The sequence below is a fragment of the Arthrobacter sp. 001422645 genome (assembly GCF_059816125.1).
Genome location: NZ_JCBANT010000001.1, coordinates 569575 through 623288 on the forward strand (window position 1 = coordinate 569575; position 53714 = coordinate 623288).

Genomic DNA, 53714 nt, shown 5'->3' on the forward strand with positions numbered 1-53714 from the left:
GGCGCCGGAGAAGTACGCGGCCATCGTGGCTGCCGTACCGTTCGTGGACGCCCTGACCACCATCCTCGATCCTGAGCTGCCGCTCTCCGCGCTGGAGTGGGAGGAATGGGGCAACCCGATTACCGACCGCGACGTCTACGAGTACATGAAGTCGTACACTCCGTACGAAAACGTCCGCGCCGCTGCCTACCCCAAGATCGCGGCGGTCACCTCGTTTAACGACACGCGGGTGCTCTACGTGGAGCCTGCCAAATGGGTGCAGCGGCTGCGCGAGCTCAACACCGGCAGCGAGCCGATTGTGATGAAAATCGAGATGGAGGGCGGCCACGGCGGCGCCTCGGGCCGCTACGTGCAGTGGAAGGAACGGGCCTGGGACTACGCGTTCGTCGCCGACTCCCTCGGCGCCACGGAACTGCTGCCGGGGGCCGGACTGAAATAGGTGACCGGCTGCTCCGTAACGGCCCTTTTGAACCCTCAGAAGGGCCGTTACGGAGCAACGGATGGACTTGGCGGGGTTTTTCGGGAGTTGTCTACCGAATAAATGCTCATCATGCTTACTATTGACTCGCATCAGGCACATCGGTCTGGAAACTGCTCACTGGGGGCAGCAGGAACCGTGCCGGAACTGGAGCTACTCATGAGCACTGAACAGGGAATGACCCCGCTGAGCGACGCCGAGCTGATGGCGGAGGCAGGCACCGCACTTCCGGACAAGGAAGTCGCGTCCATCCTGGACCTCAATGCCGATCTGGACCTTGGCCTCAACGCGGCTGCACCGATCGACCTCGCTGTCGCGGCCAACGCCAACGTCGCGGCCCCGATCGACGCTGCGGCCTCGGCAAACATCCTGTCCTTCGGCTCCGACGCACAGGCCCTTTCGGACCAGGGCGTCATCATCAACCAGGGCATCGACGCCGACGCCACCGCCGAGTCCGCGCAGGACAGCACGATCGAGCAGGAATCCGGCAGCACCGACGGCAGCGACACCGGCACCACCGACGTCACGGCCGAGGAAGACGCACTGCCCACCGACGTCGCCGGTGCCCTGAACTCCAACCTGCTCAACGTGAACGTGGACCTGGACGCCGCCGCGGACATCGCCGCCCCGATCAACGGTGCCGTGGCCGCCAACGCCAACGTTGCAGCCCCGATCGACGCCGCCGTCGCTGCGAACATCGGGTCCATCGACAGCAACGCCTTCGCCGTGTCCCAGCAGGACGCCATCATCAACCAGGACATTACGGGCGAAGCCACCGCCACCGCCGACCAGCAGTCCGACCTCCGGCAGTAGTTCCCCGGATGAGTACCACGCACGGCGGGCCGTCCATCGCGGACGGCCCGCCTGCTTCCCCTGCGCCGGCTTCCCCTGCATCCGCCGCCGGCACCCTGGAGGTTCCGGTCCGGGCCGAGGGCGTCCAGCTACTCGGCGAAACCATCGGCTCCGGCTACCGCGAGGCGCCCTCCCTGGTCCGCCGCGCCGACGGCCAGACCCTGCAGCTCACGCGGCTGCTGTACTTGGTCCTCGAGGCGATGGACGGCACCCGCGGCGTTGAGGAAATCGCCGAGCACGCCAGCGCGGGGTCCGGCAGGCTGGTAAGCGCCGACAACGTCCGGACCCTCGTCGACTCGCAGCTGCTGCCGCTGGGGCTGCTGCAGCGCGCCGACGGCTCACAGCCCGAGGTGCGCAAAGCCGACCCGCTGCTGGGGATGAAGTTCCGTTACACCGTTACGGATCCGGAACGCACCCGCCGGATCACCGCCCCCTTCGCCGTCCTCTTCAACCCGCTGATCGTGGTTCTTGTCACCGCGGCCTTCCTTGCCAGCTGCTGGTGGGTGCTGATGGTGAAGGGTCTGGCCTCCGCCACGCACGAGGCCTTTGCCAACCCGGGGCTGGTGCTGCTGATTCTGGCCGTGACCGTACTGTCCGCCGGGTTCCACGAGTTCGGGCACGCGGCAGCGGCCCGCCGCGGCGGAGCGACCCCGGGCGCCATGGGCACCGGGCTTTACATCATCTGGCCTGCGTTCTTCACCGACGTCACCGATTCCTACCGTCTGGGCCGCGCCGGCCGCCTCCGGACCGACGTCGGGGGGCTGTACTTCAACGCGATTGTCGCCGTCGCCATCATGGGGATCTGGTGGGCCACCGGTTTCGATGCGCTGCTTCTGGTGGTGGTGACCCAAGTGCTGCAGATGGTCCGGCAGCTGCTGCCGCTGGTCCGCTTCGACGGGTACCACATCCTCGCCGACGCCACCGGGGTCCCCGACCTGTTCCAGCGGATCAAGCCCACCCTGCTGAGCCTCCTGCCGTGGCGCCGGAAAGATCCGGAGGCGCAGGTGCTCAAACCGTGGGCCCGCGCCGTGGTCACCGCCTGGGTGCTCATCACTGTCCCCCTGCTGATCTTCAGCCTGGTCATGATGGTGCTGTCCCTGCCGCGCCTCCTCGGAACCGCGTGGGACAGCGGGCAGAAGCAGTTCATCATGTTCAACACCAGCCTCGCCGGCGGGGACATGGTCGACGCCGCAGTGCGGATCCTGGCGATCGCCGCCGTCGCGCTTCCCGTGGTGGGCATCTTCTTCATCCTGTTCCGGCTGGGACGGCAAATCCTCACCGCGCTCTGGCAGAAGACCCGCGGCAAAGTACTCCAGCGCGGGGCGGCCGTCGCCGTGATCGCGGCTGTGACGGCCGGACTCGCCTGGGCGTGGTGGCCCGGCGCCGAGAGCTACCGCCCCGTCCAGCCTTATGAGCGCGGCACCCTCGCCGACGCCACCACCGCCATTTTCCCGGCGGGGGCCACTACCGGCATGCGCGAAGGCCAGTCCGGCCGGACCGTGGCGCTCTGGCCCTCCGGCGCCCAGATGCCCACCCGGGAGGAACCGCAGCTCAGCATGGTGCTGGTGCCGCGAGATGCCGGAACTTCCGGGACGGCCGGGGCTTCCGGGACGACGGCGGCGCCCGCCTGGTTATTTCCGTTCGACCGGCCGGCGGCCCCGGAGGACGACGGAAACCAGTCGCTCGCAGTCAACACGACGGACGGTTCCGTGGTCTACGACGTCGCCTTCGCGCTGGTCTGGGCCGACGACGGCGAGGACGTGACCACCCGCAACGAGGCCTACGCCTTCGCCAGCTGCGCTGATTGCGCCGCCGTCGCGGTGGGCTTCCAGGTGGTGCTGATCGTGGGCCAGACCGACGTCGTGGTCCCGGAAAACCTCTCCGCCGCCGCGAACTACAACTGCGTGCAGTGCCTGACCTACGCACTGGCGAGCCAACTGGTCCTTACGCTGGACGGACCGCTGAGCGACGACGGCATGACCCGGCTCAACGAGCTCTGGCAGCAGATCGCAGAGTACGGACGGAACCTGCAGAACGTCCCGCTCTCGGAGATTCAGGGGCGCCTGGACGCTTTCAAGGTCCAGATTATGGAGGTCATCACGAACGACCCCAGTGCCACGCCGGTTGCCTCGACGGGCTCGGCTCCTGCCACCACAGCGGGCTCGCCGGGACCCGGCGAGTCGGCGACCCCCGGAGCTACTCCCGCCAGCACTCCGGCCACGGGAACCGAGCCGGAGCCCGCCGGGACCGAGCCCGCGGCCACCGCTCCGGCGGCCACGTCCGCGGCGCCGGCACCCGCGGAACCGCAGCCCACGCAGTCCGCAGGCACGGCCACCGAACCGGCTTCGACCACGCCGTCGCCGGAGCCCACGGCCACGGCCACACCGGCACCCTAGGCCGTATTTTCAGGCCGGGGCGCAGTTTGACGAAGATGGCCGCTATGGGACCTCCCATAGCGGCCATCTTCGTCAATCCGCCGAGTCTTAGACCGGCCGCCGTGCTTTCCATTCGTCCGCGAGGATGGCGTAGACCACCTCCGTGGCCCACTGCCCCTTGTAATGCCACTTGTCCACCTGGGTGGATTCCAGCCGCATCCCGAGTCGTTCGCACAGCGCCGCAGAGGCCGTGTTGAGTGCATCCAGTTTGGCGTCGATCCGGTGGAAGCCAAGTTCCCCGAAGCCAAGGTCCAGAAGGGCTGCCGCGGCCTCGGACGCGATCCCCCGGCCGCGAGCCGCCGGAGCGAGGCTCCAGCCGATCTCAGCCTGGCCGCAGCCGGGCAGCCACTTCAGCACCACCTCGCCGAGCAGGCCGGGCGAGTCCGCCGCTTCGACGGCCAGGCAAATCCAGTCGCCCTCCTTCTCGAAGACGAAGTTGGCGTACTTGCCCACGGACTCCATGGACTTGGTGTAGCTCTTCGCCTCGCCGGGCAGGAAGCGGGCGGTCTCGGGCAGCGAATGGTAGGCGTGGTACGCGTCCAAGTCCCCGGCCTCGAAGCGGCGCAGCACTAGCCGCCGCGTGCGGAGGGGCAAGTTCAGTTCAGTCATTCCCCCAACGCTACCCATCGAGTGCTCCGTAGGCGCCGTTTTGAGCCGTCAAAACGGCGGTTACGGAGCAACCGGCGCATGACTGACGACGGCGGCCGTGGCCTCGGCGATCGCCCGCTCTTCGTCGGTGGGCACCACGAGCACCGGGATGGCCGAGGTGGGCGAGGAAATCACACGGGGTTCCTTGGACCGTTCGCGGTTCAGGCCGGCGTCGAGCTGCACCCCCAGGGCGCCCAGCCGTTCCACCACGAGGCTGCGGAACTGGTGCGAGTTTTCCCCGATTCCGGCCGTGAAGACGAGGGCCTTCGCGCCGCCGACGGCCACGTGGTAACCGCCGATGTACTTCGCGAGCCGGTAGGAGGCGACGGCGAGTGCCATGGCCGCTTTGGCGTCGCCGGCCTCCGCGGCCTCGACCACGGAGCGCATGTCGTTGTTGCCGGCCAGGCCTTTGAGCCCGGACTGGCGGTTGAGCATGGAATCGAGGTCCTCCGGGGACCAGCCCGCCCGGCCGAGGAAGACGAGGATGGACGGGTCCAGGTCACCCGAGCGGGTACCCATCACGAGGCCCTCCAGCGGGGTGAAGCCCATGGAGGTGTCCACGGACCGTCCGCCGCGGATCGCCGTGACGGAGGCGCCGTTGCCCAGGTGGGCGATGACGGCGTCGAACTCATCCACTGGGACGTCCAGCAGCGCCGCGGCCCGGTGCGAGACGTATTCGTGCGAGGTGCCGTGGAAGCCGTAGCGGCGGATCCCGTGGTTTGTATAGAGGTCCGCCGGCACCGCATAACGCCAGGCATGTTCGGGCAGGGTGCGGTGGAACGCGGTGTCGAAGACGGCCACCTGCGGCATGTGCGGCCACTTTTTCGAGATCGCGCGGATGCCGAGCACGTTCGCCGGGTTGTGCAGGGGCGCCAGAGGGTTCAGCCGCTCAATGGCGCGGGTGATCTCGTTGTCGACCAGGACGGGCTCGGCGAAGCGCTCCCCTCCGTGCACTACCCGGTGCCCCACGGCGTCGAGCACCCGGTCGCCCAGCGCGACGTGGATCTCGGCGTCCACCAGCTCCAGGGCTTCCGCATGGTCGCGGGGGCCCTCGAGCGGGCCGTCGCCTTCGCCGCCGCTGCCCATGCCGATCTTCTCGACCAGCCCTTCTGCGAGCACACTGCCGGCTTCTACGTCGCGGACCTGGTACTTCAGTGAGGACGAGCCTGAGTTGATGACGAGGACGAGCACTGGGCCTCCTAAGCCTTGTCTGCTGCGGTGGTCGGTGGAAGTTCGATCGTAGCGTCATTGCATCAGCCGCGGCGGGCGCCTAGAGTCGGCGGACCTACTGGTCACCGTACGGAGGGCTTTAAATGACTGACAGCACTAACGAGCCAGACAGCAGCGGGCCGGACACAGGGCCCAAGAAGGCGGACCCGACCGGCGTCGAAGGCGCGAACCCGGCGTTGGACGACACAGGGAACTTCAAGGCGGCCGAGGTCGGTGAATCCCCCGAGCCGCCCGAAAACCTGGAGGACCTGGACCTCACGCCGGCGGGCCTGGCCAACGAGCCCGCCGAGCAGGAAGATACGGACACCCTGGTGGATCCGGAAAACACTGACTAAGCCCGCGCGGCCGGTTCGACGGCGACCGACCCGGCCGGTTCGACGGCGGTCCCCGCGGACTGGGCCTGGATGGCGGTGATGGCCACCGTGTTCACGATGTCCTCCACGGTGCAGCCGCGTGAGAGATCGTTGACCGGCTTGCGCAGGCCCTGCAGCACCGGCCCGACGGCGACCGCCCCGGAGGACTGCTGGACCGCCTTGTACGTGTTGTTGCCGGTGTTGAGGTCCGGGAAGATGAAAACGGTCGCCTGACCGGCAACTGACGAGCCCGGCATCTTCGACTCGGCGATGGCGGCGTCGACGGCGGCGTCGTACTGGATGGGCCCTTCCACGGCGAGGTCCGGGCGGCGTTCGCGCACGAGTTCCGTGGCCTGGCGGACCGCGTTCACGGCCTCGCCGGCGCCCGAGCCGCCGGTTGAGTAGGACAGCATGGCCACCCGCGGCTCCACGCCGAACTGGGCCGCGGTTTCCGCCGAAGCCACCGCGATGTCCGCGAGCTGCTCCACATTGGGCTCCGGATTCACGGCGCAGTCGCCGTAGACCAGCACCCGGTCCGGCATCAGCATCAGGAAGACGGACGAGACGATCTTGACGCCGTCGCGCGTCTTGACGAACTCCAGCGCCGGCCGAATGGTGTGCGCCGTGGTGTGGGCGGCGCCGGAGACCATCCCGTCCACCACGCCCAGCTGGACCATCATGGTGCCGAAGTAGCTCTCGTCCTGCATTACCTCGAGGGCCTTGGCCAGGTCCACGCCCTTGTGCGCGCGCAGTTCCGCGTACTTCTGCGCGAACTCCTGGCGCAGCTCCGAGGTGGCGGGATCCACGATGTTGATGCCGGAGAGGTCGATGCCCTGGGTGGAAGCGAGCTCCCGGACGTCGGATTCGCGGCCCAGCACGGTCAGTTCGCAGACGTCGCGGCGGTGCAGGATCTCGGCGGCCCGCAGGATGCGGACGTCATTGCCCTCCGGGAGCACGATATGGCGGCGCTCGGCGCGGGCCCGCTCGATCAGGTCGTGGAGGAAGCGCAGTGGAGTCATCCGCTCCAGCCGCGGCAGGTGCAGCCGCTCCAGCAGCTCCGCCTCGTCCACCCGCCGGGCCCAGAGGCCGAGGGCGGAGGCCACCTTGCGGCGGTGTCCGGACCAGATCTCGCTGCGCACCTCGGAGACCCGCTTTGCCGTCACGTACGTGTCGTCGGGGGCGGTGAAAATCGGGAACGGCGCCTGCGCCAGCAGCGAATAAATGGTGGCGTCCGGCGCCAGGCCCCCGGTGAGGATCAGGGCGGACGGCACCGGGAACTCCGGCGAGAACGATGAGGCCAGGCAGGCGACCAGCACGTCGGCGCGGTCACCGGGCACGATCACCAGCGCGCCGTCGTCGAGCACGTGCAGGAAGTTGGCCACGCTCATGGCCGCCACCTTCACCGAACGCACGTCCCGTTCCAGGTCCGCCAGGCCGGCCACCTGGCCGATCCCCATGGCCGAGGCCACCTCGCCGGTGGTGGGCCGGGCGATCTCCTCCAGCTCGGGCAGGACGTATACGGGACGGCCGGAGGCGCCGGGACGGACCGCGGCGGCGATGGCCTCCAGGTCCTCGGGGTCGGCGCGGTTGACCATGATGGCCAGCAGTGTGCACCGCTCGGCGACGAGTTCCTTGCGGGCCACCTCGACGGCGTCGACGGCCTCCGCGACGGTGCGGCCCTTCGCACCGACGACGGCGACGACGGGGGCGGCGAGGTTGTTGGCCAGCCGGGCGTTGAGGTCAAACTCGACGGCGGCGTCCTGGCCGGTCAGGTCGGTCCCTTCCACGATCACGACGTCACAGTGCCGGGCCATCTCGGCGAAGATCTCCACGCAGCGGGAATCGATCTCCTCGCGCTTGCCCTCGGCGAGCAGGCTGCGGACTTCGGCGAATGTCAGGCCGCCGCGGCAGCGCTCGTCGTCGAGGTTGAACCGGGCCTTCATCAGCGCCACCATGGGGTCCGAGGCGGCGTCGTGGCCGTTGACGACGGGTTTGAAGAACCCGATCCGGTCCGCATGCCGGTGGAGGGTGTCCGCCAGGCCCAGGGCTATAAGCGACTTGCCGGAGCCCGGGGTGGTCGCGCTGACATAGATTCCTTTGGCCATGGTCCGCCCTTTGCTGTGAAGTGGTGCTGCTTCCCTCCCAGCCTACTTTCTCTGGCCGCAACCCGGCGTCCGGGCTGCGATTCTGCGGTCCTCGGGCTGTGGCTTGTGGGCTGCGCCGAGGGCTCCGGAGGGAGCTTCATACGCCCGCCGGCTCTTGACAGTGGCCCCCAAATGGGATTACCTAATGAACATTCGGTAAATAAAGCTGGAGGCAATGACGCATGGCTGAACTGACGGTTTCCGGGAGCACCCACCCCATCCTGAAAGACGACTACGCCTCGGAATGGATGGGCATCGAAGTCGTGGCCCTGGACGAGGGCCACGCCACCATCCGCATGAGCCTCCGGCAGGAAATGCTGAACGGCTTCGGCATGGCCCACGGCGGAATGATCTTCGCCTTCGGCGACACGGCTTTCGCACTGGCCTGCAACCCGGCGAACCCTGGCCCCGGCGACGACGGAAACATCACCGTGGCTGCCGGCGTCGACATCAATTTCCTCAAGCCGGCCTTCCGCGGCCAGGTCCTGACCGCCATCGCCAACCGCCGCGCCAGCACCGGACGCAGCGGCCTCTACGACATCCAGATCTACGCCGCCGATCCGGGCGCGCCGACGGCGGGACCCACAGCGCCTGCCGCCACGGTTCCGGGCGAACTCCCCACCGACATCGCCCCGGGCGAACTCGTCGCCGAGTTCCGCGGCCGCAGCCGCACCATCTCCAAGAAATAGAAACAGGGAACCCCAGATGACCCAAGAAACTGTCGCCCCCACCAGTGATGCTGTCCTGGACCGCGAAGAAACCATCTCCCGCGACGAGCTCGAGGCCTTGCAGCTCAGCCGCCTGCAGCACACCGTGGCCTACGCCTACGACCGTGTTCACCTGTATAAGCGCAAGTTCGACGACGCCGGCGTCCACCCCACGGATCTCCGCGAGCTCTCCGACCTGGGCAAGTTCCCCTTCACCACCAAGGAAGACCTCCGTCTGGAGTACCCGTTCGGCATGTTCGCCGTGCCGCAGCACGAGGTGGCCCGTATTCACGCGAGCTCCGGCACCACCGGCCGCGCCACGGTGGTCGGCTACACCAAAAAGGACCTCGCCGACTGGGCCAAGCTCGTGGCACGCTCGCTGCGCGCCTCCGGCGTCCGTCCCGGCATGAAGGTCCACAACGCCTACGGCTACGGCCTGTTCACCGGCGGCATGGGCGCCCACGCCGGCGCCGAGGCCCTCGGCTGCACGGTCATCCCCATCTCCGGCGGCCAGACCGAACGCCAGATCACCCTCATCCAGGACTTCAAACCCGACGCGATCCTGGCCACCCCGACCTACCTGCTCACCATCGCCGACGCGATGATGAAGCAGGGCATCGACCCGGCTTCGACCTCGCTCAAGTTCGCCGTGCTGGGCGCCGAGCCGTGGACCGAGGAAATGCGCCACGAACTCGAGACCACCATGAACATCAAGGCCTGTGACATCTACGGGCTCTCCGAGGTCATGGGCCCGGGCGTCGCCGGCGAAGCCGTGGAAACCCAGGACGGCAGCCACATCTGGGAGGACCACTTCCGCCCCGAAATCATCGATGCCTTTGATCCTTCCGTGGTCCTGAACGACGGCGAACACGGCGAGCTGGTGTTCACCTCCCTGACCAAGGAAGCCCTGCCGATCATCCGGTACCGCACCAAGGACCTCACCCGGCTGCTGCCCGGCACCGCCCGCCCCGCGCACCGCCGCATGGGGCGCATCACCGGCCGCAGCGACGACATGATCATCCTGCGCGGCGTGAACCTGTTCCCCTCGCAGATCGAGGAGATCGCGCTGCGGATCCCCGAGCTGAGCCCGCACTTCCAGCTTGAGCTCACCCGCCCCGAAGGCCAGCGGATGGACCAGCTGACCGTCAGGATCGAACGCCGAGAGTCCGTTACGGTCGAGGGTGTCGCCTCGGCCGCCAAGGTCCTGCAGCAGCAGATCAAGATCCACGTCGGTTCCTCCTGCGCAGTCGACGTCGTCGAGCCCGGCTCGCTGGAACGGTCCAACGGCAAGCTCCGCCGGATCTACGACATGCGCCCCAAGGCCTGACCACCTCTCGTTCAGCCCGCCGGACGGCCCGCCAAGGCCGCCCCGGCGGGCTGACTGATCTCCCGATCGTGAGAAACTAGCGACTATGCCCACAACAGCACCCACTACCAAACGCGGCCGGCCCGGTTATGACCAGCAATCGGTGCTGGTGATCGCTGTCGATGTCTTCAACCGTCACGGCTACGACGCCACGTCCATGGGCATCCTCGCCGAAAACCTCGGCATCTCAAAGTCCGCCATCTACCACCATGTGCCGTCCAAGGGCGACCTCCTGAAGCTCGCGCTGGACCACGCCCTGGGCGGTCTCGAGGCCATCCTGGATCAGCCGCAGGCCCAGAACGGCACGGCCGAGGCCCGGCTGGAGTTCGTCCTCCGCGAGACCATCTCCGTCCTCGTGGAGCGGCTTCCGTTCGTCACCCTGCTGCTGCGCCTGCGCGGCAACACCGAGATCGAACGCGACGCGATGGAACGCCGCCGGACCTTCGACCACAAGGTGGCGGCCCTGATTTCCGCCGCGCGCGACGAAGGTTCGCTCCGCCAGGACATCGACCCCCGCACCGTCACCCGGCTCCTGTTCGGCACGATCAACTCCATCGTCGAGTGGTACAAACCAGGTGGGTCCCTCTCCCCCGAGAAACTGGCCGACGACATCATCACCATGGCCTTCCACGGCCTCCACGTCCCGCAGTAGTCCGCCCCTGCCACCGTTCCTCTTGACGGCGGCTGGCCGCAGGGCGACCCTGTGAGGATGGCCACGAGACTGTCCACGGTGCTCATGGGCGCCTTCCCCCAGTTGCGATACGAACCCACAGCCAAGAGGATCCGCGCGCGCCTTAACCGGACCGCCGTCGTCGATACGCTGCAGGCCTATCTGGTCTGGGAACCGCGGCGGATCACACCTGTCTATGCCGTGCCGGAGCAGGAACTGCTGGCCGGGCTCTCCCCGCCGGCACGGCCGGCGGCCCCGCTCGAGGAGCACCCCTTCGCCATCCGCCAGGGCGCGGCCCCGACATCGCTCGACCCCGGAACGGCGTTCGGCAATCACACCATCGCTGGTGAGGAGTTCGACGTCGTGACGGTAGAAGCCACCGCTCCCCGCGCGGCCTTCCGGCCCGAGGACCCGGACCTGGCCGGCTACGTCGTGCTCGATTTCTCCGCCCTCGACTGGCTCGAGGACGACGAGGAAATCATCGGCCACCCCCGTGATCCGTTCCATCGTGTGGATATCCGCGCGTCGTCCGTGCATGTGGAGGTACGGCTCGACGGCGTGACGCTGGCCGACACGGACGGGGCGCAACTGCTCTACGAGACAATGCTCCCGGTCCGGTACTACTTCCCGCCGGCGGACGTGCGGCTGGACCTGCTGGAGGAGAGCCCCAAGCGGACGGTCTGCCCCTACAAGGGACAGGCCACCTACTGGAGCTACCCGGATTCCGGACAGGGCAGGAACCTGGCATGGCGCTACGACCGGCGGTACCGCGACGCCGCCCAGATTCACGGCCTCATCAGTTTCTTCAATGAGCGCGTGGACCTGACAGTCGACGGCGTGCTCCAGCCCCGCCCGGTAACTCCGTGGTCCCGCCCCGGCGGTCACGGCGGTCCCGGGGCGGGCGGCGACGGCGGTCCCGGGGCGGGCGGCGACGGCGGCCCGGGGGCACTTTGAACGCCGCGGCACGAGTTTCGCCGACTATCAATGGCGTGTCCGTGTCAATATGCCCCCACCGGGCCGGCGGACCGGCGGCCTGGATCCCCATCCCACCTGTGCAATGAGTCTAGATCGCGTCCGCGGCCTCCGCCGCAGGAAGAGATCAGCGGCTAGTGGACGACAGTGCCGGTGGAATGCACCACGGTTCCGGTGCTTTGGGTTCGTCCGCTGATGTCTATCTGCAGCTGGCTGCGCTGCAGGGGCGCTTCCAGGGCGTCGGAGAGCTCCGGCAGGGTGGATGTTTGGATGCGGTGGATGAGGTCCTGGACATCGGCCCTGTCATTGAGCGTCACCTTCAGGCTCAGGTCGGGGGCTCTGGCTGTTCCTCTCAGCAGGGCCGCGGAAGTGACGACGCCGGGCAGCGTATTGATCCGGTTTTCGACGGCGGCGGCGAGGACCGAGGGGTCGCACAGGGTGAACCCCTGGCTGCCGTCGTCATGGAGGCGGTAGGTGCCGGCCGGGTTCTTCCTCGGGATCTGGGCGATGATCCACAGCAGCGCCAGCACCCCGAGGACGACTCCGACAATCAGTATGGTCGCCGCCACCCACTGCGGTGCGAACAAGGCCTGCAGATCACCGGAGACGACGTAATTCCTTGCGGGGGCGGTGTTCAGCAGTGACTGCGCTGTCCCGCTGGCCTGGAGGAGCAAGGCGACGCCGGCAGCCAGGACAATGACGCCGAGAATTGTAAGCCAGGTCCGGTTCAGGGTTCCTGCGGTCTGTCTCATCGGAAGCCGTCCTTCTGATAGTCGCGGTGGGCGGGTGCGCGAATGGTCTTACTCTCTGGACCGGACGGAGGCGGTAACCTGCGGAACCGGCGAGAGCCCAGCCTCTTCCAGCCGGGCCCGGACAGCGTCGGTGATCCTGGTGCGCAGATCCCCTGGCTCGTGCAGGAAAGTCGTGACGCTCAGGTGTACGCGCCCGGTTGTGGCTGTCGCTGAAACCGAGCCGACGCCGTCGATCTGCAGGCAGCGGGCTTTGGCCAAGTGCGCGATGGCCCGGCGGGTCATCACTGTTTCCCGATCCTGCACCGGCTGCGCCTCGGCCCCTGCGCCGGGGCCGGAATTATCGATAGCGATTGCATTGAACCCGCCGGGAATGAGGGCGCACAGCAACAGGGTCACTCCTGCCACGACGGCTGTTGTCCCGATCAGCCAGACAGCGGGGTCGTTCCAGGTCAGTGCGGCCAACCAGTCGCGGGGGCCCTCCAGCAGGGCGGGCCATGCGCCGTCGATCAACCGGGTGATGGCCAGCCAGGCCAGGGCGACGCCAGCGGCAAGGAGCAGGATCCCGACGATGAGTGCCGGCACGGCGCGGCTGGGCCGGTGCCGCAGGCGCATGGACCGGTGGTCGTTCCGGCTCATAGCAGTTTCCTTCGTCCCGGGGTGTCGGTGCTGGTGGTCAGCCACGAAATCCTGATGTCGACCTGCCGCACGTCGACGCCGGTTAACTCCGTCACCTTGGCCCTGATCCGGCGGCGCAGTTCCTCGGTGGCCTGGCGTAACGGCACCGGATACAGCATCCCCACCTCGACGCTTAAGGTCGCGATGTTCCCGGCGAGTTCAACCGACGCCTTGGGTCGGGCAGAGAGATCAGCACGTGTTCCGATGCCCAGAAAACCGCCGGAGGCGCCGCCAGCGGATGATTCGTCGCTGGCCACCTGCGAGGCAATTTTCTCGATCACCTTGGCGGCCAGGACGGTCTGCCCGCGCGTGCCCGTCTCGTCGAAGTCCTCACCGAAGCCCTCGACGGCGTCCCCGGCCCCGGACGTGGGCAGGGCGTTGGCTCCTGGCGGGTTCATCGGCTCGATGCTCTACCGAACAGGGCCTGTAGATCGAGTTTTCCTTCCGCGACCCGACCGACCACCATGCCGATAAGGCCGAGGATCACCGCGGCCAGCAGCGCCGCCCAGCCGCCGAAGCCCAAAACGATTCCCAGTACCAGACCTATCGTCAGGCACCAACGTGTAGTAGACATAGCCATCCCTTTTTTCTCATGGTCCCGGTATGGACCCGTTCGCCTCGGCGGTGGTCCCTGTGACGGGTGGTTACTGAAGTTCGGTCTTGTGGTCCTGCGGGTGCTCCTGTTCGTCGTCGGGCAGGTGGACGTCGGTGACGTTGATGTTCACTTCCAGCACTTCCAGTCCGGTGGCGCGCTCAACGGACTGGATGATGTTGCGCCGGATCGCCTGGCTGACCTCGACCACGGGGAACCCGTAGTCGACGACGATGGAGACATCGATTGCGGTCTGAAGTTCGCCCTTTTCGACGCTGACGCCGCCGCTGACGTTGGTCTGGGAGCCGGGAATGCGTTCGGTCAGGGCGCTGAACGCGCGCCGGCCTGCACTGCCCATCGCGTAAACGCCGGGAACCTCGCGGGTGGCCATGCCGGCCAGCTTCTGCACCACCGTTTCCTCGACCGTGGTGACACCACGATCGGTGTGCAGCGCGTCCCTGGCCTTCGACTGTTCCAGCGCGCTTCCTTGCGTCTGCCCGGGGGTGGCCATGACGCCGCTGGTGGTTCCGGGGGTCCTGGGTGTCTCTGTCATGGAAAACATCTCCTCGTGGGACTGGTGGTGGTGCGTACAACGGTAAGGACGAAGCCCGGAAGGAATCGTCACGTGGTGGGGCAGATTATTTTTCCCAGGGGCACACCGCCGCAGATCGGTTTCCGGCGTCGACCGGCTGTGGCATATTGGGGCCAAGGCCCGGCGCGTTCTCAGGACGGGATGGAAAGTGCATGGATAGTCATGGCCCCGGCTTTGAGCAGGACCTGGACGAGGGGAGCATTGTCGCCCGCGCCCAAGACGGCGATCTGGCAGCATTCGAACACCTGGTGCTCATCTATCAGTCCCGGCTCTTCCGGCTGGCCTACCGGATGGTCAACGACCGTGGCGAAGCCGAAGACATCGTGCAGGAGACTCTGACAACCAGCTGGCGTGGTCTTCCAATGCTCACTGATGTTGATGCTTTCGGAGGCTGGATCTATCGGCTGACGACGAACAAATGCCTGGACCAGCTGCGCAAGCGGTCCGCCCATGCCGAGGACATCATCGACTCGGAAATAATGGACTCCATGCCGGGAGCCCGCGCCCGCACGGTGTCGGCCCGCTGGGATCCGGCCCACGAGGCTGAATGGTCGGCCGAACAGCGTGGCCTGACCGCACTGCTGAACACGCTCCCTCCGGCACAACGGGCCTGCTGGCTGCTGCGGGAAATGCACGGACGCAGTTACGCCGAGATTGGTGTCACACTGAAGATCAGCCCGACAGCCGTCCGTGGCACACTCGCCCGGGCACGGCACCAGATAGCAGAAGGGATGAGCCAGTGGCGATAGATGACATCCCGCGGCTCGGCTGCGGCCGGAGCATCGACCGCATCTGGGCGACCGTCGACCGGCCACCCACCGCGCACGAAGAACAGTGCCAACAATGCCAGACAGCCAGGACCCGGCTGCAAAGACTCAGCGACGCAACCACTTCGCTGCGCGAAAGCGACCTGCACAATCCCGCGCTGAAACCCGGTCCCGGGATCAAGAACGCCATCATGGACGTGGCCCACGCGGAAGTCCGCCGCGGCAGCAAAATCCTCTTGCGCAGCGCTGACAACGGCATCACGGAGATCAGCGAACAGGCCATGAGCTCGCTAATAAGGTCCGCGGCTGCAGCGGTTCCCGGCATCCACTCACGACGCTGCCGCATCGAAATACGCTCCGAAGCCCCCTCCAATGAAGACCACCCGCCCGGAACCACCGGCACGGCCACCGACGCCGGTCCTCGCCTCATCGTGAATCTACGGGTAGCTGCCGCCGCGGGTGTGGAAATCCCCCTCATTGCGGAAGCGCTGCGGCACGAGATCAGCAACGCGATTCCGGCCGGCGTCGGAATCGGTGCCGGGATCGTCAACATCACCGTGGAGGACCTTTACGATGTCTGACAAACCCCTCCGAGGTTCCATCATTACCAGCCAACTCATCGCGTCCATCGCCACCCGCACCACGCTGGAAACACCCGGAGTCCTAAGGCTAGAGCCCACCATCCAAGGCTTCCTGGCCCGGCTCGCTCCCGCCGCCCTACAAAACCTCCGCACTGCCGGCAGCCAGGACGGCACCTACCGGCACGACGGCGTCACCGCGACAATCCGCGACGGCTCCGCACACGTCCACCTCGATATCGCCACCGACATCGCCTACACCGCCCTCCAAGTTGCCGAGGCAGTACAACGGCGCGTGCGTGAGAGCATCAGCCACACCGGCCTCACCCCGGGCATGGTCGACATCACCATCCTCGCCATAGAACCCCACCGCGGCACAGCGATGCTGTAACCCGGACGCACGGATTACCAACGGAAGAGGCACAACCATGGAACCGGTTCAGGTCATCCTGATCATCGCGGGAATCTTCGCCGTCCTGGTGGTCCTGTCGGCGCTGATGTCTTTTGGCCGGCGCAGAGGCGAAAAGAGGCTACATGACAATCGACAGGCTGCGGACGGGGACGCAACGGCCCAGAACCCCGACGAAGACCACCGCGACCCATAACAGAGCGGCGCCCCGCTGAGCCGGGACGCCGTGATTTTCTCCGCCGGTGAGAGTCCGGTCAGAGCTGGTAGTCAGCTACTGACGTGATGTCCTCGTGAACGCAGAGAATGTTGTGCTCCGTATCCATGAACCACGCGCACTTCTCGGAGTCCGTTGTACAGATGTGGTTCTCGGTCTTGAGATCCGGAAGGTCGTAGTCCTGGAACTGGACGCCTTTGGACTCCATCTCCTGGACGGTCCGCTCGATCTCCGAGACCTCAAAACTCAGGGTCGTGTGCTCGGAATGCTTTCCGTCCTTGACGGGCATCAACTGCAGCATGGGGCCGCCCTCGCTGCCGAACATTTCACTTCCGTCGCCTGCCACTCCATGGTGCGGGAGCCCCAGGGTGTCGGCATAAAAATGCCGGGCACGTTCTGCATCATCGACGGGCAGGACTGTTGTGGCTTTGTTGAGTACTAGGGTCATTTCGCCACCTCCTACGTTGAAAATTTTACGCCGGAGCAGGGCAGAAAGAGCCTGCCGTTTCGCCCCCACAGGCGACGCTCCCGCACTTCCGGCGACCCAACGACCGACGCTCCCGCACAGTGTGAGGGAGCGTCGGCACCACACCCGCCACACGTGCGGGAGCGTCGGAAGGTGGCTACTTCTCCACGAGGGTGAGGACGTCGTACGTGGCCACGATTTCGTCGTTCTGGTTGGTCAGGACGGCGTCCCAGGCCACCTCGCCGTACTCGTCGGTCTCGCGCGGGGTGATCTTCTTCGCGGTCAGTGTGACCCGGATGGAGTCGCCTGCGGCCACCGGCGTGATGAACCGCAGGTTCTCCAGGCCGTAGTTCGCCAGCACGGGACCCGGGGCAGGCTCCACGAACAGCCCGGCACCCCAGGCCAGCAGGAGGTAACCGTGCGCCACGATGCCCGGGAAGAACGGGTTGGCCTCGGCGGCCTCCTGGTTGGTGTGCGCGTAGAAGGTGTCGCCGGTGGAGTTGGCGAACTTGGTGATCTCCTCCAGGCTCACTTCGCGCAGCCCGGAGCGGATCGCGTCACCGATGTGCAGCGTGCTCAGGTGCTTCCGGAACGGGTGCTGGCCCTCGGTCTCGAGCGTGAAGTTGCGGTCGGCCCCGGTGTGCCAGACGCCGGTGACGGCGGTCAGCATGTTCGGCGAACCCTGGATGGCGGTGCGCTGCATGTGGTGCAGGACGGAGCGGATGCCACCGAGTTCCTCGCCGCCGCCGGCGCGGCCGGGGCCGCCGTGGACCAGGTGCGGGACCGGTGAACCGTGGCCGGTGGAGCTGCGGGCGTCCTCACGGTTGAGCATGTGCACCCGGCCGTGGTGGGCGGCGATGCCGGTGACGAGTTCGCGGGCCACCGCGGGGTCGTTGGTGCAGACCGAGGCGACGAGCGAACCTCCGCCGCGGGCGGCGAGGCGGACGGCGTCGGCCAGGTCCGTGTAGCCGATCACGGACGACACGGGGCCGAAGGCCTCAAGCGAGTGGACCTCTTCAGCTTCCGGATCCGCCCAGCTCAGCAGCACCGGGGACATAAACGCACCGTCGTCGACGACGCCGACGCTGCCGTCCGCGCTGGTGACCTTCGGCGAATCGAGCGTGCCGTAGGCGAGCTCGCCGCCGGCGTCGAGCATGGACTGGACGGCCGCGCGCACATCGGCGAGCTGTTCCAGGGACGCCAGGGCGCCCATGTTGACGCCCTCGGCGCGCGGGTCGCCCACGACAACACGCTCCTGGATCCGTTCCCCGACGGCTGCAATGACGTCCTGCACCAGCTCCTGCGGCACGATGGCCCGGCGGATCGAAGTGCACTTCTGGCCGGCCTTCGCGGTCATCTCGGTGACGAGGGACTTGATGAAGGCATCGAATTCCGGGGTGCCCTTGACGGCGTCCGGGCCCAGAATGGAGGCGTTCAGGGAGTCGGTTTCCGAGGTGAAGCGGACGCCTCCCTTGACCACGTTGACGTGGGACTTGAGCGTGTTGGCGGTGGAGGCGGAGCCGGTGAAGGCCACGATGTCGCGGTAGTCGAGGTGGTCCAGCATGGTGCGGACCGAGCCGGAAATCAGCTGCAGCGAACCCTTGGGCAGGATGCCGGATTCGATCATTGCCTTGACCACAGCGGCGGTGACATAGCCGGTGGGCGTGGCGGGCTTCACGATCGTGGGCACGCCGGCGATGAAGGCGGGCGCGAACTTCTCGAGCATGCCCCACACCGGGAAGTTGAACGCGTTGATCTGCACGGCGACGCCGGGAATGCGGGTGTAGATGTGCTCGCCGGCGAAGGAGCCGTCCTTGGACAGGACCTCCATGGGCCCGTCCACGATCACCTGGGCATTGGGGAGTTCGCGCCGGCCCTTGGAACCGAAGGTGAAGAGCACGCCGATGCCGCCGTCGATGTCCACCATCGAGTCGATCTTGGTGGCGCCGGTCTGGGCAGAGAGCGCGTAGAACTCGTCGCGGCGGCCATTCAGGTACTGCGCCAGCTCCTTGAGCTTGAGGGCACGCTGGTGGAAGGTCAGCTTGCCGAGTTCCGCCTGGCCGGTGCTGCGTCCGTAGTCCACGACGGCGGCGAGGTCCAAGCCCGCGGTGCTCACCCGGGCGAGGAGTTCGCCGGTGCTGGCGTCGAGGACGGGTGCCGCCCCGGCGGCGGACCCGGCGTCGGGGGTCCACCAGGAATCCCGGATGAAGCTGGGAACGATCTCGACAGTGTCTACTGTGGGTTCCGGAGCAGTTGCAGTGGTGGTCATCGTTGACGGGTCCTTCCAACAGGGGCAAGATCAACACGGCCAGCATTACTGACCGTCCGTTCGGTAATATGTCTACAGTACATGAATGAGGCCTGCCGCACACTAGCTGTGGCAGCACTGACCGGCCTGAGCCCCTGGATTTCCGGCCAAAGAGGAGACGCTATGACGCCCGAGCCCCGGAATACCGAGCTGTGGAAGATCACCCTCGGCGAACTCGACGAGAAGATGGGCGTGAAGATCGTTGAGGAATCCGTCGAGCGCGTGGTGGCCACCATGCCGGTGGAGGGCAACCGCCAGTCCTTCGGGCTGCTGCACGGCGGGGCCTCGCTTGCCGTCGGGGAGGCGGTGGGCTCCTGGGCCGCGGTCATCCACGCCAGCACACTGGGCAAGACCGCCGTCGGCGTGGACGTCTCCGCCACCCACCACAAGTCGGCCCGCGAGGGGCTCATCACGATCACCGCCACCCCCATCCACCTCGGCGGAACGGTGACCACCCATGAGGTGGTCATTACCAACGACGCCGGCCAGCGGCTCTGCACCCTGCGGATCACCAACCTGCTGCTGGACCGCAAGGGCTGAGCGGGACGCGGCACCCGGTGCCCTACCGCCGGGATCGGCGGGCGAAGACGAAGGGCCCGCGGGCTGCATCCAAAGAGGGGTCCCCGCCGGTAGTAACGGTGTAAGCAAATCACTGCCCGGATCCGGGCAACTCAATGAGGAGTTTTGAAATGCGCAAAACCGTTTATGCCGCCAGCGCCCTCTCGATGCTGGCCGCGCTCACGTTCGCTGCCCCGGCCCAGGCCGGCGGGAAGCACGACGACGGCGGGCACCACAGCGACGACGCCCTCCTGTCCGTCCTCCACGGCGTACCCGGCCTCACGGTGGATGTCTGGGTGGACGGCAAGCTCGCCCTGGACAACTTCAAACCCGGAACCCTGGCGGGCCCGCTCAAGCTCGACGAAGGCCGCTACAAGATCGCCGTCACGGCCTCGGACGCCACCAGCGCCGACAACCCGGTGATCGGTCCGGTCAAGGTCAATCTCAAGGAGGGCCGGAATTACACCGCGGTGGCACATCTGGATGCCTCCGGGGAGCCCACCGCAACCCTCTTCAAGAACGACACCTCGGCCAGCCCCCGGGGCGAAGGCAAGCTGACCGTCCGGCACGTGGCCGCGGCGCCCGCCGTCGACGTCCTTGCCGGCGACACCGCGGTCATCGAGGACCTGGAGAACCCCGATCAGGAGGTGCTGACCCTGGAGGCCGGAACGGTCTCCGCCTCGGTTGCAGCGGCCGGCACCACCAAACCCCTGATCGGGCCGGCGGATGTTCCGGTGACTAAGGGCAAGAACACGATTGTCTATGCCTGGGGCAGCCTGGACGACGACACCCTGGGCGTGGCCGTCCAGGTGGTCGACTCGGCCAAGTGGGGCGGCCGCGACCACTAGGCCGGCGGCCCGGCCTGAGGGACTGACTTGACGGCAGCGCACCTTCCACATGGGATGCGCTGCCGGTCAGGCCTACACCGATCCCGCCCTTGGACGTAGGGCCGATGGACCCGGAGGGCCTCCTGCCCGGACTGCTAGCGTGGAAGTGCTGATTGGCCCGGCACCGCCGGGTGAGGCCGGTTGCACCGGAAGGATCCACCATGCTCTCAGACACGTCACTTCCCGTCATCAAGGCAACGCTGCCTGTGGTGGGCGAGCACATCGAAGAGATCGCCAAGCGCTTCTACAAACACATGTTCGACGCGAGGCCGGACCTCCTGGATGGACTTTTCAACCGGGGAAACCAGGCGGACGGCCGCCAGCAGCAGGCCCTCGCCGGTTCCATCGCGGCGTTCGCCGGGCTGCTCGTGGACAACGTGGACCAGGTTCCGGACCATCTCCTCTCGCGGGTGGCCCACAAGCACGTCTCGCTGGGGCTGAGCCCGGACCAGTACCAGGTTGTCCACGACCACCTGATGTGGGCCATCGTGGATGTGCTGGGGGAGGCCGTCACGCCGGAGGTCGCCGCGGCCTGGGACGAGGTCTACTGGCTGATGGCGAACATGCTCATCAACAAGGAACGCGGGCTGTACAACGCGGTGCACCTGACCCCGGACACGATCTGGCGGACCTGGCGGGTGGCCGAGCGGATCCAGGAGACGGACGACGTGGTCCGGTTCGTCGTCGAGCGGGTTGATGAGCGCGAGGTCAAGCCGTCCCTGCCGGGGCAGTACGTCACGATCAAGATGCGCATGCATGACGGCGTCCACCAGCCCAGGCAGTACAGCCTGACAAAGGCCGACGACGGGCAGCACCGTCAGTTCGCGGTCAAGCGGGTCCGCGGACTCGGGACCCCCGACGGCGAGATGTCCACCCTGCTGCATGACGAGGTCAGGGTGGGCGACGAGGTGGTGCTCTCGGCGCCCTTCGGCGATGTGGTGATGGAGTACACGGACCGGCCCCTGGTCCTGGCCAGCGCGGGGATCGGGATCACCCCGATGGCCGGCATGCTCTCGCACCTCGTCAAGTCCGGCTCCCAGCGGCAGGTGATAGTGCTGCATGCGGACGACAGCGAGGCGTCCTTCCCGCTCCGGGGGCAGGTCCGGGAGGATTTGGCCGCGTTGCCGGACGGGACGTTGAAGTCGTGGTTCCTGAACACCACAGTGGGCGGGGCGGCGTCCGGATCCGAGTTCTCGGGCTTTATGGACGTGAGTGCCGTGGAACTCCCCGACGACGCCGAGTACTATCTCTGCGGTCCGCTTCCGTTCCTAAAGTCTGTCCGGAGCGCACTGGTGGCCAGCGGCGTACCGGCCAAAGACATCCAATACGAGGTGTTCGGCCCGGACCTCTGGCTGGCTGACTTCCAGTAGCGCCGGGCAGTCAGTTGACTGCCCGGCGCCGTGAGGCCGCCAGCTTAGTGCCGCCCAGCAGGACAACGCCCAACAGGACCGCGCCACCGGCCAGGCCCGCTAACGGCAGGAGTGAACCCGCGCCGGTGTTCGGCAGTTGGTCGGAGCCCGCAGGAAGCACGGAGGAAGCGGCGGAATCGGCTGCCGGAGCAGCGGGCTGTGGCGGGACATTGGGCTCTACCGATGCAGCGGGCTCTGCCGGGACACTGGGGTCCACCGGGACACTGACGGGCGCGTCGATGGTGAACGCCACCAGCCGCGGGTCCGAGGAGACGCCGTCGACGGCTTGGGTGACGGAAAGCGTGTGTGCCCCGGGGGCGAGGCTCTCCGGGAACGGCACGCTCCACCGGCCGCCGGCAGCGCCGCGGGTTCCGGCCCGCGTGGCACCAACGGAGACCCCGTCGATCAGCACTGCGACGTCGGCGCCGTCGACACCTGTTCCGGCGATCGTCCCGGGCAGCGTGTCCTGGCTGAGGTGCGAGCCGTCTGCGAGAGACGATACGGACGGGGCGCCGGGGGCGAGGGTGAAGTTCGCCGTGGCGGAGGGGCTGTCCACGGCGCCGGGCATCGTCTGCACGGCGCGCACGGAGAGCCTGCCGGGAGCAGCACCCTCGGCGGGAATGCTCCAATGCCCGTCGGGCCCGACATCCGCGGTGCCGTCAATATCGCCGGTGAGCCGTACCTTCAGCCCGGGTGTTCCGGTGCCTTCGATGCCGGTGATTTTCTTCAGCGCCTCCCCCTCGGCCGGGCTGGTGATCACCGGTGCGGCCAGTTCCGAGACCGTGAAGTCCAGGGACGCCGCGCCCGAGCGGCTGAATCCATTGACTGTCTCCGCGGCCAGCGTGAGCGGGCCGGTGGTCTCGGGTGCGGGGTAGGTCCAGGTGCCGGCAGCGTCAACCGGCACCTCCACCGGCGCCTGGTTGCCCGCGGAGATGCGCACTTTCGAGTTGGCGGCCACGGCCGATGCAGGTGCGGCCGGCACCCGGCCCCTGATGGGTTGGCCCGCCGTGAAGGTCAGATTCTCCGGTGCCACGAGCTCGGGTTTGTTCAGGAACAGCTGGAGTTCGACGGCGGTGGGGAACCTTGTGAGGGCGTCCTCGAGGGTCGTGGCAATGGCGTAGTTATCGCCGGACGTCTCGCCTGCCGAATGCGTGCCCACGGCGAAGTTGCCGCTGATCCAGGGTCCGCCGGAGTCTCCGCCGCTGGACTGGACATCATTGGAGAGGAAGCCCTTGAAGGCGCGGAGGTCCGCCGGGTCTGTTGTTCGACCGCCCACGACGTAGATGCCGGTTTCGTCCACCTGCCCGCAGGACCAGCCCGTCGTCCGTCCGGAGCGGCACACCTCCTGGCCTTGGAACGGGGCAACCATGCCGATGATTTTCACGGCCGAGGGTCCCGGGTTCGCGGCGCTGGCCCAGGTGCTCGCTGCCGCCTGGACGCTGAGTCCGCCGTCGAGCGCCTCGATGACGGCGATGTCGGTGCCCACGTTGCCGGGGGCTTCTTCGGTGCCCGTGATCCAGGAGTTGAGCGGCCCGCCGAACTGGCTGAATCCGAATGTGCCCAGCGGGGCCAAGATGCCGGGCAGGGGGGCCGAACCACCCGCCGTGGCCGACGTCGGGGGTTCAATCTCGGCGACCCGTGCCGTGCCGTCTTCGGCGCAGTGCCCCGCCGTCAGTACTACCGGCAGTCCCGCCGCGCTGAACGCGCCAAACCCCGTCGAACAGATAGTCATCCGGTCAATGACATAGCCTTCCCCGCCGTAAACGTCCGCTTCGGTTGTCACCGGCGACCCCTGTTCCAGCCGGACGTTGGCGTAGCGCGCAACAAAGTCCGCCGGGGATATCTTCCCGGGCGCCGCGTCGGTTGTGGACGGTGCGGCCTGCGGGTCCAGGACGGCGGGCAGCGCGGCTTCGGCCGCATTTGTCCCGCCCGTGCGGATGATGAAGCGTCCTCCGGAGTAAGCCACGGCCTGAAGACCCGCGGGCCCCACCTCGCGGACGTAAGCCTGAAACAGCTGCTCGGTGCTGGACGACACCAGCTCGGCAGCGGAGAGGACACTCGCGGGAACCGCTGAGGGAACAACCGCTGAGGGAACACTCGAGGGTTCCGTCGAAGGTTCTGCAGACAGTTCAGCCGAGGGTGCCGCGAGCACGAACGCGGCCGCGGTTCCGGCGTCGTTGAGGTCATTCACCCGGGCCTGAAGCCCGGCGCCGCTGCCTTCGACGAGGATCTCGCCGTCGCGCAGGCTGATCCCCACGTAACCGGGCAGCCCGCGGAGGGATGGAACGGCATCGGCTGCGGTCTTTGCCAGCTGACCTGCTGCGTTGAACTCCTCGAGCGTCATGCCCAGGTCCCGCTGGACGGCCTCCGCGAGGCCGGCGTCGCTGACTTCCGGGGCGACCCCGGGAGTGGCTCCGGAACCTGTCGACGGAGCCGTGGCGCCGGTCGCCGACGGCGAGACTGCAGGCGTCGCTGCGGGAGCTGCATCCGATCCGCCCGCTTCGGCGAGCGCAGGAACAGCGTAGAACGAACCCGCGAGCGCGAGGGCAGCTGCCGCCACCGTCCGCACTGTCAGCTGAAACCTGGGAGTCTTCACCCGGTTACTCTAGCGCCCCAATTTCGCCAGAACGGCAGTCACCTCGGCGTCCGTTACGCCATTGTGGCGCAAAAATTCGAGGGCTTTCACGCTGCGCACGAACCGGAGCAGGCTTTCCAGCCGCGATTCGAGCAGGGGCGCCAGCTCGTCCTCAGGCAGATAGCGCTCATGCGGATGCGGCACTCCGGACACCCGGTGGTGTTCGTTGATGCCCCGCACGGCATGCTCGTAGCCGATGGCGATGGCGCTTTCGCCCGCGCCGGCGAGGTCCTGGAGCATGGCTGCGATCATCCCGCTGCGGTCCCGGCCGGCCGAGCAATGGATCACGACGCCCCCGCGCGCCTCCGCCACGGCTTTGAAGACCGCAGCGACCTTCTCGGGGAAGATCCGGGCATTGTCCGCGTACGACGCCGGATGGTTGAGGTAGGGATCGCAGAGTTCGCGGAACTCACTGTTGCCGGGGTCTTCAGTGGGGGCGTGCACGACGTCGAACGCGGCCAGCGTCTCCACGCTCACCCGGGGATCGGTAGCGCGGCGCCGGATCTCGTCCGGGTTGCGGAGATCAATCACCGTCCGGATACCGCCGTCGTATGCCTGCTGCCAGCCGGATTCGGTAAGCCATTCGCGCCGCCCCATCCGGAACACCTCGCCGGCAATATGCCAGGCGTTGACCGCCCCGTCCCATTTCATGGCTCCGGGCGCGGCCATCCCTTGGGAACGGCCGACTGGCGCGTCAGGAATCGTCATTCTGAAAGTCAAGCACACCCCCCGGTGTCGATCCACGGGCAGGTTTCACGCAAGATTTCCACAACGGGACTTTGGATATGGTGCGGGTTCACGCGTCCGCGTAGGGTGGCGGTGAACCCGGTAGCCCCCGGGCTCTTCAGCCCGCCGGCCGCCACAGACGCCTCGTCACGGCACGGGGCGCTGTACCAGCGTGCTATTGAGGGGAACCACCATGGGAACTCTGAATCTTCGACGCCGCCGCACGGCTTTGCTGGCCGGTCTCGCCACGCTTGCCATGGCACTCGGACTGGCCGCAGCCCCGGCCCAGGCCGTGAACAAGACCAAGTACATCGCCCTCGGGGACTCCTACGCCGCGGGCCAGGGAGCGGGTCCCTATCTGGATGCTTGCTACCGCAGTGAGAACGCCTACGCCGAACTCGCCGCTGCGTCCAGGACCATCAAGCTGGTCACGAACGCGGCCTGCAGCGGCAAGACGACCAGGGACGTCATGAGCACCCAGTTGCGGCAGCTGAACAAGAGCACTGAGCTCGTGACCATCACCGCCGGGGGCAACAATCTCGGGTTCGGGGACATCGTCACGAAGTGCGTCACCGCCATGTACGATCCCACCGCGGCCCCCGGCTGTTACAAAGCCAGCAGTGACGCGACGGCCATGATCGCCAGCGGACAACTCGCCGGCGACGTGATCGCGATGATTCAGAGCGTGCAGGCCGCCGCGCCCAACGCCAAGGTTGTGGTGACCGGCTACCCCTACCTCTACGATCCGGTCGCGCCCGGCCGGACCGATCCGACGTCGCTGTTCATCTACCATGCCACTGATCTGGCTGACGGTCTCAACGGATCCATCGCCGCTGCCGCTTGGAAGACCAAAGTAGATTTTGTCGACGTCCGGGGAGCTTTCGCCGGCCACGGCATCAACTCGACGTCCAACGACCCGTGGATCAACTTCGACCTTGCTAACCCGGGCAGTCCCGACAACTTCCACCCGAATGCCAAAGGCTATGCGGCGTACTTCGAAACACTGAGCGAAGTCGACGCCTACTCGGCACCCTAGCCCCGTTTGGCCAGCCTGGATTCGAGGGCATTGCGGACCATGGGCCACTCGTGTTCCAGGATGGAATACACGACGGTGTCCCGCAGCGCGCCATCGCTGCTGCGCGTGTGGCTACGGAGCACACCGTCCTGCTTGGCGCCCAGCCGCGCGATCGCCTCGCGGGACTGGTGGTTGAGCCAGTGCGTGCGGAACTCGACGGCGGGGCAGCCCAGCGTTTCGAACGCGTGCCGCAGCAGCAGAAGCTTGGAATCCGGGTTGCTGCCGCTGCCATGGGCAGACGCCGCGTTCCAAGTGGAGCCGATCTCCACCCGGGGCGTGGCGGCGTCGATATTCATGTAGGTGGTCATGCCGATGACCCGGCCCGGTTCGCCGCTGGCGGGATCAAGCAGCCGCGTGGTGAACGGCAGCATGGAACCCCTGCGCTGCAAGGCCAGACGTCGCTCGATCTCGGCGGCCATCTGCTCAGGTGCGGGCACGCTGGTGTACCAGAGCTTCCAGAGTTCGCCATCTTGGGCTGCCTCGACCAGGCCGTCGTGGTGGTCCGGACTCAGCGGCTCCAGGACGACGTTTTTCCCGCTCAGGGTGATGGGGTTGATCGAAGTCACGGCACCATCCTAAGGGCGCCCGCTTCTGCGGTTGCGATACGACCCCCGGTGACTAACGACGATGTTCTGGCTACGCTGTTGCCGTGATAACCATAGAACGCTCGGTCCGCTCGTCCCTTGATGCCAAAACGGCGTTTGACTACCTGTCGGCATTTGAACACACGCCGGAATGGGATCCCGGGACCCCCGTCGTCAACAAATTATCCGCCGGCCCGGTTGCCGTGGGCCACGAATACCATGCCGAAGCCGAGTTCCGCGGCAAGCGCCAGGCACTGACCTACAAAGTGCTGGAACTGAGCTCCCGGCATATCAAGCTGCGCGGGGAGAACAAGTCCGTCGTTTCGGTGGACACGATCGAGGTGACGCCGGCGGATGCCGGTTGCCTCGTCAAGTACACGGCCGAATTCACCCTCAAGGGGTTGCTCAAGGTCGCCGAACCATTTATGAAACCGGCCTTCCAGTCCCTGGCAGACCCCGCGATGGCCGGAATCCAGAAAGCCCTCGACTCACGGGCGTCGCAGTAGCGGACCGGCCGGGACAGGAGCATACCGTGACATCCCAGAATCCGGATCCGCTGGAGAACAACCTCACCGGTTTGGAGCCGGGCGGCGGCGTGCCTCCCGGTGAGACACCGCCGGCGGAGGGGACCTCGACGGGACCGCAGGGGCCGCGACTCCGGGAGGACCGGGGCTTCGTCCAATACCTCTGGATCGTGATGATCGCCCTGGTGGTCCTTTTGGTGCTTCTCTTTTTTGTCGGTTACATCGTTGGGATCCTGAACTAGTCGGTCCAGTCGAAGAACCCTTTGCCGGTCTTGCGTCCGAGCTCGCCGCGGGCCACCTTGTCGCGCAGGATCTGCGGCGGGGCGAAGCGCTCGCCCAGTGTGGAGGCGAGGTATTCGGCAATACCGAGCCGGACGTCCAGTCCCACGATGTCCGTGGTCCGCAAGGGGCCGGTGGGGTGCTTGTAGCCCAGCACCATGGCGTTGTCGATGTCCTCGGCGGACGCCACTCCTTCTTCGACCATGCGCATCGCTTCGAGGGCAATCGCGACCCCCAGCCGTGAGGACGCGAAACCGGGCGCGTCATTGACGACGACGGCGGTCTTGCCCAGCGCTTCGACCCAGCCACGGGCCGCCTGGGCCAGCGGCTCCGAGGTCTGTTCGCCGAGCACCACTTCGATCAGGGTGGACGCCGGCACCGGGTTGAAGAAGTGCAGGCCGAGGAAGTTCTGCGGGCGCCGCAGCTCACGGGCCAGCGCGTTGACGGAGATCGAGGACGTGTTGGAGGCGAGGTAGGCGTCGGCGGCGAGGCGTTCCTCGATCCCCCTCAGGGACACGACTTTCAGGTCCCAGTCTTCGGGAACGGCCTCGATGACCAGCTGGCGGTCCTTGAAGTCGTCGTAGTCCACGGTCACTGAGAGCCGCGACACCATCTCGTCCAGGTTGCCGTCCGTGGCGCCGCGCTCGATGCTTTTGGCCGCCGCTGATTCCACCCGCTCGCGGGCAGCCTCCGCGGACTGTTCGTCACGCTCGACGACGAGGACGTTGGCGCCGTTGATCAGGAAGGCGTGGGCGATGCCGGCGCCCATCCGGCCCCCGCCGAGAACCCCGACGAAGTCGGGGAGGGCACTGTCGGGGAGGGCACTGTTGGGGAGGCCGCCGTCGGGAAGGTTCGCGGGGCTTGCTGAGTTGCTCATCTTCAGTTCTTCTTCCGGTCTGGATCCTGGTCGGACGTGTCGGCTGGCTTCCTGGCGGATTTCCTATCGGATTTCTTATCCAGGAAAGCCTGCATGCGGTCGAACTTGGCCTGGGACTCAAAGAGGATCCCCTGCGCCAGCTGGTCGATCAGCGGGTGCGCCTCGGCGGGCGCGTGGAACACCGACTTAGTGATCCGGACCGCGAGGGGATCCTGGGCGGCAATCCTGTCGGCCAGGGCGTGGGCCGCCGCCATCAGCTCGGGCGCCTCGTGGATCTCGGTGATGAGGTTGACCGCGAGCGCCCGTTCGGCCCGCAGCACAGTACCGGCCAGCAGGATTTCCTTGGCCACGGGCTCCCCCACCAGCTCTTTCAGCCGCCAGCTCGCGCCGGCAGCGGCGAGAATCCCCAGGCCCGTCTCCGGGTTGCCGATCCGCACGGACGGGGTGCCGATCCGGAAGTCCGCGGCGTACGCCAGTTCGGCGCCGCCGCCCAGGCAGAAGCCGTCCAGGGCCGCGATAACAGGCATCGGGAGCTTGGCGATCCGCACAAAAATGGTGGAGTTGATGCCCTGCAGGGCATCATCGCGGCGGCGTTCGCGGAGCTGTCCGATGTCCGCGCCGGACGCGAAGACACCTTCCGTGCCCGCGATGATCAGCACCTTCGGGGTCTGCTCCAGCGCGGCGCAGACGGCGTGCAGCTCGTCGACCATCTGCTGGTCGATGGCGTTGCGGACCTCGGGCCTGTTGAGGAGCACCACCAGCCGGTCCTCGCGTTCGTCGATCAGCAGCGTACTGAAATCCTTCGGGTTGAGACCCGTCGCAGCGGCCGCCACTACACGCGCTCCAGCAGCATCGCAGTGCCTTGGCCCACGCCGATGCACATCGTGGCGAGGCCGATCCTGGCATCCTCGCGCTCCATCCGGCCCAGCAGGGTGATAGCGATCCGCGACCCGGACGAACCCAGCGGGTGGCCCAGGCTGATGGCGCCGCCGTCGCGGTTCACGATCTCGGGGTCCAGCCCAAGCCGGCGCATGCTGGCGAGGGACTGCGTGGCGAAGGCCTCGTTGAGTTCGACGGCGCCGAGGTCGCCGACGCCAAGACCGGTCCGGGCGAGCACCTTTTGGGTGGCCGGGACGGGCCCGATGCCCATGATCTCAGGCTCGCAGCCAGCGGAGGCGCCGTCGATGATCCGGGCGCGCGGGGTGAGCCCGAGCCGCTCGATGGCGGCTTCGGACGCGACGATGATCGCTGAGGCGCCGTCGTTAAGGGTGGAGGAGTTTCCTGCCGTGACCACGGACCCGCCGGCGACGACGGGGCGGAGGCCCGAGAGGACGTCCATCGTGGTGCCGGCGCGGGGGCCTTCATCGGTGTCGACGACGGTTTCCCCCTTGCGGGTCTTGACGGTGACCGGGACGATCTCGCCGGCGAAGCGGCCGGCGGCGATGGCCGCGAGGGAACGTTCGTGGGAGCGGACGGCGAAGGCGTCGGCGTCCTCGCGGGTGATTCCGTCCATGCGGGCGACTTCCTCGGCCGTCTCCGGCATGGAGTAGGTCATCTTGCCGCCGCGGGAGAGTTCGCCCTTCTGGAACAGCGGGTTCGCGAAGCGCCAGCCAATGGACGTGTCGAAGATCTGTCCGGGCTTCGCGAAGGCGGCCTGCGGCTTCTCCTGGACCCAGGGGGCACGGCTCATGGATTCGACGCCGCCGGCGATCACGATGTCCGCGGCTCCGGATTTGATCATCTGGCTGGCCATGATGATGGCGCTCAGGCCGGAGGCGCAGAGCCGGTTCACGGTGATGCCGGGAATGTGCAGCGGGAGACCGGCCAGGATGGTGGCCATGCGGGCGACGTTGCGGTTTTCCTCGCCTGCGCCGTTGGCATTGCCCATGATGACTTCGTCGATGCGGTCCGGATCCAGTCCGGCCCGCGCCACGGCCGCGCGGATCACCAGGGCGGCCAGGTCATCGGGGCGGACCGCGGAGAGCGCCCCGCCGTAGCGGCCCACCGCAGTGCGGGCACCGCCTACGAGAAATGCCTGTGGTCCTGCTGCTGCTGATGCCATGGGTACACCCTTCACGCGATAAACGTCTCTGTCATCGAATCTGTCATCGAGCGAACTCTTTTCGGCGGCGGCCTCCACGGCCAACCGTCAGCGCGCCAATTTACCGACCGTTCGTTCTATAAAGATTACACGGCACGGCAAGGGGGTCAATCAGGCCTCCGCCGGATTACGCGACCACGACGCCGAGATGGCTCGCCATCAGCGGGGCAAGCAGGCCGAGCTGGTAGTCATCGATCACCAGGCCCGCGAGGCTCCCCAGGCCGCTGATGACGCGGAAATCTGTGCCGCGGATGTCAAAGTCCTTAAGCCTGGCGCCCGCGACGTCGAGTGTGCCGATGGTGCAGTTCTTCAGCGCCACCCGTGTTGCCGTGCAGGAACCCAGGTCCAGTTCACTGATGATGCAGTCGCTGATCTGGACGTCCGTGAGCTTGGCTCCGCGCAGATTCACGTAGTCGAGTTTGCCGCCCTCGATCCGCACGGACTGCCAGGCGCTCTCGTAGAGTTCCGCGGAACCCCAGCGCGGGTTCCCGATCTCGACGTCGCGCAGCGTGCTCCGGGCCGCCGTGAACACGGGGGCGTACATCTCAGCCAGGATGCAGTCGCGGAAACTGGTGCCGCGCAGCTGGGTCTCATTGAAGGACACGCCCTGGAAGTCGCACTCGGCGAAGTCGGCACCGGCGAGTTCCCGGCCGTCGGCCGATGCCCTGCTGAACCGGACGCCGTCGTACCTCGCCCCCGGCTGGAAGTCCGGAGCCGGGTCGTCCTGGAGCTCTTCGAGCCGGACGGGGCTGAGCCGCGGCGCGGTTATCTTTGGCGCTTTGGACGCGGTGCCCCGTGCCATTAGAGCGACTCGGCCTTGGCCGCGATTTCTGCCAGGTCCTTGGCGAGGGCCTTGCGGGTGATGCGCATGCCCAGCCTTCCGAAGAGCGCCATCGCCAGTTTGCTCATCCGGGAGGGATTGATCAGGTCGGCGCCGAAGGTCATTGTGAGGTCCGTGCCGCCGTCGCGATCAGCCAGCGTCATGCGTGAGGTGTAGTCGGCCCCGCCCTGCAGCGCTTTCACCGTGGTGCTCCGGGGAGGGCTCGCCTGGGACACCCACATTTCCACGGTTTCCGACCTGCCCATCATGGTGCGGGTTTCCTTCCAGCGCGTGCCCTCGCCGTAGGGGCCGTCGCTCAGCATCTGGATCGAGTCGATGCCGGACACGGTTGCGGCCGAACCAGGAATGTCGGAAATGACCGCCCACACTTTGTCCGCCGGTGCGTTGACGTGCTGGGTCAGGCTGAGTTTGTGCTCCATGCCATTGAGCCTAGCCCGGCTCCCCCGCGGATTTCATCCCTCGCAACCTGATACCCCCTTGAATTAGTAAGCATGCTTTGTGTTATTCTGAAAAGACGTTGAATTTCAACCGGAAACGAAAGGTGTTCACACCATGGGTATCGGAGACAAGATTCAGAACGAAGCAGAGCACCTCGGCGGCAAGGCCAAGGAAGCTGCTGGCAACGCCACCAACAACGACGAACTGCGCGCCGAGGGCCAGAAGGACCAGGTAGTCGCGGACGCCAAGAAGGTCGGCGAGAACGCCAAGGACGCTTTCAAGCGGGACTAGTCCTGACGCAAGACGGCGGCGCCGGACATTCCTTTGGGGGATGTCCGTCGCCGCTTTTTTGTGGGCAGGGTTCTTGGCTGCGCGGGCCGGCCTTTTTTGCAGGCGCCCGGCCCCACCGATTCGCCACAAACGGCCGCTAACCCACCCCGGATAGCGGCCATTCTCGTCCAATGGGCGCATCGTCGGCGTAGCCGCGAACAGCACGGGCCGAGACCCGGGCTCAAGCGCCCCCACGCCCTGCACGGCGTCACCGGCCTAAACAAACGACGGCGGCCCCCTCACCGGAGGACCGCCGTCGTCTGCGTTGCTTCTTGCCCTGAACGGTTAGTTGAAGAGCGCGTTCTTGGGTTCGTTGTTCTTGACCTTGTGCCAGCCGAGCCACAGCAGCAGCGCGAAGAATGGGATGGTCGCAAGGGTCCAGAGGCCCAGGTGGAACACGTCACCGCTCTTGCTGGTCATGGTGTCGAAGCCGATCAGCACCGTGATGGCCAGCAGCGCAACGAGGCCCGCCCAGCTGGTCCAGGTTCCGCCGGGCGCGGGCAGGGACGACACCTTGCCCTTGGTCTTGCGCAGCGCGATCTGGCTGGCGAAGATGGCGCCCCAGGTGAAGATCACGCCGATCGACGCGGAGTTCAGCGCAAGGTCGAAGGCGTACGAGCCGCCGAGCCAGATGTTGAGCAGGATGCCGACGAGGTACACGCCGCCGATGGCCAGAATGGCGGCATACGGCACGTGGCTCTTGGACATCTTGGTCAGCCACTCCGGAGCATGTCCATTGTTGGCCATGGTGCGGAAGATTCGGCCGATCGAGTACAGGCCGGAGTTGCAGGAGGACAGCGCGGCGGTGATGACAATCATGTTCATAACGTCGCCCATCCAGGGAAGACCCATCTGGCCGAACACCGTGACGAACGGCGACGTGCCGGCCACGTACTGGTCCGAGGGCAGCAGCATGGCCAGGAGGGTCACGGAACCGACGTAGAACACCACGATGCGGAAGACGACCGCGCGGATGGCCTTGGGCACTTCCTTGGCCGGGTCCTGCATTTCGCCGGCGGTGATGCCGACGAGCTCAATTCCGTTGTAGGCAAAGATCACGGCGTTCAGGACCAGGATCATGACCAGCGCACCCTTGGGGAACATCCCGCCTTCGGCTGCGAAGAGGTTGTTGACCGAGGCGTTGCCGTCGCCCACCTGGGCGTTGGTGATGACCATAAAGGTGCCCACGGCCAGGAAGATGAGGATGGCGCCCACCTTCAGGCAGGAAGCCCAGAACTCGAATTCACCGAACGCCTTGACGCTCAGGAGGTTGACGCCCACCAGCAGCAGCAGCGCTGCGATGGCGGTCAGTTCCACCGGCACGTTGGGGAAGAAGAACTGGAAGTACAGTCCGATGGCGATCAGTTCGGCGATCCCGGTCATGGCCCAGTTGATGAAGTACATCCAGCCGGACACATACGCGCCCTTCTTGCCGAACATTTCGCCGGCATAGCTGACGAACGAGCCCGACGTCTGGCGGTACATGATCAGCTCGCCCAAGGCGCGCATCAGCAGGTAGGCGATGACGCCGGCAATGGCGTACGAGAAGATCAGCGCGGGACCCGTGGAGGCCAGGCGTCCGCCGGCACCCATGAAGAGGCCGACGCCGATTGCGCCGCCCATGGCGATCATGGTGACCTGCCGGCCGCTCAGGGACTTTTTGTAGCCCTCGGCGCTGAGAGTCGAGTCGACGACGGCGGATTGCGCCGTCGGGCTCTTAAGTTCTGTGGGGGTAGTTGATGGCACAGCTGTTTCCTTGTAGGTCGAGGTATGGCCGGGACAGGACCGTGGATTCACGTACACAAAATTCGGGCCCAAGCCCCCGGAAGGGACCAAGGCGTGTACCGAACCTCACAAGTGTCGAAGCTCGCGCGGCTCATCCATCGTACTAGCATTCAGGACCCCGGCGTGACCCGGGCTACATCCCAGGCCGCCCGCGAACCGCAGTAATAGCGATGTTTTGACGCAAAAGCGCTGGTCAGGGCGTTGCTTCCATTACTCTGAGCATGCCGGTGAGGGATTTTCCTGGCCGGGGCGCCTGCACCGTCACTGCAGGCCGTGGCAGTAACGCCGTGATTCAGGGGGGAACATGAAACAGAGAGCGCTACTGCCTGCAGTGCTGCTTCTCGTATTGGCGGGGTGTTCGAGCGGCGGTTCCGGCCCGGCCGGACCCAGCGAGAGCCGCGCAGCAGCAACGCCAGCAGCATCAGCACCACAAACATCAGCATCTCCGGCGCCGGGTACCTCCGAGCCCGCCGATGTTTCCACGTCGCTGAACGCACCCGACGCCTTGCAGCAGCACGTCTGCACCGCAACAGCCGACGGGTCGTGGTCCTTCAAGGGGACCCTCGTCAACAACAGCGACAAGAACAAAGTGTTTTCCGTGGCAATCGGGGTCACCGCGGGCCCGGCGGTGGCAGGGCACACGCTCATCACCAAAACAGTTCCCGCCGGCCAGTCGGCTGACATAGCCGCGGCGAACTTCGCCAAGACCAAAGACAGCAACGGTACCTGCACGCCAGTCGTCTCCGTAGAGGATGCCCCATGAAAAAGAAGCTGCTTCTCATCACGGCGGTGATCGTCGGGCTGACGGCCGGGCCGCTGACGGTCGGGCCGGCCTTCGCCGATGACGCAACGGTTGCTCCGACGCCAACCACCCTGGCGGCCACGCCAACCGGAACGCCGACGCCGACCGGGACCGCCCCGGTCCCCGCCGTACCGGCTCCGGAAGGCACTGCCACTGCGACTGCAACAGCAACGGCGAAACCCACCGCGGAGCAGACACTGCCCCTGGTCGAACCAACGCCGACGCCGAGCCCGACGGAAGAGCCGACGCCTCCGGCCTTCGTCGTCCAAGGACCCTTCGAGGCGAAGTGGACTTCACTGAAGGGTGCCGCCGGCCCCCTCGGTGAACCGACCGCCAACCAGGTCTGCTCACTCGGCGTCTGCAGCCAGGCGTTCGAAGGCGGATCCATTTTCTGGACCTCGGCAACGGGGGCGCACCCGGTCCTGCGGACCGAGGGACACACCGGCCCCCGCTGGCATGCCAAGGGCGGCCTGGCGCTTTACGGCCATCCCGTCACGGATGAGACTGCCGTGTCCGGCGGAACGCTCCAGAAGTTCTCCAGCGGCCGCGTGGTGGCATGGACCGGAACGAAGTTTCTGGAATTCTCCGCCCGAAGCGGCATCGGGAGCCGTTGGGTCGCCGCCGGCGGCGAGGCAGTCCTTGGCCTCCCCGTCGCTGCCGAGGCCTGTGGGCTGAAGGCATCCGGATGCTTCCAGCAGTTCGACAAGGGCCAGATCTACTGGGCACCGGGAATCGGCGGCCACGTCGTCTGGGGCGGGATTTTGGGCCGCTGGAAGGCAGGCGGAGCGCAGAACAGTGTGCTGGGTTACCCGGTAACGGAAGAAACCTGCGGCCTGACTGCCAGTGGCTGCGTGCAGCGCTTCCAAGGTGGCAGCATCTTCTGGTCGCCCGCCACGGGCCCGCACGTGGCCCGCGGCGCCATCGGAAGCCGGTATTCCGCCGTCGGATCGTCGCGAAGTATGCTGGGCTACCCGCTCGCCAGCGAGACCTGCGGACAAGCCGCCAGTGGCTGCGTGCAGCGTTTCCAGGGCGGACGCATCTACTGGTCGCCCACCACGGGTGCCTGGATTTCCGGCCGTGGGATCGACAGCAAGTTCATCTCAGCCGGCGGCCCCGGTGGCTCGCTGGGGTACCCCATCGCGAGCGAGCGTTGCGTTGGCAGCGCCTGCGTGCAGTCCTACCAGCGCGGGGAAATCACCTGGTCCCGCTCCGCCGGGACCAGGGTCTATGGCATGTCTGAATGCCACAAGCTCAACAACGGCCAGTCCAAGTACCCTACGCACGGCGCGAACCGTGTCCTCCTCACCTGGACCTCGGGCTACGGAGTGTCCCACGCGACCAACCTGTACTGCATGAACGTCGCCGGAGCTTATGTGCCGGACTGGCGGACTGACGGCTACGTCGGTGCCTCAGGTTTCAAGCCGCCGGGCGTCCCGTCCGGTCCCACCCGGAACCTGTACTCCCCCACCGGCTCGTATTCCGTGACGGAAGCCTTCGGTCTGGGCAACCCGGGCACGAAGCTTCCTTACCGCACGCTGAACCCCCGTTCGCGGTGGGGCGGTAACCCTTGGACGGCGACGTACAACAAGTACCACGAGTCGTCCTCCTGGGTGGGCTATGACGAGAACATGTGGTGGTTCGCGAGCGGCGGCTACTACCGCCAGGGCGCAGTCATCAACTACAACCGGCCCAACATCGTCCAGGACGCCGGCTTCGCCATTTTCCTGCACATGAACAAGGTGCCGACAGCCGGATGCATCTCGCTCGATGACTGGGCCGTGGTGGACTACCTCCGCAAGTCCACCCCGGGCGACCGGATCATCATGGGTACGTACGGGTCCCTGTTCCGTTAGATCTGGAACAGGTCCGTTAGATCCAGAGCAGTTCCGTTAGATCCTGAGCACTTGCAATCCCAATAGCTAACGCCCGGCGCCCTCGGCCCGGGCGTTAGCCGTATCCGGGGCCCGTCGCCGGACGCGGCCCGGGCCGCATCAGGCGGCGAGCGCTGCCACTTTCCGGCGCCGGGCCATCGCCAGCCGGGTGCCGATCAGCCCCTGCCGCGGGCTGAACAGATAGACGACGGCGAACGCGGCCCCCTGCGTCAGGACCACCATGGCGCCCGAGGCGGTGTCCAGGTAGTAGCTGAGATAGATCCCGGCGATGGAACACACTGCGGAGATGACCGGGGCGATCACGAGCATGCGGGAGAACCGGTCCGTCAACAGGTACGCCGTGGCTCCGGGAATGATCAGCATGGCCACCACCAGCACCACGCCCACGGTCTGCAGCGCCACCACGGAGGTCAGCGCCAGCAGGCCCAGCAACAGGGCACCGAGGCGTTTCGGGGACAGCCCTATTGCATGGGCGTGCGTGGGGTCAAAGGCGTACAACGTGAGGTCACGCCGCTTGAGAATCAGAATGGCAAAGGCGACGACTCCCAGCACCAGAACCTGGATGAGGTCGGGAACGCTGACGCCGAGCAGATTTCCGAAAATGATGTGGTTGAGGTCTGTCTGGCTCGGCGTGACCGAGATGAGCACCAGGCCCAGGGCGAACAGCGACGTGAACACGATCCCGATCGCCGCGTCTTCCTTCACCCGGCTGGTGTTGCGGACCACCCCGATCAGGGTTACGGCGATGAGGGCGAACACGAGCGCTCCCAGCGCGAACGGGGCACCGACGATGTAGGCGAGCACAACCCCGGGCAGCACGGCGTGGGAGACTGCGTCCCCCATCAGCGACCAGCCGATCAGCACCAGCCAGCAGCTCAGCACGGCGCAGACGATGGCCGCGAGCGCCGTGGTGACGATGGCGCGGACCATGAAGTCATAACTCAGCGGTTCCAGCAGGAGGTCAAAGAGGTCCATGGCTCAGTTCATCCCCGGCTGGTTCGAAACGCCGCGGGCCGGAAGGTCCCGGTCAGGGCCGGGGAGCTCCCGGTTGAGGACGTCGAGCCCGAAGGCTTTTGCCAGGTGCTCCGGCTGCAGCACCACTTCGGGCGGGCCGTGCATCAGGACCTTGCGCATCAGGAGCACCGCCTCGTCGCAGAGCTGGGGCAGGGCGTGCAGGTCATGGGTGGAAACGAGGATGGTGCAGCCATCGGCGGCGAGTTCCTTCAGCAGGCGCGTAATCGTGGCCTCCGAGCGTTTGTCCACCCCGGCGAACGGCTCGTCCAGGAGCATGATGGTGGCGCCCTGGGCGATTCCGCGGGCCACGAACGCACGCTTTTTTTGCCCGCCGGAGAGCTGGCCGATCTGCCGGTTGGCGAATTCGGACAGCTCCACCCGGTCCAGGGCGAGGTCGACGGCGTCGCGGTCCGCCTTGGACGAGCGGCGGGTGAAGCCTTGGTGCCCGTAGCGGCCCATCATCACTACATCGCGGACGGACAGCGGGAACTGCCAGTCCACGTCCTCGCTTTGCGGGACATAGCCGATTCCGCCCGACTTGCGCGCTTTCGCCGGAGGTTCGCCGTTGATGAGGACACGGCCGGCGTCGGGCTTGACCATTCCCATGATCGCCTTGAACAACGTGGATTTGCCGGACCCGTTCATGCCCACTAGCCCGCAGATCCGGGCCGCGTCCACGGAGAGGGAGGCGGCGTCGAGCGCCAGGACCTCCCCGTAGTGGACGGTGACGTGGTCCACCAAAATTGCCGGATTGCTCATGATGCCGCTCCCGTCAGGCCTTCGGTGATGATTTTGGAATCGTGCCGGATCATGTCCAGGTAGGTGGGGACGGGGCCGTCCGCCTCGGAGAGCGAATCGACGTACAGCACGCCGCCGAACGCCGACCCCGTCGCGTCCACCACCTGGCGCATGGGGGCGTCCGACACCGTGGACTCGCAGAAGACGGCGGGGACCTTGTTGGCCTTCACGAATTCGATGGCTTTGGTGATCTGCTGCGGGGTGGCCTGCTGTTCGGCGTTGACGGCCCAGATGTAAACCTCGCGGAGGCCGGCGTCGCGCGTCAGGTACGAGAAGGCGCCCTCGCATGTCACCAGGGCACGCTGCGCCTCGGGGACGGTTGCGAGCTTCCGGACCATTTCGTCCTTCACGGACTGCAGCTTGGCCTTGTAGGCTGCGCCGTTCGCTTCGAAGGCCGCGGCGTTGGCCGGATCAAGCTCCGAGAACGCCTTCACCATGTTGTCCACGTAGAGCTGCACGTTGACCGGCGACATCCACGCGTGCGGGTTTGGCTTGCCCTCGTAGGAGTCTTCGCTGATGGACATCACTTCCACGCCTTCGCTCACCACGGCATGCGGAACGTCCAGGCCCTCAACGAACTGGGCAAACCAGGCCTCAAGGTTCAGTCCGTTGTCCAGGATCAGGTCAGCTTTGGATGCTTTGCGGATATCCCCGGGCGTGGGCTCGTATCCGTGGATCTCGGCGCCGGCCTTGGTGATGGACTCGACCTGCAGCTTGTCCCCCGCCACGTTCTGCGCCACGTCGGCCAGCACGGTGAAGGTGGTCAGCACCACCGGCTTCTCGTCACCGGCCACCGACCCCTGCCCCACACCCCCGCACGCGGCCAGGGACAGTCCGAGCAGAGCCGCGGCGACGGCGGCGCCAACGCCGCGGAGGCGGGGAGTTCGGCCAACGACTTTGGTGGACCGAAACAAAATATTAGGCATACCGAATATTATACGTGACTCGGCCCTTCGGCTGCGGCGCTAGGCTGGTGGCATGGGCACCGCTCTCCGCACACCACCGGCGCCGCGGCCGGAACTGTACCGGTTCTCGCGGCTCGATTTCATCACGGCAGGCATGTATGTGGCCGTCGCCGTCTTCTTCGCTGTGGCCGGCGGGCTGCTGGTGCCGCTGATGCTCCAGCTGTCGCCCAACCCTGCCGTGGCGTCCTACTCCGTCAATCTGATCTTCTACGGCGGCATCGGGGTCCTGGCACTGGCCGCCGTCCGGCACGTCGCCGCCCGGGATCTCAAGGTCCTCGCCACGAGGCCCTGGTTTACGATGCTGATGGTCCCCCTCGCGGTGGTGGCCATGATGATCCTCACCGCGGTCCTCGTCTCGCTCACCGGGCCGCCGCAGACGTCCGCCAACCAGGCCGGCCTGCAGGCGCTCATGCAGCAGGTGCCGGCCTGGCTGATGGTGCCGCTGCTGGTGATCGTGGGCCCCTTTGTGGAGGAGTACATCTTCCGGCACCTGCTGATCGGCAAGCTCAGCCGCCGCGTCAACTTGTGGGTGTGCTGTGCCTTGTCCGTGGTGCTCTTCGCCGCCCTGCATATTGTCGGACAGGAAGACCTGACCCTGCCGGTGCTGATGCCCTACCTCGCGATGGGCGCGGTCCTCGTTTTCGTGTATGTCTGGACCGGCAAGAACGTGATGTTTGCCTACTTCGTGCACGCCTCCAAGAACTTGCTGGCCGTCGTTTTCATCTATGCCATCCCGCCGGAACTCATGGAGCAGCTCCAGAACGCCCAGCCCTGACCAAAAGCAACGCGGGGTCACCGCCGGCCCATTCCGCCGCCCATTATGGGCGCTAAGTCACCCCGCGTTGCTTGGTGCGTGGCCGGAACTTGCTTCTGGGACCTACCGCCGCGGGCCCCGGCGTCGTAGTTTCTTTCCATGACACTCAACATCCAGATCGCCGTCGACTGCCGGAACCCGCATGAGCTCGCCGACTGGTGGGCCGAAACCCTCGAGTGGGCCGTGGAGCCGCAGGACGAGTCCTTCATCCGCTCCATGATCGCGCAGGGCTTCGCCACGGAGGCCGAGACCACGATCCACAACGGCCATCTTGTGTGGGGTGCCGGGGCAGCCATCCGCCCGCCCGAGGAACTCGACGCCACATCGCCCGAGCGACGCATCCTCTTCCAGACGGTCCCGGAGGAGAAGACCATCAAGAACCGGGTCCACTGGGACGTGAGGCTCGCCGGCGCGGACAAGGACCAGGCGCGCGCCGCCCTCGAAGCCCGCGGCGCCACGTTCCTCTGGACTGCCAGCCAGGGCCCGCATTCGTGGCACACCATGGCGGACCCGGAAGGCAACGAGTTCTGCATCAGCTGAGCCGATTACTAGACTCGGACTGTGAGCAACGAAATCCCCGCCAAGGTATCCGACGTTTTTGACCCCAGCCGCTGGCGCACTGTGTCCGGCTTCGACGATTTCCAGGACATGACCTACCACCGGCAGGTGGAGCGTTCCGCGGACGGCACCGTGGTGCGCGACCTGCCGACCGTCCGCATTGCCTTCAACCGACCCGAGGTGCGCAACGCCTTCCGCCCCGGCACCGTGGACGAGCTGTACCGCGCCATGGACCATGCCCGGATGACCCCGGACGTGGCCACCGTGCTGCTCACCGGCAACGGCCCCTCCGCCAAGGACGGCGGCCACTCGTTCTGCTCTGGCGGGGACCAGCGGATCCGCGGCCGGGACGGGTACCGGTACGCAGAGGGTGAGACCCAGGAAAGTATCGACCCCGCGCGCGCCGGCCGGCTCCACATCCTGGAGGTCCAGCGGCTCATGCGCACCATGCCCAAGGTGGTGATCGCCGTCGTCAACGGCTGGGCCGCCGGCGGCGGGCACTCCCTCCACGTCGTGTCAGACCTGACCATCGCCTCCCGCCAGCACGGAAAATTCAAGCAGACAGACGCCACCGTCGGCAGCTTCGACGCCGGCTACGGCTCTGCGCTGCTGGCCCGCCAGATCGGCCAGAAAGCCGCCCGGGAGATCTTCTTCCTGGCCCGGGAATACTCGGCCGAGGACATGGTCCGGATGGGTGCCGTCAACGAGGCCGTGGACCACGAGCGGCTCGAGGACGTGGCGCTGGAATATGCCGCCGACATCGCCCGGCAGTCCCCGCAGGCCATCCGGATGCTCAAGTTCGCGTTCAACCTGGCCGACGACGGCCTGGCCGGCCAGCAGGTCTTCGCCGGCGAAGCCACCCGGCTGGCGTACATGACGGACGAGGCGGTGGAGGGGAAGGAAGCCTTCCTGGAGAAGCGCGATCCGGACTGGTCCAACTTCCCCTACTACTTCTAGGGCGATCACGTGACTGCTGTGAACATCGAGCCCGCACTCACGGCGCTGGCCGCCGCCCTCCGCGGTGAGGGCCCCGCCGTCGAACTCTCCGCCGGTCCGGACGGGTCCCCGGCTGTGGAGCTGCTCGAAACCCCGGGAGTGGAGGACGCCGCCGCCGTGGTGCGGACCTCCGGCTCCACCGGCACGCCCAAGGCGACGGTGCTGACGCTCGACGCTCTGGCGGCGTCCTCGATGGCCACCGCCCTGGCGCTCAAGGGAGAAGGCCAGTGGCTGCTCGCCCTTCCTGTGCAGTACGTGGCCGGACTCCAGGTGCTGGTCCGCTCCCTGTTCGCCGGCACCCGGCCCTGGGCGATGGACCTCAGCGGCGGTTTCACCCCGGAGGCCTTCACCGCGGCGGCGCAGGAAATGACCGACAAGCTGAGGTTTACCTCACTCGTGCCCACGCAGCTGCAGCGGCTACTGGATGCCCCGTCGGCCGAGACGCTGGCCGCGCTGCGCCGCTTCAACGCGGTGTTGCTGGGCGGAGGGCCGGTCCCGCCGGCGCTGCTCACAGCGGCCCGCGACGCCGGCGTCCGCGTAGTGACCACCTACGGCTCCGCCGAGACCTGCGGGGGCTGCGTGTACGACGGCGTTCCGCTCGAGGGTGTCGAGGTGCGGCTGGCCGATGACGGGCGCATCCTGCTGGGCGGGTCCACCATCGCCGCCGGCTACCTGGACGCCCCGGAACTCACCGCGGAGGCGTTCGTCGAGGACGACGGCGTGCGGTGGTACCGGACCAATGATCTCGGCGCGCTGGACGCGGACGGGAAACTGACCGTCCTCGGCCGGGCCGACGACGTCGTCATCACCGGCGGCGTGAAGGTCTCCGCCGCGCATGTGCAGGCGGAGCTTGAGCGGCTCGACGGCGTGCAGGCCGCCTTTGTCGCCGGGGTCCCGTCCGCCGAATGGGGCCAGGCCCTCGCCGCATACGTGGCGCTAGCGGACGGCTCCCCGCAGGGCATCGCAGGCTTCACCGCCGGGGCCGCCTGGTCCCCGGCGCTGGGCGCCCTGGCCCCAAAGACCGTCCTGGCGACCGGCGAACTGCTCATGCTGCCGAACGGGAAACCCGACCGGCTGGCCATGACGGTTCGGCTCACCGAGCTCCATCAGGGAAAATAGAACAGCCGGGCACTCCCGGTTGAACCAAACCAACACGAGGTACTCAACGTGGCAACTGCCGCTCAATGGATCCAAGGCGCCCGACTGCGCACGCTGCCGGCCGCGATCGCGCCTGTCCTGATCGGCACGGCGGCCGCGTACGAGATGGACGCATTCCTGCCGCTCCATGCCGTGCTGGCCGCGCTGGTGGCCCTGCTGCTGCAGGTCGGCGTGAACTACGCCAACGATTACTCGGACGGCATCCGGGGCACCGACGAGGACCGCGTGGGCCCGCTCCGGCTGGTCGGCTCCGGCGCGGCGAAGCCCGAGCACGTCAAATACGCGGCATTCGCCGCGTTCGGGCTGGCGATGGTCTGCGGCCTGGCGCTGGTCATCCTCTCACAGACGTGGTGGCTGATCCTGGTGGGCATCGGCTGCGTCCTCGCGGCGTGGGGCTACACGGGCGGGAAGAACCCTTACGGCTACATGGGCCTGGGCGATTTGTTCGTGTTCGTGTTCTTCGGCCTTGTCGCCACGCTCGGCACAACCTACACGCAGGCCGGCCAGATCAGCCTCGCCGCCATCATCGGTGCGATCGGCACGGGCCTCATCGCCTGTGCGCTGCTCATGGCCAACAACGTCCGCGATATCCCCACCGACCGGAAGGCCGGGAAGAAGACCCTGGCCGTGCGGCTCGGCGACAAACATGCGCGGGAAAGCTACGTGCTGATGCTCGCCGTCGCGATCCTGCTGCCGATCGTCTTGGCTCCGACCCGGCCCTGGATGCTGATCGTGCTGCTGCTGATCCCGGCCAGCCTGATGCCGTCCTGGCTGATGATCTCCGGCCGGCGCCGCAAGAGCCTGATTCCGGTGCTCAAGCAGACAGGGCTGATCAACCTCGGCTATGCGGTGCTGTTCTCCCTGGGCCTGGTGCTGAGCCACGGGTTCTAGCGGTACTTCGGGCGGGCGCGGGTGTCGCGGCCTGTGCCGCGGGGTTTTCGCCAGCTGTGACGAGGCTAGGCGTCCTTTGGGCGGCGGTCCGTGTGGACAGTGATGTCCGGGTGCTCATCGACGAGGCGGTCTTCGGCGTCGGCATCGTCAACTTCTCCGGCGCTACGCAACGGCTTGGCCTGGCCCGAGAATCGGTGGTGCAGTGATGCGGCGGCGGCGTCGCGCTGCTTCTGGAAGAAGAGGAAGCTGATCGCGAAGGCCATCATTCCCGCGCAGAGGACGGCCAGTAGCCATCCGAGCTGCAGGTAGACGAACAGCGCGAACAAGGGCACAAAGAGCGCCAGCCGGATCAGGGAGTATTTCAGGAAAGCCACACTCAAAGTTTAGCCGCCCCGTGGCGGCCCGGCCCACCGACGCCCGTATCCTGCCCGCCCGGGACCCATCTCCGACGCCCCACAAATGCATTCCTCGGGCGCCGGCTCACCGGGAGAAGCCGGAGAGTCCCCCGGAGGCTAGACTGATTACATGCTCCGTGTAGTGGTTGTCGTCGCCGTCATCGTCGTGTTCGTCTACGGGCTCGTCGACGTGATCCGCACTGACCCTCGCGAGACCAAGGGCATCTCAAAGCCGGCCTGGATTGTGGTGCAGATTGTCCTTCCGGTGATCGGTGCCATCCTGTGGTTCCTCATCGGCCGCCCCCGCGGCACCAGCCCAGCGCGCGCCAACTACAGCCACCCCCTAGCTCCCGACGACGACCCGGAATTCCTGCGCAATCTCGAACTCCGTCGCCGCCAGCAGACCGAAGCCGACCGGCTCAAGAAGCTCAAGGACGAGCTGGACGCCAAAGAAAAGACTCTCGACGACGGCAAGGGCACCCCCGGCACTCGGGCGTCCGAGTCAGGCGAGGCCTCCGGCAGCGGCGACGCGCAGGGCACCGACGAGGTCAAGTAGTACCCGGCTGGCGCCTCACAGCATTCGTTATCCTTTTCGCGTCCGCTCAGAGGACCCGCTCCTCCTCCACACTGTGGATAACCTCCGAGACACTTCCTGACGGTCGCAGAATGCCCGTATGCGCCTGCCCAGCGAGCTTCCCCCGCAGCTTCGCAACCAGCCCTTCACCGTGGCCGAGGCCCGCGCCGCCGGGCTGAGCCGACGTCGCTCCCGGGCCCCGGATCTCGTCAACCCCTGCCACGGTGTGCGCGTCCCGGCAACCCCCAGAATGGCCTGATGGAACGGTTGCGCGCCCTGACTGCTGTGACCGGCGCTGTGGTGAGTTACCTGTCTGCGGCGGCGCTTTGGGGCTTCCCCCTGCCGGCTTCACTGGCGGACCTGGCTGTCGTGCACCTGACGAGTGATCCGGGCAGACGGGCCGTGCGCTACAAGGATGTCATGGGCCATCAGCAGTCACTCGAACCGGGCGAGATCGTGGCCGGGGTCTGGGTGAGCTGCACGTCCCCACTGCGGACGTGGTTCGACCTCGCCGGCACACTGAGCCTCGATGATCTGGTGATGGCCGGCGACTTTCTGCTGCGCCGGAGGAACCCGCTGACCACGGTCGATGCCCTGGACACGTTCCTCGCCGGGAAACGGGGCAAGCCGGGCTACCGGCGTGCCATGCGTGCCCGGGCACTGATGCGCGCCCACACGGACTCACCCAAAAAGACCGAACTCCGGCTGCTCCTGACTCGCCATGGTCTGCCGGAGCCCGGGATCAACGTCCCGATTTTCGACGAGACCGGTTGCTGGATCCAGGACCCGGATCTCTCCTACGAGCGGGAGAAGGTCGCGATCCAGTACGACGGCGCGCATCACGCCGATCCGGCGCAGCGCCGCAGCGACATCTTTCGAGATGAAAACGCCAGGGATGGCGCGTTGTCGTCTTGACGCAGACGGACCTGGACCCGCTGGCACCCGGCATGACGCCGACTGCCGTGACCCGGGTGCGGGCGGCGCTACAGGAGCGCGGCTGGACCTCCGAGCCGGCCCGGAGTCCAAGGCGTACCGTCCCCGTTCCACCCATCTGACACGAATGGCCGCTAAGCGGGTCGGTTTAGCGGCCACTTGTGGCAAATCGATGAAGAGAGTCGGCCGCCCGGTTACCCATCTGACACGAATGGCCGCTATCCGGGGTGGGATAGCGGCCACTTGTGGCGAACGGCAGCATCGCGGAGCCCAGGGAGCCCCGTGGAGTTCCGTAGCGGCCGTTCGTGGCAGCTCGCGGAGCCATGGAGCGGCCGGTTACAGCCCCGAGTAGGAGTGCAGGCCGTTGAAGAACTGGTTCACGATGGTGAAGTTGAAGACCACGCAGAGGTACCCCACGATCGACAGCCAGGCGGCACGGGTTCCGGTCCAGCCGCGAGTGGCGCGGGCGTGCAGGTAGCCGGCGTAGACCACCCAGATCACGAACGTCCAGACTTCCTTGGTGTCCCAGCCCCAGAAGCGGCCCCAGGCCTTCTCGGCCCAGATGGCGCCGAACATTAGCGTGAAGGTCCAGCCGACGAAGGCGATGGCATTGATCCGGTAGGAGAGGTTCTCGAGGCTCAGCGCGGACGGGACCAGGCGCATGAAGCCCAGCTTGTCGGCGCCGCCGGCAGCGATGGTCTTCTGCCGGTGCGACTGGACCAGCTGCAGCGCGGACATCGCGAACGTCAAGGTGAACAGCGCGGAGGACAGCACCGCGATAGAAACGTGGATGATCAGCCAGTAGCTCTGCAGCGCGGGCACGAGGTGGCCCACCGGCGTCCAGTACGCCACAGAGGCGGCCACGAGCATGATGATCGCCAGGCCCACCACGAAGGTGCCCAGGAAGCGCAGGTCGCGCCGGACCAGGACCAGCAGGAAGACGGCCACGGCCACGAACGCACCGGTGGTCAGGAACTCGTACATGTTCCCCCACGGCACCCGGCCCGAGCCGATGGCCCGGGTGATGACGCCGGCCGCGTGGATGGCGGCACCCAGCACGGTTAGGGCGACGGCGACCCGTGCGGGGGCGCGGCGCTCGGCGGAGTAGCGCATGGTGCCGTCGGCGGTCTGGCCAACCCCGGCGGCGTTCCCGGCAGCGGCACCCGCCACGGACGACGTCGGGCGTTCAGCCCGGCCAACGGGCCCTGCCACGTCCCCGTCGGCCCGGTTAACAGCACCGGAGGACTCCCCGACGCCGGCAGCGACCGGAACGCGGGCGGCGTCGGCACCTGACAGCTCGGCGGCCTTCAGGTCCACCGCGCGCAGCGTCTTGCTGCTCTTGGCGAGGTCCCATGCGAAGGCGATGAAAGCCACCGTGTAGGTGCCCGCCGCGAGGAGCATGAACAACTCGCTGTACTGGCCCATGGTTTCGTTGATGGGGAGCATTACTGATCCTTCTTTGACTCGGAAGAGCCTGCTGTTGACTGGATGAAGTCTGCTGCGGGGTGGTCCGCTGAGTCCTGCTCGGTATCAGCACCCGTACCGGTACCGGGATTGGAGGTGTCCGCCCGGTCATTATCCGCGCTCCCGCTGGGAGCCGACTGGGAGCCTTGGTCCTCGAGATCCCAGGCGCCGGCGAGCAGCCTGCGGATCGCGGCAGCCTCCCCGGCCAGCCGGTGGTCCTCGCCGCGGGCGAGGAGCCCGTACTCCACCATGGTGCGGCCATCGTCGTGGGTACCCGTCCGGACCCAGACACGGCGGCGGTTCACGTACAGGGAAGTGACCAGGCCGGCCACCGCCAGGAGCGCGAAGATCAGGGCATACAGCTGGCCCGGATTGTGGTGGATATCGACGCCGACGTACCGCTTCACGCCGTCGAAGCTGATGGAGCCCTTGCCGTCCGGCAGGGTGTAGCTGGCGCCCGGTGCGAGGGTGATGCCGCCGGCGTCGAGGTTGCGGGCGTTGAGCGGTGTGAGCTTCTTGACGTCGAGTTCGAAGACGTTCTGCGGGGCGCCGTCGTCCAGGCCGAGGTCGCCGTAGTACGAGTTCAGGGTCAGCTGCGGGTTGAACAGTTCCGGATCGCCGCTGAAGGACACGCCTTCATCCGTGACAAACGCGGTGGGCAGGAAGAAGCCGGCGAAGGCGAGTTGCTCCGGCTTGGCGTCCGGGACCTTGATGACGGCGGAGGAATAGTAGTTATCGCCCTGCAGCTTGGCCACCACCGGACCCTGCATGGCGACGTTGCCAGCGCCGTCGCGGATGGTGACCACCGGGGCGTAACCGTTGCCGGTGAGATACATGCTGGTGCCGCCGAGGGTGAGAGGGTCGTTGACCTTCAGCACCTCTTTCTTGGCGGGCGCGTCCGGCGATTCCTTCGTGGTCACGTCGGCCTTGAAGTCGATCGGCTGGCCGACCTTGCCCTCGGACTCCCGGTCAAAAGTGATCTGGAACTTGTCCAGCTGGACCGAGTACGGCTGCAGCTGGCTGCTCTGGAAGTTGGTGCCCGGAGTGAACTGGTCATAGCCGACGAGGGTGTTCACGAACGTGTCGCCCTCGACGAGGATCCGCTGCCCGCTGTACCCGAACAGCCCGCCGATTGCGACGGACACCAGCACGCCGATCAGCGAGGTGTGGAAGACCAGGTTGCCGACTTCGCGCAGGAAACCGCGTTCCGCGCCCGCCGATGGCCGGGCGCCGTCGCGATCGCGGACGTCGACGCGGTAGCCGCGCTTCTTCAGGAGTGCGGCCGCGTCCTCAATAGCCTCCGACGCCGGGATCCCGGCTTTGGCGGGGATCATGAGCGTGCCGTATTCGGGCAGCCGGGACAGCCGCGCAGGCGTCCGCGGGGGCTGGGACCGCATTGCCTTGTAGTGCGCGATGGCGCGCGGGACCACGCAGCCGATCAGCGAGATAAAGAGCAGGATGTAGATCGCCGAGAACCACGCCGAGGAGTACACATCGTAGAGCTGGAGCGAGTCGAGGATCTTGCCGTAATCCGGGTTGTCCTTGATGTACTGCGTGACGATCGACGGGTTGGCGGGCCGCTGCGGAAAGAGCGAGCCGGGGACCGCAGCGACGGCCAGCATGAGCAGCAGGAACAGCGCGGTGCGCATGCTGGTCAGCTGGGTCCAGGCCCAGCGGAGCATGCCCACCGGGCCAAGCGTGGGCAGGACAGCCTCAGCCTTTGCGGCCGCGACTGGACTGCTGCCGGATTTCACACCGGCTCCGCCGGACGTGCCGCCAGGCTTGGTGACGCCGGACGTGACGTCCGGCTTCGTGCCGTCGGGCTGGGAGCCGTCCCGCTGCGTGCAGTCAGGCTGGGGGCCGGCGCGCTTCGTGCCGTCGGCTGGGAGATTCTTCTCTTCGTTCACTCGCTCGCTCATCAGATCGGCAATTTCACATCGGTTTGGAACCAGTACTGCAACTCGGAAACCCAGGTCCCCCACACGCCGGTGGCCATCAGCAGGCCCAGCCCCACCAGGATTCCGCCGCCAATGCGCTGGATGGCGAGCCGGTGCTTGCGGAAGAAGGACATCACGCCGATGCCGCGGCGCACGGCCAGGGCAATCAGCAGGAAGGGGATGCCCAGGCCCAGGCTGTACACAAACGCCAGGAAGGCCCCCTTGGTCGCCGACGATCCGCCGGAGAGGCTCAGCAGCTGGACCGCGGAATAGGTCGGGCCGATGCAGGGCGCCCAGCCCAGGCCGAAGGTGATGCCCAGCAGCGGCGCACCCCACAGCCCCGCCGGCGGCTTGGACTGGATCTTGGCGTCGCGCTGGAGCCAGCCGAAGCCGCCCATGAACACGACGCCCATGATGATCACGAGCAGGCCCAGGACCTGCGTGATCCAGGCGTTCTGCGAGCCGGTGATCAGGGTCCCCAGCTGCCCGAACGCCCCACCCAGCAAGACAAAGATCACGGAGAAGCCCAGGACAAACAGCCCGATGCCGGCCAGCATGCGGCCGCGCTTCTGCTTCTGGAGGTCGACGCCGGTCAGTCCCGTGACGTAGCCCAGGTACCCCGGCACGAGGGGCAGCACGCAGGGCGACAGGAAGGAGACGAACCCGGCGAGCAGCGCCACCGGGATGGCAAGCACTAGCGATCCGCTCAGGATGGCTTCGGCGAAGGGGCTGTTCACGGTGGCCGGCCCGCTACTCGGCCACGGCAGCGGCGATAAGTGACTTCAGGGTGCCCTTTTGGATCTCGCCGAGGACGCGGGACGCCACCCGGCCCTGCTTGTCCAGGACGAGCGTGGTAGGCACCGCTCCCGGGGGGACCAGGCCTGATACGGCCAGCAGCACGGCGCCGTCCTTGTCGTTGAAGCTCGGGTAGGTCAGGTTGAAGGTTTTGTCGAACGCTTCCGCCGTGGCCTTTTCGTCGCGAAGGTTGACGCCGAAGAACTTCACGCCCTGGTTATTGAAATCCTGGTGCAGGGCCTCCAGTGTGGGCGCCTCCACCCGGCAGGGCGCGCAGGCCGCGAACCAGAAGTTGAGCACCGTCACCTGGCCCTGGAAGGCCTCAGCAGTAACAGCAGTGCCGTCAAAGAGCGTGCCTTGGATGGCGATGGGGCTCTTGCGGTCCGCGACGGCGAATTCCGTCACCGAGCCGTCGCCGGCCACATAGTTCTTGTTGTCTCCGGCCTTGGCCTGCTGGGCCAGCGCGTCCTCCTGGGCGCAACCGGAGAGGCCCAGTACGACGGCGAGGGCCGCACCGCCCGCCGTCAGGACGCTGCGGCGGGACAAGGGTGACGCGCTGGCATTGTTTCCGGCCATGCTCAGGCTCCGGGGGTGCTGGACGCACCGGGGAGAAGGGCGGCAGCAGGCTCGCTGTACTCGACACGCAGGAGGTTCCCGGCGTCGTCGAACACCAGGGACGTGACCGAAGTGAGCGTGCATTCGCGCTTGCGCGGATCATGCCACAGGGGTTTGCCCTCGGCACTGAGCCGGGTGGCCCAAATGGGCAGCTGGTGGCTGACGAGGATGGCTTCAGCACCCTCGCCGCCGAGTTCGATGGCCCGCAGGCGGGCGTCCTGCACCGCGGACATAACGCGGGCGGCCTGGTCCTTGTAGGCCTCGCCCCAGGAGGGCCGGAACGGGTTGCGCAACATGGGCCAGTGCTTCGGCTTGAGGATCTCCGCCTTGTCGACGTGGAGCCCTTCGAAGTAGTTAGCTGCCTCGATGATCCGGGCCTCGGTGGCGATCTGGAGGTTGAGCGTTTCGGAGATGGGCTGCGCCGTCTCCTGCGCGCGCGTCAGCGGCGAGGCCGCGAGGTGGACGATATTCGCTCCCTGCGCGGACCGCTCCCTGAAGTGCTCGGCAAGCGTCCGGGCCATCTCCCTGCCAAGCTCGGACAGGTGGAATTCCGGCAGCCTGCCGTACAGGACGCCATCGGGATTGTAGACCTCGCCGTGGCGGAGCAAATGAACAGTGGCTTGGGGCATGTGTACCAGTTTCTCAAAGATGTCGGGCGATTCGAAATCTTCTACATGAAGTAGAACTGAGGCGTTTTGAAAAATGTTCCCCGCAGTTGGAATAAAAGATGCAAATGCATGTTTATACTGGGTGAAGCAGTTAGTTGAGACTTCAACAAATGATGCTTCAACTAACGATCAGACCAAGCGCAGCACCCGACTCAAGGAGAAACACCATGGCACTTCCCGCAAACGTCACCACCGGCACCTGGACCCTCGACAACTCGCACAGCGAGATTGCCTTCACCGTCCGCCACGCGGGCATCAGCAAGGTCCGCGGCCAGTTCAAGGACGCAGAGGCCACTCTGGACCTCGCCGAAAACGTGGCCGACTCAAAGGTCAACGCCACCATCAAGACCGCGAGCTTCGACTCCGGCGACGTCAACCGCGACGGCCACGTCCGCGGCGAGGACTTCTTCGACGTCGAGCAGTTCCCGGAAATCTCTTTCGTCTCCAACACCATCGTCCCCAAGGGTGACGCCTACGAACTCCAGGGCGAGCTCACCATCAAGGGTGTTACCCGCCCGGTGGCCCTCGAGACCGAGTTCAACGGCGTTGCAGTCGACCCGTTCGGCATGACCCGCGCCGGCCTGTCCGCCGAGACCACGATCAGCCGCAAGGACTTCGGCCTGACCTGGAACGCAGTCCTCGAAGCCGGCGGCGTGCTGGTCAGCGACAAGGTTGCCGTCAACCTGGAACTGGCCTTCATCGCCCCCGCGGCCTAGTCCGCACCACATGGCTGGCCGGTCCCCGCGACCGGGCCACCCTGGGGCTTTCAGCCTCCGGCACCCCGTTTCGTCCTTGCGACGGAGCGGGGTGCCGCGTTTATCCCGGACTGCGGCCGCCGAGGCCGAGGGCCGTTTGAGCAGTACGCGGCGGCCCGTTTCTGATCCGCTCCGACATGCTCCGCAACACACCCAGATTCCCTAGATACCGCCAGATTCGCGGTCTACAGTGAGACCCATGAGCAACCCCAATGAGGTACCCCCGCCGCAGCCGCCGGGTGCCCGGCCCCCGCAGCCGGGCACCGTCCCGCCCGCTGGCGCCGAGCCGCCTCGGGTCACGCCGGCTCCGCCGGAGGGCAACCAGCCGCCGCAGCAGGGTTACCAGGCTCCGGGCTACCAGCCGCGGGATTACCAGCCGCCACTTGGGGATCAAGCGCCGGGCCGCCCGGCTGGGGGCTTCCGCTTTGAACTGCCGACGGACCGGCCGCGGAACTTCAACGACGCCATGCCGCGCGAAGGTTTCTCCGGCATGTTTACGGTGACGTGGCTGCCGACCGAGCTCAAGGTCGCCTATTGGATCTGGCTCATCGGCGGACTGCTGGGCTTGCTCGGCGGCGTCATCGGCCTCTTCGGGTCCTTCGTGCTCCTGGCAGTGGCTCCTGGTCTAGGGTTCGTGGTGCTCCTCCTGGTGCTCCTGGCACTCGCCCTCGCCGCGGCGCAGGTGATCCTTGCCATGAAAATGAAGGAAGGGCACGAATGGGCCCGCTTCGCTCTCACGATGGTCGCCGGCATCTCCTTGCTGTTGGCCATCCTCAACGCGAGTGCGGCCGACGGCCGGGGCGGCGGCAGCTGGCCGGGCTTCGTCATCAGCCTCGTGGCGACCGTGCTGATGTGGCTGCCCAACTCGCAGGCATGGTTCGCCTCGCTGCGAGGGCGCAGTTGAACCATCCCTGATTACCGTCCGAGCCCTGCCGCGGCGGCCTCCCCCTGCCCGTGGACGCACCCCGCGGCGCCCGCCTGACGCGCGGTGAGAATACCTCTCCGGAATGATCCGCCCTGACGCCGGTGCGCGGTACGGTGGACGTAACCATGCTGGGGGCAGGGCAGGAAGCTGTTTCCGGTATCCGAACCAGTCCGCCATGCAAAGGAACGCCCATGAGCATCCCGCCAGTCCCGCCGTCGAACCCGGACGCCCCCGAGCCCGGCGACCAGCAGGCCCCCCGCTACGGCCAGAACCAGCCGCAGCCCGGTCAGCAGCCGCCGTCCGCCCCGCAGTACGGACAGACGCCGCCCTCGGCACCGCAGTATGGTCAGGCGCCGTCCGCGCCACCGTATGGTCAGTCCGCGCCGCAGTACGGTCAGAACGCACCGCAGATTCCCCAGTACGGCCAGAACCAGCCGCAGTACAACCAGCCGCAGCCCGGTCAGCAAGGGTATGGACAGCAAGGGTATGGACAGCCCGAGTACGGCAA

The 53714-nt window shown here is 66.8% G+C and carries 59 protein-coding genes (2 of these 59 only partly in view); 31 read left to right on the plus strand and 28 right to left on the minus strand.

Translation table 11 applies throughout. The annotated features are described in order from the left end of the window. The 3 genes from AC6EUH_RS02615 to AC6EUH_RS02625 form a co-directional block, all read left to right on the plus strand. Positions 1–439: the 3' portion of a S9 family peptidase gene (locus tag AC6EUH_RS02615; RefSeq protein ID WP_499737710.1), read on the plus strand. Its footprint begins 1778 nt before the window's first position; the window shows 439 of its 2217 coding nt (coding positions 1779–2217); its start codon lies off the left edge, out of view; it ends in the stop codon at positions 437–439. A gap of 198 nt (positions 440–637) precedes the next feature. Beyond that, entirely contained in the window at positions 638–1291 is a 654-nt protein-coding gene (locus AC6EUH_RS02620; RefSeq protein WP_499737711.1) for a peptidoglycan-binding protein, read from the plus strand. Positions 1292–1299: 8 nt separating this feature from the next. After that, entirely contained in the window at positions 1300–3726 is a 2427-nt protein-coding gene (locus tag AC6EUH_RS02625) for a hypothetical protein (protein WP_499737712.1), read from the plus strand. Positions 3727–3813: 87 nt separating this feature from the next. Here AC6EUH_RS02625 and AC6EUH_RS02630 read toward each other — a convergent pair whose 3' ends face one another. Together AC6EUH_RS02630 and AC6EUH_RS02635 are read right to left on the minus strand one after the other, a co-directional pair. Then, on the minus strand, positions 3814–4374 hold the full coding sequence (locus AC6EUH_RS02630; RefSeq protein ID WP_056424750.1) for a GNAT family N-acetyltransferase: 561 nt from the start codon (positions 4372–4374) through the stop codon (positions 3814–3816). 60 nt (positions 4375–4434) lie between these two features. Then, a complete protein-coding gene (locus AC6EUH_RS02635; protein ID WP_499737713.1) occupies positions 4435–5604 on the minus strand; it encodes an acetate kinase in 1170 nt (389 codons plus the stop codon). 122 nt (positions 5605–5726) lie between these two features. Here AC6EUH_RS02635 and AC6EUH_RS02640 point away from each other — a divergent pair, with 122 nt between their 5' ends. Continuing rightward, positions 5727–5978 carry a hypothetical protein gene (locus AC6EUH_RS02640; RefSeq protein WP_499737714.1) on the plus strand — a complete coding sequence of 84 codons (252 nt, stop codon included), beginning with the start codon at positions 5727–5729 and terminating at the stop codon, positions 5976–5978. On the opposite strand, the gene pta is transcribed toward AC6EUH_RS02640, so the two are convergent. Further along, positions 5975–8101, minus strand: coding sequence for a phosphate acetyltransferase (gene pta / locus AC6EUH_RS02645; RefSeq protein ID WP_499737715.1), 2127 nt, complete (start codon positions 8099–8101; stop codon positions 5975–5977). The genes AC6EUH_RS02640 and pta overlap by 4 nt on opposite strands. 221 nt (positions 8102–8322) lie before the next feature. On the opposite strand from pta, the gene AC6EUH_RS02650 reads away from it, so the two are divergent. The 4 genes from AC6EUH_RS02650 to AC6EUH_RS02665 all read left to right on the plus strand — a co-directional run bounded on the left by AC6EUH_RS02650 (position 8323) and on the right by AC6EUH_RS02665 (position 11837). After that, entirely contained in the window at positions 8323–8829 is a 507-nt protein-coding gene (locus tag AC6EUH_RS02650; protein ID WP_056424739.1) for a hotdog fold thioesterase, read from the plus strand. A gap of 16 nt (positions 8830–8845) precedes the next feature. Further along, positions 8846–10174, plus strand: coding sequence for a phenylacetate--CoA ligase PaaK (gene paaK / locus AC6EUH_RS02655; protein ID WP_499737716.1), 1329 nt, complete (start codon positions 8846–8848; stop codon positions 10172–10174). A gap of 85 nt (positions 10175–10259) precedes the next feature. After that, positions 10260–10865 carry a TetR/AcrR family transcriptional regulator gene (locus AC6EUH_RS02660; RefSeq protein WP_499737717.1) on the plus strand — a complete coding sequence of 202 codons (606 nt, stop codon included), beginning with the start codon at positions 10260–10262 and terminating at the stop codon, positions 10863–10865. Positions 10866–10922: 57 nt separating this feature from the next. Beyond that, positions 10923–11837, plus strand: a complete 915-nt coding sequence (locus AC6EUH_RS02665) for a DUF427 domain-containing protein (protein WP_499737718.1) — start codon at positions 10923–10925, stop codon at positions 11835–11837. Positions 11838–11989: 152 nt separating this feature from the next. On the opposite strand, the gene AC6EUH_RS02670 is transcribed toward AC6EUH_RS02665, so the two are convergent. The 5 genes from AC6EUH_RS02670 to AC6EUH_RS02690 form a co-directional block, all read right to left on the minus strand. After that, positions 11990–12607 carry an Asp23/Gls24 family envelope stress response protein gene (locus tag AC6EUH_RS02670; protein ID WP_499737719.1) on the minus strand — a complete coding sequence of 206 codons (618 nt, stop codon included), beginning with the start codon at positions 12605–12607 and terminating at the stop codon, positions 11990–11992. A 48-nt stretch (positions 12608–12655) separates the two neighbouring features. After that, positions 12656–13243 (minus strand): DUF6286 domain-containing protein, encoded by a 588-nt coding sequence (locus tag AC6EUH_RS02675; protein WP_499737720.1) that lies wholly within the window; start codon positions 13241–13243, stop codon positions 12656–12658. Next, complete coding sequence (locus AC6EUH_RS02680) at positions 13240–13680, minus strand: Asp23/Gls24 family envelope stress response protein (RefSeq protein WP_499737721.1); 441 nt, start codon at positions 13678–13680, stop codon at positions 13240–13242. Before AC6EUH_RS02680 ends, AC6EUH_RS02675 begins: the two co-directional genes overlap by 4 nt. Then, the gene (locus tag AC6EUH_RS02685) at positions 13677–13856 is read right to left on the minus strand and encodes a hypothetical protein (RefSeq protein WP_499737722.1); all 180 of its coding nucleotides are present in this window, start codon (positions 13854–13856) and stop codon (positions 13677–13679) included. The genes AC6EUH_RS02680 and AC6EUH_RS02685 overlap by 4 nt, the downstream gene beginning before the upstream one ends. Before the next feature lie 70 nt (positions 13857–13926). After that, positions 13927–14385: an Asp23/Gls24 family envelope stress response protein gene (locus AC6EUH_RS02690; RefSeq protein ID WP_499737798.1), complete on the minus strand. Its 459-nt coding sequence runs from the start codon at positions 14383–14385 to the stop codon at positions 13927–13929. 233 nt (positions 14386–14618) lie between these two features. Between AC6EUH_RS02690 and AC6EUH_RS02695 the strand changes: the two genes are divergently transcribed. Genes AC6EUH_RS02695 through AC6EUH_RS02705 form a run of 3 tightly spaced genes read left to right on the plus strand, consistent with a single transcriptional unit; the run spans position 14619 to position 16202 of the window. Further along, complete coding sequence (locus tag AC6EUH_RS02695) at positions 14619–15215, plus strand: RNA polymerase sigma factor (protein WP_499737723.1); 597 nt, start codon at positions 14619–14621, stop codon at positions 15213–15215. Further along, positions 15206–15814 carry an Asp23/Gls24 family envelope stress response protein gene (locus AC6EUH_RS02700; protein WP_499737724.1) on the plus strand — a complete coding sequence of 203 codons (609 nt, stop codon included), beginning with the start codon at positions 15206–15208 and terminating at the stop codon, positions 15812–15814. The genes AC6EUH_RS02695 and AC6EUH_RS02700 overlap by 10 nt, the downstream gene beginning before the upstream one ends. Beyond that, on the plus strand, positions 15807–16202 hold the full coding sequence (locus AC6EUH_RS02705) for an Asp23/Gls24 family envelope stress response protein (RefSeq protein WP_499737725.1): 396 nt from the start codon (positions 15807–15809) through the stop codon (positions 16200–16202). The genes AC6EUH_RS02700 and AC6EUH_RS02705 overlap by 8 nt, the downstream gene beginning before the upstream one ends. Positions 16203–16474: 272 nt before the next feature. Here AC6EUH_RS02705 and AC6EUH_RS02710 read toward each other — a convergent pair whose 3' ends face one another. Next, the gene (locus AC6EUH_RS02710; RefSeq protein WP_499737726.1) at positions 16475–16882 is read right to left on the minus strand and encodes a VOC family protein; all 408 of its coding nucleotides are present in this window, start codon (positions 16880–16882) and stop codon (positions 16475–16477) included. A gap of 175 nt (positions 16883–17057) precedes the next feature. Next, a complete protein-coding gene (gene paaZ, locus AC6EUH_RS02715) occupies positions 17058–19169 on the minus strand; it encodes a phenylacetic acid degradation bifunctional protein PaaZ (protein WP_499737727.1) in 2112 nt (703 codons plus the stop codon). Between the two features lie 162 nt (positions 19170–19331). Between paaZ and AC6EUH_RS02720 the strand changes: the two genes are divergently transcribed. The 3 genes from AC6EUH_RS02720 to AC6EUH_RS02730 all read left to right on the plus strand — a co-directional run bounded on the left by AC6EUH_RS02720 (position 19332) and on the right by AC6EUH_RS02730 (position 22023). Next, positions 19332–19748, plus strand: coding sequence for a PaaI family thioesterase (locus AC6EUH_RS02720; RefSeq protein WP_056424710.1), 417 nt, complete (start codon positions 19332–19334; stop codon positions 19746–19748). Between the two features lie 149 nt (positions 19749–19897). Next, positions 19898–20614, plus strand: coding sequence for a DUF4397 domain-containing protein (locus tag AC6EUH_RS02725; RefSeq protein WP_499737728.1), 717 nt, complete (start codon positions 19898–19900; stop codon positions 20612–20614). A gap of 200 nt (positions 20615–20814) precedes the next feature. Continuing rightward, on the plus strand, positions 20815–22023 hold the full coding sequence (locus AC6EUH_RS02730) for a globin domain-containing protein (protein WP_499737729.1): 1209 nt from the start codon (positions 20815–20817) through the stop codon (positions 22021–22023). A 10-nt stretch (positions 22024–22033) separates the two neighbouring features. Here AC6EUH_RS02730 and AC6EUH_RS02735 read toward each other — a convergent pair whose 3' ends face one another. Beyond that, positions 22034–24658: a hypothetical protein gene (locus tag AC6EUH_RS02735; RefSeq protein WP_499737730.1), complete on the minus strand. Its 2625-nt coding sequence runs from the start codon at positions 24656–24658 to the stop codon at positions 22034–22036. Between the two features lie 9 nt (positions 24659–24667). After that, positions 24668–25405: a tyrosine-protein phosphatase gene (locus AC6EUH_RS02740; RefSeq protein WP_499737731.1), complete on the minus strand. Its 738-nt coding sequence runs from the start codon at positions 25403–25405 to the stop codon at positions 24668–24670. Between the two features lie 211 nt (positions 25406–25616). Here AC6EUH_RS02740 and AC6EUH_RS02745 point away from each other — a divergent pair, with 211 nt between their 5' ends. After that, entirely contained in the window at positions 25617–26459 is an 843-nt protein-coding gene (locus tag AC6EUH_RS02745; RefSeq protein ID WP_499737732.1) for an SGNH/GDSL hydrolase family protein, read from the plus strand. On the opposite strand, the gene AC6EUH_RS02750 is transcribed toward AC6EUH_RS02745, so the two are convergent. Continuing rightward, the gene (locus AC6EUH_RS02750; protein ID WP_499737733.1) at positions 26456–27064 is read right to left on the minus strand and encodes a GNAT family N-acetyltransferase; all 609 of its coding nucleotides are present in this window, start codon (positions 27062–27064) and stop codon (positions 26456–26458) included. The two genes, AC6EUH_RS02745 and AC6EUH_RS02750, sit on opposite strands and share 4 nt — an antisense overlap. Positions 27065–27147: 83 nt before the next feature. On the opposite strand from AC6EUH_RS02750, the gene AC6EUH_RS02755 reads away from it, so the two are divergent. Both AC6EUH_RS02755 and AC6EUH_RS02760 read left to right on the plus strand, forming a co-directional pair. Then, the gene (locus AC6EUH_RS02755) at positions 27148–27588 is read left to right on the plus strand and encodes an SRPBCC family protein (protein ID WP_056424693.1); all 441 of its coding nucleotides are present in this window, start codon (positions 27148–27150) and stop codon (positions 27586–27588) included. Positions 27589–27614: 26 nt separating this feature from the next. Beyond that, complete coding sequence (locus tag AC6EUH_RS02760) at positions 27615–27848, plus strand: DUF6480 family protein (protein WP_499737734.1); 234 nt, start codon at positions 27615–27617, stop codon at positions 27846–27848. On the opposite strand, the gene AC6EUH_RS02765 is transcribed toward AC6EUH_RS02760, so the two are convergent. The 5 genes from AC6EUH_RS02765 to AC6EUH_RS02785 form a co-directional block, all read right to left on the minus strand. Beyond that, positions 27845–28762 (minus strand): 3-hydroxyacyl-CoA dehydrogenase family protein, encoded by a 918-nt coding sequence (locus tag AC6EUH_RS02765; RefSeq protein WP_499737735.1) that lies wholly within the window; start codon positions 28760–28762, stop codon positions 27845–27847. The genes AC6EUH_RS02760 and AC6EUH_RS02765 overlap by 4 nt on opposite strands. A 2-nt stretch (positions 28763–28764) precedes the next feature. After that, a complete protein-coding gene (locus tag AC6EUH_RS02770; RefSeq protein WP_499737736.1) occupies positions 28765–29595 on the minus strand; it encodes an enoyl-CoA hydratase/isomerase family protein in 831 nt (276 codons plus the stop codon). Then, positions 29595–30824: a thiolase family protein gene (locus tag AC6EUH_RS02775; RefSeq protein ID WP_499737737.1), complete on the minus strand. Its 1230-nt coding sequence runs from the start codon at positions 30822–30824 to the stop codon at positions 29595–29597. Before AC6EUH_RS02775 ends, AC6EUH_RS02770 begins: the two co-directional genes overlap by 1 nt. Positions 30825–30990: 166 nt before the next feature. Beyond that, on the minus strand, positions 30991–31665 hold the full coding sequence (locus tag AC6EUH_RS02780) for a pentapeptide repeat-containing protein (protein ID WP_499737738.1): 675 nt from the start codon (positions 31663–31665) through the stop codon (positions 30991–30993). After that, positions 31665–32123, minus strand: a complete 459-nt coding sequence (locus AC6EUH_RS02785) for an SRPBCC family protein (protein WP_056433575.1) — start codon at positions 32121–32123, stop codon at positions 31665–31667. Before AC6EUH_RS02785 ends, AC6EUH_RS02780 begins: the two co-directional genes overlap by 1 nt. 133 nt (positions 32124–32256) lie before the next feature. Between AC6EUH_RS02785 and AC6EUH_RS02790 the strand changes: the two genes are divergently transcribed. Continuing rightward, on the plus strand, positions 32257–32433 hold the full coding sequence (locus AC6EUH_RS02790; RefSeq protein WP_056433578.1) for a CsbD family protein: 177 nt from the start codon (positions 32257–32259) through the stop codon (positions 32431–32433). Between the two features lie 324 nt (positions 32434–32757). On the opposite strand, the gene AC6EUH_RS02795 is transcribed toward AC6EUH_RS02790, so the two are convergent. Then, positions 32758–34218, minus strand: a complete 1461-nt coding sequence (locus AC6EUH_RS02795; RefSeq protein ID WP_056433581.1) for an amino acid permease — start codon at positions 34216–34218, stop codon at positions 32758–32760. 370 nt (positions 34219–34588) lie between these two features. Here AC6EUH_RS02795 and AC6EUH_RS02800 point away from each other — a divergent pair, with 370 nt between their 5' ends. Next, on the plus strand, positions 34589–35020 hold the full coding sequence (locus AC6EUH_RS02800) for a hypothetical protein (protein WP_499737739.1): 432 nt from the start codon (positions 34589–34591) through the stop codon (positions 35018–35020). Continuing rightward, positions 35017–36912 carry a hypothetical protein gene (locus tag AC6EUH_RS02805; protein WP_499737740.1) on the plus strand — a complete coding sequence of 632 codons (1896 nt, stop codon included), beginning with the start codon at positions 35017–35019 and terminating at the stop codon, positions 36910–36912. The genes AC6EUH_RS02800 and AC6EUH_RS02805 overlap by 4 nt, the downstream gene beginning before the upstream one ends. Before the next feature lie 138 nt (positions 36913–37050). Here AC6EUH_RS02805 and AC6EUH_RS02810 read toward each other — a convergent pair whose 3' ends face one another. The 3 genes from AC6EUH_RS02810 to AC6EUH_RS02820 are packed head-to-tail and all read right to left on the minus strand — an operon-like array spanning position 37051 to position 39689. Further along, positions 37051–37926 (minus strand): metal ABC transporter permease, encoded by an 876-nt coding sequence (locus tag AC6EUH_RS02810; RefSeq protein WP_056433590.1) that lies wholly within the window; start codon positions 37924–37926, stop codon positions 37051–37053. Positions 37927–37929: 3 nt separating this feature from the next. Next, entirely contained in the window at positions 37930–38724 is a 795-nt protein-coding gene (locus tag AC6EUH_RS02815) for a metal ABC transporter ATP-binding protein (protein WP_499737741.1), read from the minus strand. After that, positions 38721–39689 (minus strand): metal ABC transporter substrate-binding protein, encoded by a 969-nt coding sequence (locus tag AC6EUH_RS02820; RefSeq protein ID WP_056433596.1) that lies wholly within the window; start codon positions 39687–39689, stop codon positions 38721–38723. The genes AC6EUH_RS02815 and AC6EUH_RS02820 overlap by 4 nt, the downstream gene beginning before the upstream one ends. Before the next feature lie 52 nt (positions 39690–39741). Here AC6EUH_RS02820 and AC6EUH_RS02825 point away from each other — a divergent pair, with 52 nt between their 5' ends. From AC6EUH_RS02825 to AC6EUH_RS02845, 5 genes are all read left to right on the plus strand, one after another. Continuing rightward, positions 39742–40503 carry a CPBP family intramembrane glutamic endopeptidase gene (locus AC6EUH_RS02825; RefSeq protein WP_056433599.1) on the plus strand — a complete coding sequence of 254 codons (762 nt, stop codon included), beginning with the start codon at positions 39742–39744 and terminating at the stop codon, positions 40501–40503. A gap of 138 nt (positions 40504–40641) precedes the next feature. Then, positions 40642–41082 carry a VOC family protein gene (locus tag AC6EUH_RS02830; RefSeq protein ID WP_499737742.1) on the plus strand — a complete coding sequence of 147 codons (441 nt, stop codon included), beginning with the start codon at positions 40642–40644 and terminating at the stop codon, positions 41080–41082. 21 nt (positions 41083–41103) lie between these two features. Next, positions 41104–42057 carry a 1,4-dihydroxy-2-naphthoyl-CoA synthase gene (locus tag AC6EUH_RS02835; RefSeq protein WP_056433604.1) on the plus strand — a complete coding sequence of 318 codons (954 nt, stop codon included), beginning with the start codon at positions 41104–41106 and terminating at the stop codon, positions 42055–42057. 9 nt (positions 42058–42066) lie between these two features. Then, positions 42067–43215: an AMP-binding protein gene (locus AC6EUH_RS02840; protein WP_200913092.1), complete on the plus strand. Its 1149-nt coding sequence runs from the start codon at positions 42067–42069 to the stop codon at positions 43213–43215. Between the two features lie 48 nt (positions 43216–43263). Next, positions 43264–44145: a 1,4-dihydroxy-2-naphthoate polyprenyltransferase gene (locus AC6EUH_RS02845; protein ID WP_056433611.1), complete on the plus strand. Its 882-nt coding sequence runs from the start codon at positions 43264–43266 to the stop codon at positions 44143–44145. 65 nt (positions 44146–44210) lie between these two features. On the opposite strand, the gene AC6EUH_RS02850 is transcribed toward AC6EUH_RS02845, so the two are convergent. Further along, positions 44211–44519, minus strand: a complete 309-nt coding sequence (locus AC6EUH_RS02850) for a DUF4229 domain-containing protein (protein ID WP_056433614.1) — start codon at positions 44517–44519, stop codon at positions 44211–44213. A 151-nt stretch (positions 44520–44670) separates the two neighbouring features. Between AC6EUH_RS02850 and AC6EUH_RS02855 the strand changes: the two genes are divergently transcribed. The 3 genes from AC6EUH_RS02855 to AC6EUH_RS02865 all read left to right on the plus strand — a co-directional run bounded on the left by AC6EUH_RS02855 (position 44671) and on the right by AC6EUH_RS02865 (position 46029). After that, positions 44671–45096, plus strand: coding sequence for a PLD nuclease N-terminal domain-containing protein (locus AC6EUH_RS02855; RefSeq protein WP_499737743.1), 426 nt, complete (start codon positions 44671–44673; stop codon positions 45094–45096). 118 nt (positions 45097–45214) lie between these two features. After that, the gene (locus tag AC6EUH_RS02860) at positions 45215–45373 is read left to right on the plus strand and encodes a hypothetical protein (RefSeq protein ID WP_499737744.1); all 159 of its coding nucleotides are present in this window, start codon (positions 45215–45217) and stop codon (positions 45371–45373) included. Then, positions 45373–46029, plus strand: a complete 657-nt coding sequence (locus AC6EUH_RS02865; protein WP_499737745.1) for a putative endonuclease domain-containing protein — start codon at positions 45373–45375, stop codon at positions 46027–46029. Before AC6EUH_RS02860 ends, AC6EUH_RS02865 begins: the two co-directional genes overlap by 1 nt. Positions 46030–46383: 354 nt before the next feature. Here AC6EUH_RS02865 and ccsB read toward each other — a convergent pair whose 3' ends face one another. From ccsB to AC6EUH_RS02890, 5 genes are all read right to left on the minus strand, one after another. Further along, complete coding sequence (gene ccsB, locus AC6EUH_RS02870; protein ID WP_056433623.1) at positions 46384–47493, minus strand: c-type cytochrome biogenesis protein CcsB; 1110 nt, start codon at positions 47491–47493, stop codon at positions 46384–46386. Then, entirely contained in the window at positions 47493–49193 is a 1701-nt protein-coding gene (resB, locus tag AC6EUH_RS02875) for a cytochrome c biogenesis protein ResB (protein WP_499737799.1), read from the minus strand. The genes ccsB and resB overlap by 1 nt, the downstream gene beginning before the upstream one ends. A 236-nt stretch (positions 49194–49429) precedes the next feature. Next, entirely contained in the window at positions 49430–50185 is a 756-nt protein-coding gene (locus tag AC6EUH_RS02880; RefSeq protein ID WP_499737746.1) for a cytochrome c biogenesis CcdA family protein, read from the minus strand. A 13-nt stretch (positions 50186–50198) separates the two neighbouring features. After that, positions 50199–50819, minus strand: a complete 621-nt coding sequence (locus AC6EUH_RS02885; RefSeq protein ID WP_499737747.1) for a TlpA family protein disulfide reductase — start codon at positions 50817–50819, stop codon at positions 50199–50201. A 2-nt stretch (positions 50820–50821) separates the two neighbouring features. Continuing rightward, positions 50822–51487, minus strand: a complete 666-nt coding sequence (locus AC6EUH_RS02890; RefSeq protein ID WP_499737748.1) for a histidine phosphatase family protein — start codon at positions 51485–51487, stop codon at positions 50822–50824. Between the two features lie 206 nt (positions 51488–51693). On the opposite strand from AC6EUH_RS02890, the gene AC6EUH_RS02895 reads away from it, so the two are divergent. The 3 genes from AC6EUH_RS02895 to AC6EUH_RS02905 form a co-directional block, all read left to right on the plus strand. Further along, entirely contained in the window at positions 51694–52242 is a 549-nt protein-coding gene (locus tag AC6EUH_RS02895; protein ID WP_056433633.1) for a YceI family protein, read from the plus strand. A 238-nt stretch (positions 52243–52480) separates the two neighbouring features. Continuing rightward, positions 52481–53185, plus strand: coding sequence for a hypothetical protein (locus AC6EUH_RS02900; protein WP_235500334.1), 705 nt, complete (start codon positions 52481–52483; stop codon positions 53183–53185). Between the two features lie 212 nt (positions 53186–53397). Beyond that, positions 53398–53714, plus strand: the start of a protein-coding gene (locus AC6EUH_RS02905; protein ID WP_056433638.1) for a hypothetical protein. 499 nt of this gene lie beyond the right edge of the window; 317 of the gene's 816 nt are visible here — the first part of the coding sequence; its start codon is at positions 53398–53400; its stop codon lies off the right edge, out of view.

Bases quoted from the DNA above. Each gene is read 5' to 3' on its own strand.
- AC6EUH_RS02765 (WP_499737735.1), bottom strand. From the start codon at position 28,762: ATGAGCAACTCAGCAAGCCCCGCGAACCTTCCCGACGGCGGCCTCCCC.
- AC6EUH_RS02780 (WP_499737738.1), bottom strand. From the start codon at position 31,665: ATGGCACGGGGCACCGCGTCCAAAGCGCCAAAGATAACCGCGCCGCGG.
- paaZ (WP_499737727.1), bottom strand. From the start codon at position 19,169: ATGACCACCACTGCAACTGCTCCGGAACCCACAGTAGACACTGTCGAG.
- AC6EUH_RS02620 (WP_499737711.1), top strand. From the start codon at position 638: ATGAGCACTGAACAGGGAATGACCCCGCTGAGCGACGCCGAGCTGATG.
- AC6EUH_RS02705 (WP_499737725.1), top strand. From the start codon at position 15,807: ATGTCTGACAAACCCCTCCGAGGTTCCATCATTACCAGCCAACTCATC.
- AC6EUH_RS02900 (WP_235500334.1), top strand. From the start codon at position 52,481: ATGAGCAACCCCAATGAGGTACCCCCGCCGCAGCCGCCGGGTGCCCGG.
- AC6EUH_RS02625 (WP_499737712.1), top strand. From the start codon at position 1,300: ATGAGTACCACGCACGGCGGGCCGTCCATCGCGGACGGCCCGCCTGCT.
- AC6EUH_RS02650 (WP_056424739.1), top strand. From the start codon at position 8,323: ATGGCTGAACTGACGGTTTCCGGGAGCACCCACCCCATCCTGAAAGAC.
- AC6EUH_RS02670 (WP_499737719.1), bottom strand. From the start codon at position 12,607: ATGAGACAGACCGCAGGAACCCTGAACCGGACCTGGCTTACAATTCTC.
- AC6EUH_RS02630 (WP_056424750.1), bottom strand. From the start codon at position 4,374: ATGACTGAACTGAACTTGCCCCTCCGCACGCGGCGGCTAGTGCTGCGC.
- AC6EUH_RS02890 (WP_499737748.1), bottom strand. From the start codon at position 51,487: ATGCCCCAAGCCACTGTTCATTTGCTCCGCCACGGCGAGGTCTACAAT.
- AC6EUH_RS02790 (WP_056433578.1), top strand. From the start codon at position 32,257: ATGGGTATCGGAGACAAGATTCAGAACGAAGCAGAGCACCTCGGCGGC.
- AC6EUH_RS02640 (WP_499737714.1), top strand. From the start codon at position 5,727: ATGACTGACAGCACTAACGAGCCAGACAGCAGCGGGCCGGACACAGGG.
- AC6EUH_RS02785 (WP_056433575.1), bottom strand. From the start codon at position 32,123: ATGGAGCACAAACTCAGCCTGACCCAGCACGTCAACGCACCGGCGGAC.
- AC6EUH_RS02885 (WP_499737747.1), bottom strand. From the start codon at position 50,819: ATGGCCGGAAACAATGCCAGCGCGTCACCCTTGTCCCGCCGCAGCGTC.
- AC6EUH_RS02665 (WP_499737718.1), top strand. From the start codon at position 10,923: ATGGCCACGAGACTGTCCACGGTGCTCATGGGCGCCTTCCCCCAGTTG.
- AC6EUH_RS02685 (WP_499737722.1), bottom strand. From the start codon at position 13,856: ATGTCTACTACACGTTGGTGCCTGACGATAGGTCTGGTACTGGGAATC.
- AC6EUH_RS02775 (WP_499737737.1), bottom strand. From the start codon at position 30,824: ATGGCATCAGCAGCAGCAGGACCACAGGCATTTCTCGTAGGCGGTGCC.
- resB (WP_499737799.1), bottom strand. From the start codon at position 49,193: ATGCTCCGCTGGGCCTGGACCCAGCTGACCAGCATGCGCACCGCGCTG.
- AC6EUH_RS02725 (WP_499737728.1), top strand. From the start codon at position 19,898: ATGCGCAAAACCGTTTATGCCGCCAGCGCCCTCTCGATGCTGGCCGCG.
- AC6EUH_RS02675 (WP_499737720.1), bottom strand. From the start codon at position 13,243: ATGAGCCGGAACGACCACCGGTCCATGCGCCTGCGGCACCGGCCCAGC.
- AC6EUH_RS02730 (WP_499737729.1), top strand. From the start codon at position 20,815: ATGCTCTCAGACACGTCACTTCCCGTCATCAAGGCAACGCTGCCTGTG.
- AC6EUH_RS02680 (WP_499737721.1), bottom strand. From the start codon at position 13,680: ATGAACCCGCCAGGAGCCAACGCCCTGCCCACGTCCGGGGCCGGGGAC.
- AC6EUH_RS02695 (WP_499737723.1), top strand. From the start codon at position 14,619: ATGGATAGTCATGGCCCCGGCTTTGAGCAGGACCTGGACGAGGGGAGC.
- AC6EUH_RS02810 (WP_056433590.1), bottom strand. From the start codon at position 37,926: ATGGACCTCTTTGACCTCCTGCTGGAACCGCTGAGTTATGACTTCATG.
- AC6EUH_RS02745 (WP_499737732.1), top strand. From the start codon at position 25,617: ATGGGAACTCTGAATCTTCGACGCCGCCGCACGGCTTTGCTGGCCGGT.
- AC6EUH_RS02860 (WP_499737744.1), top strand. From the start codon at position 45,215: ATGCGCCTGCCCAGCGAGCTTCCCCCGCAGCTTCGCAACCAGCCCTTC.
- AC6EUH_RS02690 (WP_499737798.1), bottom strand. From the start codon at position 14,385: ATGGCCACCCCCGGGCAGACGCAAGGAAGCGCGCTGGAACAGTCGAAG.
- AC6EUH_RS02815 (WP_499737741.1), bottom strand. From the start codon at position 38,724: ATGAGCAATCCGGCAATTTTGGTGGACCACGTCACCGTCCACTACGGG.
- AC6EUH_RS02865 (WP_499737745.1), top strand. From the start codon at position 45,373: ATGGAACGGTTGCGCGCCCTGACTGCTGTGACCGGCGCTGTGGTGAGT.
- AC6EUH_RS02820 (WP_056433596.1), bottom strand. From the start codon at position 39,689: ATGCCTAATATTTTGTTTCGGTCCACCAAAGTCGTTGGCCGAACTCCC.
- AC6EUH_RS02805 (WP_499737740.1), top strand. From the start codon at position 35,017: ATGAAAAAGAAGCTGCTTCTCATCACGGCGGTGATCGTCGGGCTGACG.
- AC6EUH_RS02825 (WP_056433599.1), top strand. From the start codon at position 39,742: ATGGGCACCGCTCTCCGCACACCACCGGCGCCGCGGCCGGAACTGTAC.
- AC6EUH_RS02740 (WP_499737731.1), bottom strand. From the start codon at position 25,405: ATGACGATTCCTGACGCGCCAGTCGGCCGTTCCCAAGGGATGGCCGCG.
- AC6EUH_RS02710 (WP_499737726.1), bottom strand. From the start codon at position 16,882: ATGACCCTAGTACTCAACAAAGCCACAACAGTCCTGCCCGTCGATGAT.
- AC6EUH_RS02830 (WP_499737742.1), top strand. From the start codon at position 40,642: ATGACACTCAACATCCAGATCGCCGTCGACTGCCGGAACCCGCATGAG.
- AC6EUH_RS02720 (WP_056424710.1), top strand. From the start codon at position 19,332: ATGACGCCCGAGCCCCGGAATACCGAGCTGTGGAAGATCACCCTCGGC.
- AC6EUH_RS02660 (WP_499737717.1), top strand. From the start codon at position 10,260: ATGCCCACAACAGCACCCACTACCAAACGCGGCCGGCCCGGTTATGAC.
- ccsB (WP_056433623.1), bottom strand. From the start codon at position 47,493: ATGCTCCCCATCAACGAAACCATGGGCCAGTACAGCGAGTTGTTCATG.
- AC6EUH_RS02895 (WP_056433633.1), top strand. From the start codon at position 51,694: ATGGCACTTCCCGCAAACGTCACCACCGGCACCTGGACCCTCGACAAC.
- AC6EUH_RS02855 (WP_499737743.1), top strand. From the start codon at position 44,671: ATGCTCCGTGTAGTGGTTGTCGTCGCCGTCATCGTCGTGTTCGTCTAC.
- paaK (WP_499737716.1), top strand. From the start codon at position 8,846: ATGACCCAAGAAACTGTCGCCCCCACCAGTGATGCTGTCCTGGACCGC.
- pta (WP_499737715.1), bottom strand. From the start codon at position 8,101: ATGGCCAAAGGAATCTATGTCAGCGCGACCACCCCGGGCTCCGGCAAG.